The sequence below is a fragment of the Paenibacillus sp. NAIST15-1 genome (assembly GCF_001894745.1).
Lineage (GTDB): Bacteria > Bacillota > Bacilli > Paenibacillales > Paenibacillaceae > Paenibacillus_B > Paenibacillus_B suaedae.
In genome coordinates, this window is record NZ_BBYF01000001.1 from 692,057 (window position 1) to 749,727 (window position 57,671).

The 57,671-nt window shown below is 47.3% G+C and carries 53 protein-coding genes (1 of these 53 cut by a window edge); 20 read left to right on the forward strand and 33 right to left on the reverse strand.

Annotated elements, in window-relative coordinates; all coding sequences use genetic code 11:
• Positions 1-87: 87 nt before the first annotated feature.
• Positions 88-411: a GerAB/ArcD/ProY family transporter gene (locus tag PBN151_RS03075; RefSeq protein WP_175560589.1), complete on the forward strand. Its 324-nt coding sequence runs from the start codon at positions 88-90 to the stop codon at positions 409-411.
• A 253-nt stretch (positions 412-664) separates the two neighbouring features.
• Here the strand turns inward: PBN151_RS03075 and PBN151_RS03080 are convergent, their stop codons facing one another.
• The gene (locus tag PBN151_RS03080; protein WP_072727602.1) at positions 665-991 is read right to left on the reverse strand and encodes an NIPSNAP family protein; all 327 of its coding nucleotides are present in this window, start codon (positions 989-991) and stop codon (positions 665-667) included.
• Between the two features lie 191 nt (positions 992-1,182).
• On the reverse strand, positions 1,183-1,356 hold the full coding sequence (locus tag PBN151_RS30960) for a tautomerase family protein (protein WP_175560590.1): 174 nt from the start codon (positions 1,354-1,356) through the stop codon (positions 1,183-1,185).
• Positions 1,357-1,513: 157 nt separating this feature from the next.
• Here PBN151_RS30960 and PBN151_RS03085 point away from each other — a divergent pair, with 157 nt between their 5' ends.
• From PBN151_RS03085 to PBN151_RS03095, 3 genes are all read left to right on the forward strand, one after another.
• A complete protein-coding gene (locus PBN151_RS03085) occupies positions 1,514-4,084 on the forward strand; it encodes a helix-turn-helix domain-containing protein (RefSeq protein ID WP_072727603.1) in 2,571 nt (856 codons plus the stop codon).
• Positions 4,085-5,415: 1,331 nt separating this feature from the next.
• Positions 5,416-6,465 carry a hypothetical protein gene (locus tag PBN151_RS30600; protein WP_139295259.1) on the forward strand — a complete coding sequence of 350 codons (1,050 nt, stop codon included), beginning with the start codon at positions 5,416-5,418 and terminating at the stop codon, positions 6,463-6,465.
• Complete coding sequence (locus PBN151_RS03095) at positions 6,465-7,004, forward strand: amidohydrolase (protein ID WP_265332070.1); 540 nt, start codon at positions 6,465-6,467, stop codon at positions 7,002-7,004. The genes PBN151_RS30600 and PBN151_RS03095 overlap by 1 nt, the downstream gene beginning before the upstream one ends.
• Positions 7,005-7,218: 214 nt before the next feature.
• On the opposite strand, the gene PBN151_RS03100 is transcribed toward PBN151_RS03095, so the two are convergent.
• On the reverse strand, positions 7,219-8,133 hold the full coding sequence (locus PBN151_RS03100; protein WP_072727605.1) for a DMT family transporter: 915 nt from the start codon (positions 8,131-8,133) through the stop codon (positions 7,219-7,221).
• Positions 8,134-8,385: 252 nt separating this feature from the next.
• Here PBN151_RS03100 and PBN151_RS03105 point away from each other — a divergent pair, with 252 nt between their 5' ends.
• Together PBN151_RS03105 and PBN151_RS03110 are read left to right on the forward strand one after the other, a co-directional pair.
• On the forward strand, positions 8,386-9,612 hold the full coding sequence (locus tag PBN151_RS03105; RefSeq protein ID WP_072727606.1) for an MFS transporter: 1,227 nt from the start codon (positions 8,386-8,388) through the stop codon (positions 9,610-9,612).
• A 32-nt stretch (positions 9,613-9,644) separates the two neighbouring features.
• Positions 9,645-10,304: a PadR family transcriptional regulator gene (locus tag PBN151_RS03110; protein WP_072727607.1), complete on the forward strand. Its 660-nt coding sequence runs from the start codon at positions 9,645-9,647 to the stop codon at positions 10,302-10,304.
• 113 nt (positions 10,305-10,417) lie between these two features.
• Here the strand turns inward: PBN151_RS03110 and PBN151_RS03115 are convergent, their stop codons facing one another.
• The 6 genes from PBN151_RS03115 to PBN151_RS03140 all read right to left on the reverse strand — a co-directional run bounded on the left by PBN151_RS03115 (position 10,418) and on the right by PBN151_RS03140 (position 13,830).
• Positions 10,418-10,864 (reverse strand): hypothetical protein, encoded by a 447-nt coding sequence (locus PBN151_RS03115; protein ID WP_072727608.1) that lies wholly within the window; start codon positions 10,862-10,864, stop codon positions 10,418-10,420.
• A 233-nt stretch (positions 10,865-11,097) separates the two neighbouring features.
• Positions 11,098-11,325, reverse strand: a complete 228-nt coding sequence (locus tag PBN151_RS31735) for an LSm family protein (protein WP_072727609.1) — start codon at positions 11,323-11,325, stop codon at positions 11,098-11,100.
• A 128-nt stretch (positions 11,326-11,453) separates the two neighbouring features.
• Entirely contained in the window at positions 11,454-12,182 is a 729-nt protein-coding gene (locus PBN151_RS03125) for an ABC transporter permease (protein WP_072727610.1), read from the reverse strand.
• Positions 12,183-12,184: 2 nt separating this feature from the next.
• The gene (locus PBN151_RS03130; protein ID WP_072727611.1) at positions 12,185-12,907 is read right to left on the reverse strand and encodes an ABC transporter ATP-binding protein; all 723 of its coding nucleotides are present in this window, start codon (positions 12,905-12,907) and stop codon (positions 12,185-12,187) included.
• Positions 12,908-13,378: a DUF3021 domain-containing protein gene (locus tag PBN151_RS03135; RefSeq protein WP_083544837.1), complete on the reverse strand. Its 471-nt coding sequence runs from the start codon at positions 13,376-13,378 to the stop codon at positions 12,908-12,910.
• Positions 13,379-13,389: 11 nt separating this feature from the next.
• The gene (locus tag PBN151_RS03140) at positions 13,390-13,830 is read right to left on the reverse strand and encodes a LytTR family DNA-binding domain-containing protein (protein ID WP_072727613.1); all 441 of its coding nucleotides are present in this window, start codon (positions 13,828-13,830) and stop codon (positions 13,390-13,392) included.
• Positions 13,831-14,306: 476 nt separating this feature from the next.
• On the opposite strand from PBN151_RS03140, the gene PBN151_RS03145 reads away from it, so the two are divergent.
• Positions 14,307-14,708: a RidA family protein gene (locus tag PBN151_RS03145; protein WP_072727614.1), complete on the forward strand. Its 402-nt coding sequence runs from the start codon at positions 14,307-14,309 to the stop codon at positions 14,706-14,708.
• Between the two features lie 182 nt (positions 14,709-14,890).
• Here PBN151_RS03145 and PBN151_RS32460 read toward each other — a convergent pair whose 3' ends face one another.
• From PBN151_RS32460 to PBN151_RS03185, 8 genes are all read right to left on the reverse strand, one after another.
• Positions 14,891-15,013: a hypothetical protein gene (locus PBN151_RS32460; RefSeq protein ID WP_370510395.1), complete on the reverse strand. Its 123-nt coding sequence runs from the start codon at positions 15,011-15,013 to the stop codon at positions 14,891-14,893.
• Between the two features lie 3 nt (positions 15,014-15,016).
• Entirely contained in the window at positions 15,017-15,316 is a 300-nt protein-coding gene (locus PBN151_RS03150) for a response regulator transcription factor (protein WP_265332068.1), read from the reverse strand.
• Between the two features lie 637 nt (positions 15,317-15,953).
• Positions 15,954-16,250, reverse strand: coding sequence for a hypothetical protein (locus PBN151_RS03160; RefSeq protein ID WP_072727617.1), 297 nt, complete (start codon positions 16,248-16,250; stop codon positions 15,954-15,956).
• A gap of 407 nt (positions 16,251-16,657) precedes the next feature.
• The gene (locus tag PBN151_RS03165) at positions 16,658-17,509 is read right to left on the reverse strand and encodes a hypothetical protein (protein WP_175560591.1); all 852 of its coding nucleotides are present in this window, start codon (positions 17,507-17,509) and stop codon (positions 16,658-16,660) included.
• Positions 17,510-18,007: 498 nt separating this feature from the next.
• Entirely contained in the window at positions 18,008-19,291 is a 1,284-nt protein-coding gene (gene hutI, locus PBN151_RS03170; protein ID WP_072727619.1) for an imidazolonepropionase, read from the reverse strand.
• 162 nt (positions 19,292-19,453) lie between these two features.
• Positions 19,454-21,139: a urocanate hydratase gene (hutU, locus tag PBN151_RS03175; protein WP_072727620.1), complete on the reverse strand. Its 1,686-nt coding sequence runs from the start codon at positions 21,137-21,139 to the stop codon at positions 19,454-19,456.
• A 53-nt stretch (positions 21,140-21,192) separates the two neighbouring features.
• Positions 21,193-22,755: a histidine ammonia-lyase gene (hutH, locus tag PBN151_RS03180; protein WP_072727621.1), complete on the reverse strand. Its 1,563-nt coding sequence runs from the start codon at positions 22,753-22,755 to the stop codon at positions 21,193-21,195.
• A 397-nt stretch (positions 22,756-23,152) separates the two neighbouring features.
• On the reverse strand, positions 23,153-24,415 hold the full coding sequence (locus PBN151_RS03185; RefSeq protein ID WP_072727765.1) for an MFS transporter: 1,263 nt from the start codon (positions 24,413-24,415) through the stop codon (positions 23,153-23,155).
• Between the two features lie 250 nt (positions 24,416-24,665).
• Here PBN151_RS03185 and PBN151_RS03190 point away from each other — a divergent pair, with 250 nt between their 5' ends.
• Positions 24,666-25,247, forward strand: coding sequence for a TetR/AcrR family transcriptional regulator (locus tag PBN151_RS03190; RefSeq protein ID WP_021259688.1), 582 nt, complete (start codon positions 24,666-24,668; stop codon positions 25,245-25,247).
• Positions 25,248-25,396: 149 nt separating this feature from the next.
• On the opposite strand, the gene PBN151_RS03195 is transcribed toward PBN151_RS03190, so the two are convergent.
• The 4 genes from PBN151_RS03195 to nadB all read right to left on the reverse strand — a co-directional run bounded on the left by PBN151_RS03195 (position 25,397) and on the right by nadB (position 29,959).
• Positions 25,397-26,053 carry a DJ-1/PfpI family protein gene (locus PBN151_RS03195; RefSeq protein ID WP_072727622.1) on the reverse strand — a complete coding sequence of 219 codons (657 nt, stop codon included), beginning with the start codon at positions 26,051-26,053 and terminating at the stop codon, positions 25,397-25,399.
• A 273-nt stretch (positions 26,054-26,326) separates the two neighbouring features.
• Positions 26,327-27,424, reverse strand: coding sequence for a quinolinate synthase NadA (nadA, locus tag PBN151_RS03200; protein ID WP_072727623.1), 1,098 nt, complete (start codon positions 27,422-27,424; stop codon positions 26,327-26,329).
• Positions 27,425-27,446: 22 nt separating this feature from the next.
• Positions 27,447-28,280 (reverse strand): carboxylating nicotinate-nucleotide diphosphorylase, encoded by an 834-nt coding sequence (nadC, locus tag PBN151_RS03205; RefSeq protein WP_072727624.1) that lies wholly within the window; start codon positions 28,278-28,280, stop codon positions 27,447-27,449.
• Positions 28,262-29,959, reverse strand: a complete 1,698-nt coding sequence (nadB, locus tag PBN151_RS03210) for an L-aspartate oxidase (protein ID WP_072727625.1) — start codon at positions 29,957-29,959, stop codon at positions 28,262-28,264. The genes nadC and nadB overlap by 19 nt, the downstream gene beginning before the upstream one ends.
• A gap of 235 nt (positions 29,960-30,194) precedes the next feature.
• Here nadB and PBN151_RS03215 point away from each other — a divergent pair, with 235 nt between their 5' ends.
• Both PBN151_RS03215 and PBN151_RS03220 read left to right on the forward strand, forming a co-directional pair.
• Positions 30,195-31,340, forward strand: coding sequence for an IscS subfamily cysteine desulfurase (locus tag PBN151_RS03215; RefSeq protein WP_072727626.1), 1,146 nt, complete (start codon positions 30,195-30,197; stop codon positions 31,338-31,340).
• A complete protein-coding gene (locus PBN151_RS03220; protein WP_072727627.1) occupies positions 31,330-31,872 on the forward strand; it encodes a transcription repressor NadR in 543 nt (180 codons plus the stop codon). Before PBN151_RS03215 ends, PBN151_RS03220 begins: the two co-directional genes overlap by 11 nt.
• Positions 31,873-32,115: 243 nt before the next feature.
• Here PBN151_RS03220 and PBN151_RS03225 read toward each other — a convergent pair whose 3' ends face one another.
• The 5 genes from PBN151_RS03225 to PBN151_RS03245 all read right to left on the reverse strand — a co-directional run bounded on the left by PBN151_RS03225 (position 32,116) and on the right by PBN151_RS03245 (position 38,558).
• Positions 32,116-33,279, reverse strand: coding sequence for an Ig-like domain-containing protein (locus PBN151_RS03225; protein WP_072727628.1), 1,164 nt, complete (start codon positions 33,277-33,279; stop codon positions 32,116-32,118).
• Between the two features lie 313 nt (positions 33,280-33,592).
• Complete coding sequence (locus PBN151_RS03230) at positions 33,593-34,192, reverse strand: nitroreductase family protein (protein ID WP_072727629.1); 600 nt, start codon at positions 34,190-34,192, stop codon at positions 33,593-33,595.
• Between the two features lie 338 nt (positions 34,193-34,530).
• Entirely contained in the window at positions 34,531-34,998 is a 468-nt protein-coding gene (locus PBN151_RS03235; RefSeq protein WP_072727630.1) for a hypothetical protein, read from the reverse strand.
• A gap of 225 nt (positions 34,999-35,223) precedes the next feature.
• Positions 35,224-37,020: a helix-turn-helix transcriptional regulator gene (locus PBN151_RS03240; protein ID WP_175560593.1), complete on the reverse strand. Its 1,797-nt coding sequence runs from the start codon at positions 37,018-37,020 to the stop codon at positions 35,224-35,226.
• A 173-nt stretch (positions 37,021-37,193) separates the two neighbouring features.
• Positions 37,194-38,558, reverse strand: coding sequence for an erythromycin esterase family protein (locus PBN151_RS03245; protein WP_072727632.1), 1,365 nt, complete (start codon positions 38,556-38,558; stop codon positions 37,194-37,196).
• A gap of 263 nt (positions 38,559-38,821) precedes the next feature.
• Between PBN151_RS03245 and PBN151_RS03250 the strand changes: the two genes are divergently transcribed.
• From PBN151_RS03250 to PBN151_RS03285, 8 genes are all read left to right on the forward strand, one after another.
• Complete coding sequence (locus tag PBN151_RS03250; protein ID WP_227774329.1) at positions 38,822-39,715, forward strand: CPBP family intramembrane glutamic endopeptidase; 894 nt, start codon at positions 38,822-38,824, stop codon at positions 39,713-39,715.
• 616 nt (positions 39,716-40,331) lie between these two features.
• Positions 40,332-41,327 carry a beta-ketoacyl-ACP synthase III gene (locus tag PBN151_RS03255; RefSeq protein WP_072727633.1) on the forward strand — a complete coding sequence of 332 codons (996 nt, stop codon included), beginning with the start codon at positions 40,332-40,334 and terminating at the stop codon, positions 41,325-41,327.
• A complete protein-coding gene (locus tag PBN151_RS03260) occupies positions 41,317-42,648 on the forward strand; it encodes an ATP-grasp domain-containing protein (RefSeq protein ID WP_072727634.1) in 1,332 nt (443 codons plus the stop codon). The genes PBN151_RS03255 and PBN151_RS03260 overlap by 11 nt, the downstream gene beginning before the upstream one ends.
• Positions 42,630-43,646 carry an NAD-dependent epimerase/dehydratase family protein gene (locus PBN151_RS03265; RefSeq protein ID WP_072727635.1) on the forward strand — a complete coding sequence of 339 codons (1,017 nt, stop codon included), beginning with the start codon at positions 42,630-42,632 and terminating at the stop codon, positions 43,644-43,646. The genes PBN151_RS03260 and PBN151_RS03265 overlap by 19 nt, the downstream gene beginning before the upstream one ends.
• Complete coding sequence (locus PBN151_RS03270) at positions 43,637-44,527, forward strand: MBL fold metallo-hydrolase (RefSeq protein ID WP_072727636.1); 891 nt, start codon at positions 43,637-43,639, stop codon at positions 44,525-44,527. Before PBN151_RS03265 ends, PBN151_RS03270 begins: the two co-directional genes overlap by 10 nt.
• Entirely contained in the window at positions 44,520-45,839 is a 1,320-nt protein-coding gene (locus tag PBN151_RS03275) for a F390 synthetase-related protein (RefSeq protein ID WP_139295262.1), read from the forward strand. Before PBN151_RS03270 ends, PBN151_RS03275 begins: the two co-directional genes overlap by 8 nt.
• On the forward strand, positions 45,836-46,993 hold the full coding sequence (locus PBN151_RS03280; protein ID WP_072727637.1) for a GNAT family N-acetyltransferase: 1,158 nt from the start codon (positions 45,836-45,838) through the stop codon (positions 46,991-46,993). The genes PBN151_RS03275 and PBN151_RS03280 overlap by 4 nt, the downstream gene beginning before the upstream one ends.
• 28 nt (positions 46,994-47,021) lie before the next feature.
• Entirely contained in the window at positions 47,022-47,900 is an 879-nt protein-coding gene (locus PBN151_RS03285) for an SDR family oxidoreductase (protein ID WP_227774331.1), read from the forward strand.
• 86 nt (positions 47,901-47,986) lie between these two features.
• Here the strand turns inward: PBN151_RS03285 and PBN151_RS03290 are convergent, their stop codons facing one another.
• Entirely contained in the window at positions 47,987-48,847 is an 861-nt protein-coding gene (locus tag PBN151_RS03290; protein WP_175560594.1) for an AraC family transcriptional regulator, read from the reverse strand.
• A gap of 200 nt (positions 48,848-49,047) precedes the next feature.
• The gene (locus PBN151_RS03295; protein WP_072727639.1) at positions 49,048-50,076 is read right to left on the reverse strand and encodes an alpha/beta fold hydrolase; all 1,029 of its coding nucleotides are present in this window, start codon (positions 50,074-50,076) and stop codon (positions 49,048-49,050) included.
• Positions 50,077-50,633: 557 nt separating this feature from the next.
• Between PBN151_RS03295 and PBN151_RS03300 the strand changes: the two genes are divergently transcribed.
• A complete protein-coding gene (locus PBN151_RS03300) occupies positions 50,634-51,713 on the forward strand; it encodes an LLM class flavin-dependent oxidoreductase (RefSeq protein WP_072727640.1) in 1,080 nt (359 codons plus the stop codon).
• A 181-nt stretch (positions 51,714-51,894) separates the two neighbouring features.
• Here the strand turns inward: PBN151_RS03300 and PBN151_RS03305 are convergent, their stop codons facing one another.
• The 5 genes from PBN151_RS03305 to PBN151_RS03325 all read right to left on the reverse strand — a co-directional run bounded on the left by PBN151_RS03305 (position 51,895) and on the right by PBN151_RS03325 (position 56,694).
• Positions 51,895-52,257, reverse strand: coding sequence for a hypothetical protein (locus tag PBN151_RS03305; protein WP_072727641.1), 363 nt, complete (start codon positions 52,255-52,257; stop codon positions 51,895-51,897).
• Positions 52,258-52,342: 85 nt separating this feature from the next.
• On the reverse strand, positions 52,343-53,017 hold the full coding sequence (locus PBN151_RS03310; RefSeq protein WP_072727642.1) for an ABC transporter ATP-binding protein: 675 nt from the start codon (positions 53,015-53,017) through the stop codon (positions 52,343-52,345).
• Positions 53,018-53,026: 9 nt separating this feature from the next.
• Entirely contained in the window at positions 53,027-54,460 is a 1,434-nt protein-coding gene (locus PBN151_RS03315; RefSeq protein WP_072727643.1) for an ABC transporter permease, read from the reverse strand.
• A gap of 148 nt (positions 54,461-54,608) precedes the next feature.
• Complete coding sequence (locus tag PBN151_RS03320) at positions 54,609-55,829, reverse strand: HAMP domain-containing sensor histidine kinase (RefSeq protein ID WP_175560595.1); 1,221 nt, start codon at positions 55,827-55,829, stop codon at positions 54,609-54,611.
• A 193-nt stretch (positions 55,830-56,022) separates the two neighbouring features.
• Positions 56,023-56,694, reverse strand: coding sequence for a response regulator transcription factor (locus PBN151_RS03325; protein WP_072727644.1), 672 nt, complete (start codon positions 56,692-56,694; stop codon positions 56,023-56,025).
• A 674-nt stretch (positions 56,695-57,368) separates the two neighbouring features.
• Between PBN151_RS03325 and PBN151_RS03330 the strand changes: the two genes are divergently transcribed.
• Positions 57,369-57,671: the 5' portion of an MBL fold metallo-hydrolase gene (locus PBN151_RS03330; protein ID WP_072727645.1), read on the forward strand. The gene runs 630 nt beyond the window's last position; 303 of the gene's 933 nt are visible here — the first part of the coding sequence; the start codon lies at positions 57,369-57,371; its stop codon lies off the right edge, out of view.

The following is a 57,671-nucleotide window of genomic DNA, read 5'->3' on the forward strand; positions in this document are numbered from 1 at the left end:
TTGGCAAGATGCTCCGAGAGAATTTGCGTTCGGCTAGAGATAACTTCCTTTTCTTCAGCGGTTAACGGGAAAGGCCCAGATCATCAGTTGACTGGCAAGCTGAACTATTCGTTCCTGAGCGTCATCCAATATATCGGCATCGAAGGCTCGTTCGAGCGGCTGGAAGCGATCGCCGTCGCGCTGTGGGTCAGGGGCAATTTCGTTAAAGTGTCGGTATCGCTCTTCATTCTGTGTCTAAGCGTCAGCCTACTGTTCTGCATTCAGAACTACCGCGAGCTCATCGCCCCGCTCACGCTGCTATCAGCGATCGGCTCGGTCTGGATCTTCCATAACAGCGGCGAACTCCACGCGTATCTCGTCTTGATCTACCCGACCCTCGGGCTGATCATGCAGAGCCTCATTCCGCTGTAGCTTCTCCTGATCGACTGGGTCAGAAGCAAGGCGGGCGGCATGCAGCGGCGATAGCACAAGGCAACGGCTTGTCGCGCTTCATCGCGAAGCCGGCCATAGGGAAGAGCCGGATCGCTGCGAACAGCTTCCGGCTCTTGGCTTGCAGTGTACCCCGCTGCGGTTCGTCATGGATCGGTCACGTTGGACGTACCGTTGGCGTATACGGCGGCAGAATGGTCGTCAAGCAGTGCGCCTTTGTTGGTTGGGGCTTCATTCATGACATGGCCGTGAAGAAGGCCGCGTTCTTCATGAACAGGCTTTCCAGCTTCGCCACGAGCGGTCCGTCAAGCTCCGATACCTGTCTGATCGCCAACCACTCCGGATCGTTGCGGAAGCGGTCGTAGTTCAGGTTGCGCGCGTCCATGTCTTCATGCTCGACGAGATAGTACAGCCGATTCGCGCCTTCGTCCCAGTCTTCCCAGAACTGCGTCACGTTCATGCCGTGCTTCGCGAACAAAGCAACGACATGGTCCCGGAACCGGTCCTGGATCGCCTTCATCTTGCCCGGGTGAATATGATAAACCCGCAATTCATATAACAAAGTTCTCGCCTCCTCATTCAAATTCGCAAGCATAACGGTCGCGGGTTCCATTTGATTGTCCACGCAAGCGATATCGATTATTACCTACTAATAGGTAGACAACCGACCTCGAAACCGCTCTTTGACATCAACCGTGCGTCCTTCATTGAGGAACAACTGGATAAACATCATGTCCTCCGTTCGCTGTATGTTCAGCTACGTGGGATCGTACACCATGCCATAGGAGTCGTGTTCCGTAATGACCTGGAACGGTCGTTCGCCGGTACATTGAGCGTGTCGATCATCGCCTGATACACGATATCCCCTACTTTCTTTTGATACTCCGCCGATTTGACCTTCATCAATGCGATGCGTACGAATGGCATGCCGCATTCCTCCTTATCGTTTTCCCTTAGTCTTTTCCTCACGCTTAACCGGCGTGTTCGGTATGATTGAATCTTAGCACGATGAGGTCTATGCTAAGAATGCAGGCGAGTTCGTTCGAAGAGTTCGTGTAAGTTCGTGTTATCGGGAGGAGAACTAATGGCGGGTAATCAAACGGATCGGGTATGGCCGGAAGAGATGATTCGCAAACTACGGCAGAGACCGGGCCCAACTGGAAGGGCGAAGCTGCGGCAGATTGATCTGTCCAAGCGGATCGGGGTGGAGACAAGGACGATACAGCAGTGGGAAAATGGCGAACGGCTTCCGAGCGCCCATAATCTGCAACTGCTGATTCAACTCTTTGTAGTTGAACAAAAATTTCTTCGCGGTTCCGAGAGCGCGGAGGCTCAGTTACTTTGGGAGACGGTTCGTCGATTCCATGACGACAGGTCAGGAAATAACCGGATGTATCCCCTCTTTGACGAACAATGGTTCGAGGCGATTCTCGCGGATGCTTCTGCAGGTAGCGATTCTAACGTTCACTCCGGAATCCGATCGGAAGGTTCGCCGGTTCACAGGACCGATGAATCGCCGCGAAATGCAACCGCGCCATACGGGACAACGAATCTACCCAGCAGAATGTCCTCGTTTATCGGCCGCCTCGAACAGGTCGGGGAGATTCGGCAACAACTTGCTGACTACCCCCTCGTCACGCTTGCAGGTGCCGGGGGAAGCGGCAAGACGCGCCTGGCGTATAAGGTCGCCTCGGACGCCTGCCTCTCTTATCCCGACGGCGTGTGGCTGTTCGAGCTCGCTTCGGCGATGGATATGCTCTCGGCGCTGAGAATCATTGCATCGGTGTTGGACATCAAGGAACAGAAGGAACGGCCGCTTATCGAATCCTTGCTGGACCATATCCGGAACAAATGCATGCTTCTCGTATTCGACAATTGCGAGCACTTGATCGATTTCTGCTCTTCTCTCATCGAGCGGTTGTTGTCGGCATCCCCTAAGGTCGCCATTTTGGCCACCAGCCAGGAGCCGTTGAACATCGGCATGGAGCGCGTATGGAGGATTCCGCCGCTCACGTTCCCCACGGAGAATGAGCTGCGGAATCATGCAGCAGATGACGCCATTCTGTCCTGCGAGTCCGTTCAGCTGTTTATCGAGCGCGCGACCGCTGTATCTCCCTCCTTCCGCGTGACGGAAGCGGACGTGAAGATCGTCGGACGGATCTGCGAACGCCTGGAGGGCATCCCGCTGTCCATAGAACTGGCTGCCGCCCGGACGAACGTGCTCAGTATCGAGCAAATCGACGAACGGCTGTCCGATTTGTTCGCCGTCCTTACAGCCGGGAGGCGAACGGCTGCCCCCCGTCATCAATCGCTTCGAGCCACCCTGGAGTGGAGCTTCGCCCTGCTCACTGAGCAAGAGCGGCAGCTGCTGCGGAAGCTGAGTGCTTTTAACGGGGGATTCGAGCTGGACGCGGTCGAACAGATATGCGCGGATGAAGAATCGAACCCGTCGCTCGGACGGTTCGATCGTCAGGAAGCCTTAAACTTGGTTGCTAGCCTATTCAATAAATCGTTTCTTTCTGTTGATTTGGCAAGTAGCGGACCTAGACGCAGATATTCGATGCTCGAGACCATTAAACAATTTGGAATTGAACAACGGGAAAAGCACTGCACGGACGAGGATCGCGAACGGATGATCAGTCGCTTCGTCGAGCACTACTGTCGGTTCGTAAATAGAGCGGAACGGGGATTCCGCAGTCGAGACCGGGATGCCGCATTCGTGGCGATTCGGCGGGAATACGCCAACATTCGCTCCGCGCTGAGATTAGCCTGCGATCATCCGCGGGAGGCGGGAGCTGCAATACGAATGGCAGCCTGCCTCTATTATTATTGGCTGCATGAAGGGACCTTGCAGGAAGGATCCGCGCTGCTTCGAACGGCTCTGGCGACGCACGGTCAAGCTTCCGTTCAAGAACACGCGGTCAAAGCGAAGCATGGTCTTAGCGTGTTGCTATGGGTTATGGGAGAAGTCGAGGAAGCCGAAGATTTGGCCAGACAAAGCGCGGATGAAGCTCGCAAGCTCGGACATCCGGCGCTCCTGGCATCTCAGCTTCGCATGCTGACTCAGCTGGCATCGAGTTCGGGCTTAGGGGACGAAGCGATCCGGTTAGCGGAAGAGAGCGTGCTTCATGCCAGGAATTCAGGCGACGATTGGAGCCTCGCGTCATCCTTAGGTTCTCTGGGCAACATTCTGGTGGTGCAACAGCATTGGGAACGAGCCGAACCCTTGCTCGTCGAAAGCGCCTCTCTATTCGAGAAAGCAAAAGACGATTTGGAGTTGTCGGGACCTTTGCGGACATTGGGATATATCGCGTTAAACCGGCGGAAGCCCAAAGAAGCGTTCGCACTCTTCAAGAGAGGCATCGCCATCTGCCAAACGTATCAGAGAACGTGGTTCCTCGCGCGAGGAGTCGAGGGACTTGCAAGCTCGTTGTGCGGGCTGGGAGAATACCGGGCGGCCGCTACGCTTATCGGAGTCTCCGAGAAATTAAGAGCGAAGCTTGGCTCCGCGGCTCAGCCTCAGTTTCAATTGATTTATGAGCAAGCGAAACGAACCTGCAGGCTAGAATGCGGCGATGAGCCGTTTAACGAGGCCATTACGATCGGAAGAGGAATGACGAGAGAGCAGGCCGTTTCTTATGCGTTAGAAGTATAGGGGCACTCCCGAATGGAATGCACAAATGACGCCTTGCCTTACCGATGGCTTCATGCTTCCACCAGCCTCCTTGAACGCTTGAACGGCAAAATTAAAGGACTATTTTTCGAGGGTATCTGATTCTGCAATGACAAGCAGGAGGCCATCCCGCAAGGAATGGCCTCTTCGTTAGGGACGGATTTCGGATGTTTTCTTAAAAATTTCGTTTTTATTACAGCTCCTAGGCGAGCAGAAACTCTATATTTTGTAACCATTCATCAAAAGTTAGCAAGCCGGGGTGTAACTTCCGGACTTCAGCAATATCAATTCTTAGCTCCTCATTATTAATAAAGTCAAACGTTCTTGCTCCGCTTGGACTTATTTAACGTATAGTTTCGACGGGAATTTCCACATAGGGAATACTTTTTCCAATAGCAACCGATATTGCGTGCGATATAGCCCTGGGGGTCAACGAATCCCCGGCGATTTCAACGGTTTTGCCTAAAGTTGTACACAGTGAAATAAGAGTTAATGATAGAATGAATGCATGGGAACGAAGCCCAATTTTCCTTAGAGCGCATGCTGCAAGTGAAGGAGCATGCGCTACTTTTTAATCTTCAGGGATCTTCGGCTCAGGCCATATGAAGTTGTCCAAGGGGTACTGTGACATCACAACATACCCTCGTCTGCGCCCCGCTGGGCTTCCGAAGTCATAGGCGTTCAGGCCTTCGCTTGGGCTACGCTCCCCTCCATTATAATCCTTACCAAATATTAATTAAAGAACATACGCGGGTAGCATGTAGTGCTTTTAAAGGAGCCTTATCTTAATCTAAGCACTAAGAAAACACTTTATTTTCTGGATTAAGTCTCTTTGACGACTCCTCGATGGTACAGTCTATACTTTTTAAAGGCTGACGCTTTTCTTAGCCGAAAATCTCAACAAATCAAAGTTGCCAGTCTAATACTCTATTTTCTCCATCCAGAATCAATCGACCTTATCAGTGGCACGTAAACCGTTTCTTCCTTTTGATAGCAAGAATAAACAGACTATAATTAACTCCTACAATGAAGGAGGTATCCTAGATAATGCATTCCATCTGTGCAATACACCCAATGCTAGAGAGAACATTAAGCAAATTCCTTATTACTCCAACATCGAGAAGAAAAACAAACTGAATTAACCAGTTTAGTCGAATCAAACGATGATTTACATTCGGTAGGAGTAATACCGGAGGTAAAAGGAAGACTCTAAATCCCGAATGGATTTAGACCATAGATTTCACATCGGTCAGGCGGTGACGGATCACATTTCCCCCCGCCTGAAGCGGGGGAACCTATGGAGGTAATAGATAATGGTGGAACAGCTTTCATTTTATCTTTTTGATTACTTTCCTTCTTTACAACAGGCTACAATTTCTAGGCCTGTTACTGTAAATCCCAGCGTGGATCATAGAATCGGTACGCTCAATACAGGTACAGGAAAGAAATATGCATATGACTGTGGGGAAGAATTGCACGGCGCCAGAAAGCATTTAGTTGCAATGGCAAGATTTTCAGCAGAATGGCAGAAAGCTATCGAAGAGGACCCTACCCTAGCATATAAAATGGTGTGCAAAAACGAGCTGTTAGACGATTTTAAAGCCGAGCAGCTCCGTGAGGAGGGATTTACATCTCAAGCAGCCTATGCCATTAAGTTGCTCTGGGACAGGGTATGTCAGCGTCCTGAGGATGACCCTTTGGAGCGGGAATATTTTATTCAAGCCGTTGGAGAATTACGAATACGGCTTTCAACAGCCACGAATGAACAACTGGTTCGAGAAGCTATTAACCAGCTTCGAGAGGACTTCTATAAGGCGCGTTATTCGACATATCGTCTCAAATTAGAGGCTGAACCTGAACTGATGAATTTTCGTTTCTGGTTAGCCCTGGGCAACCGCTTTAAATCCTTATTTGTAAATTCATCTCGTCGAAGTACGACAATTGGTTACCGCAGTCTATTATCAAAAGCTTTTTCTTCGGAAGAGGGAAGAGACTGGAATTGGACGCTTTCAAAGAAAATAGAGAGCGACAAAGCTAGAGTAGAAAATGCTGAGCGCTGGAAACGTAGGGTTCCGGAAAATGTGATTAGACACTCTCAGGAACCATCTGGCGTAAGCCGTCCTGATCATTTAATTGAATTGTATGGTTTTCGTGGAATCCAATTTGGTAACTGGGTTGAGGATGAAGCTGGCAGGTATCATGTACTCTGCTGCGGAAATGCACTATCTGACTTGGCTGCATTGCGATCGCATCTACATACTCGGAAGCACTCGCACATTCCATATGGAAGACAGAGCATCCAATGGATGGTATTTTGCCTGACCTCTATGCATTATGTGCCGAGTACAAGGCCCCTATATTGATGCATATTGATCCTCCTCAAGGCATCCCGATGCTGAAACTGGAGGAAGCGGCCAAGAAATACCCAGATACTATATTTATCTTTGGGCATGCAAATGCCTACAATTCTCCCGAAAATATACGCTCACTGCTAAGCGAACACCCGAATGTCTACGTGGATTTTTTCGCAGGCTTTACGGCATTTAATCCATCCAGTGCCTATAAGCTGGAGGATTTCGTCCCTATCATCAAGGAGTTTCCGGATCGCTTTTTGCTAAGCACGGATTCAGGTTACGGCCTCACGAGCGAAGAAAACGCAATTCAAGCCATGTACATGCTGCTTGACGCATTAGACGATCCAGAATTAATCAACAAAATTGCATTCGGCAATATCGAACGGCTCATCAGTGAACAGCCGGCTACACATTCTCAGCTTGCCGCAATTCGGCAACTGGAAAACAAGACAGGCAAGAAATACGACATTACGAATCTATCCAAAGAAGATGCCAGCAAGCTATTGCTCCAAGCAGGTCAACCGTTACCAGGCACTGCAGATGAGTAGTCGATTTTGAGCATTCCTTTGCTCCCGTACCCCCGTGACGTCAGGTAAGGGAGCATCCATTATTCTCAGATAAATCAAACTTTAGCCATGAATCATAGTCTGATATAGTACCACAATAAAAAACTGCATCCCCTTCGATGGATACCATCTAAAAAGGGGAGATGCAGTTTTTTTACAATAGTATTTAGAAATGAGTATTCATACTCTTTTCTATCTATGCCCCGAAATCCGTACGATTTGTCTGCTGCTCGGTTGCCTGCCGTTGCTGTAGTAAGAACATAGCAAGTCCAATCAAAATGAGTGCAATGCCAATTCCTTGCTGAACCGTGATAATCTCATCCAAAATGAAATAAGCAAGGATGCACGTCCCGACCGTCTCTCCAAGAATACTCATAGAAATGACTGACGTACTGAGCCATTTCAACAGCCAATTGAATAACGTCTGACCTAAAATCGTGGCGATGAAGGCGAGTCCGATAAAGGACCACCAGGTGTTAGCAGAATAATCGAAGAAGGATGTTTGCTGACTGAAGGAAAAGAGACTTAACAAGAGCGCACTGCTTGCATAGCCAATGATGGAATATGGAACGAGCGACAACTGTTTGCGAACATGCTGGCCAACAAAGAAGTAAGCCGTAATGACTCCTGCCGCAATAAAGGCAAGAATATCGCCGAACAGCGCCTGCCCGCTAATCTGGAAGTCCTGCCACCCGATGACGAAGCTTCCTGCAATCGCTACGATACAACCGAGTATGGCCCCTATACGGAAGCGTTCTTTAAACAAAAAGTAGCCTCCCGCCATGGAAAAGAGCGGCTGCAAGGTCACGATCACCGTTGAGCTTGCGACTGACGTGTAATTCAATGACTCAAACCAGAGCACATAGTGCGTGGCTAGAAATAAGCCTGACAGCAGTCCATACCCCCATTGCTTCTTCGACAATGAACATATTTCTCGCATTCTCTCTTTGTCCGCGAGAAGAAACGGCAGCAGCATAACCGCTGCAAAAAACATCCGATAAAACGCCGTAATGCCAGCCGGCGCATCTGCTAACTTCACGAAGATAGCTGAAGTCGATAATGCCAACACCCCGAGAAATAAAGTCGCATAAGACATAAGCGGTGATTTCAATACTGCTCCCCCTAAACAATGTGTTAATCAACTATACAGCGTTCGTTACCATGTACACATGTAAGTATAATTAGAAAGGCACACAAAAAATAGTAGGGAATGCAAGCCTATTGAAGGCCGCTCATTCGGTAAAATGTTACGCTCCAAAGATTTTTATATTTTATAAATAAATATTTATATATAATACTTTACTCATAAAGTGATATCATTTACAATGACTACACCAACATTAACCAAAAAGGTGGTCATTATATGCTGCTGCGTCACAAAGCCTTCAGGCAATTATTTGCCGGAAGAGTCCTGAGCGTTTTTGCGGACTCCATACTCTTTTTCTCGCTACTCAAATGGATTGAAATCAAGTCGAGCGGAACAGAATCCTTTACGTTTTTCTATGTGGCATACTATCTCCCTATTGTGCTGCTAGCCCTGCCTGCCGGAGCCTGGATATCCGGAAAAACGCTGCAGCATGTGATGGTATGGTCAAATGTCGTCCGCATGAGCGGTATGATCCTGTTCTTTTTACTCTCAAATATGATCCCGATGCCGTGGGTATATGCGCTCCTAATTTCAGAAAGCATTGTCGGTTTATTTTTCATGCCAGCCAGTCAGTCTCTCCTCCCTCAAATCGTTAGCGAAAAAGAACGTCCATCAGCGAATAGCTGGCTTCAGATGGGCTATACGGTCGTCAAAATAACAGGTCAGATCTTTACCGCCTTTATGCTCAAAAACGGGTCCTCGCCTGCTTCGTTGCTGTTGTTTTCAGCCTTTCTTCTCCTATGTTCGCTGATGTGCATTATGCGCATGAAGCCAAAGGTGAAACAGGAAATGCCGGAACGCCGTGGCCAATGGACTTTGATGAAAGAAGGTGTCCTTTATATTGCTCGTCACCGCCAGCTCGGCACGTTGTTTGTTTTTTTGACGATTGCCATGTTCATTGCTTCCTCAGTGGATTTGATTCTGCTCTCCTTTTTAAGGGATGTGCTTGGTTCAGGCGTTGAAAATCTAAGTTTTATCGGAACAGCTTCCCTTTCCGGCATGATCGTGGGTGCGGCTCTCGTTCCAAAATGGTATAAAAAGATAGAGAGAAAATGGCTGATAGTCCCTCCATTTTTCACCCTTTGTATCAGCATCGGCAGCTTATATGCAATCCAAAATTGGCTGGTGATATTGCCCCTCTTTTTCGTGCAGGGAATTGCACTAGGATGCTTTAACATTACATTTGTGACCTACGTTCAGGATATTGTGGAGAAGGATAACTACACTCGCGTTTTCAGCATGTACCATATGATTTCAACCAGTGCGGCTCTGCCAGGTATATTGCTGACCGGAGTGTTGCTTTCGACATGGGGAGTAACAACGACGGTTCTCGTGATCAGCGGAATGTTGCTTATACTCGGAATTGCCGGAATTTTGGCTATACCATCTCTTGGTAAAGGAAACTCCGCAGAGCAAACGAATAATGAAACAGTGGCGGTTTAATATATGAAAATGACAGAAAGGAAGTAGAAACGATGTCGTTGAAGTTTGGAATTTTGGGCTTTCTTAGTAAATGGGAAGCGACTGGTTATGATCTCAAAAAGGAATTTGATGATTTTATGAGCATCTTTTGGCATTCACATTTATCACAAATCTATCCGGAACTTGGACGTTTAGAACAGGAGGATTACATTACAAGCCGCATGCAGCCGCAGACGGGCAAACCCGACAAAAAGATCTACGCCATCACGGAAAAAGGCAAGCAGGAGCTGATCTCCTGGCTGCTTTCGCCTCCGGAAACGCCGAAGCTTAAGGACTCCTTTCTGATGCAGGTCTTCTTTATGGACAACATTCCCGCAGAGGAGGTTATTTTCCAGCTAAAGGCCTATCAAAAGGAGCGGGAACAGCGGTTAGCCAAGATGAAACGCATTCTTCATGAGCGCTGGGAAAGCATCCGAGAGCGTAATGTCATGAATTCACGGATTTTAATGAGCTCAGCGGTCATAAGAAGAGGTTTGGAACAAGAAATCCATTATATAAGCTGGTGTAAAGACACGATCGAACTAGTGGAGTCCTGTTCCGCACTTTGGTCGCAGGATATCGACAAATCAGATTTGCCTGATGAAGTGTATATTCGATTTTCGGACGTCGAACCTTTATTCAAGAAGTATTATGGCAATTTAATGAAAGATTAACACATATATAATCATTTTCCGTTATCTGATTAATCAATGGGCGTGACCTAAAAGAAAAATCCCGATGAATAAATCATTCATCGGGAAAACGAGTCGACATTTTGATGTTGCGATCAGTTTCTTTTATAAACTTCTAAAATATAATCATAAAATCTGCTGGAATTGTTCTCTACTCGAATAAAATATTCCTGATCCTTTATCAACTTCTCAGAAAATTTCAATTCGTTGCGCGAGTCCACTGCTCCGCTCGTGATTTTCTTTCTATTGGCATCATACAGGGTCACTTCGGCTCCCTCAACAGGAAGCTCAATGTTAGCAGCGCCAAAGTCAAATGTATAGAATGTAGTCTCAGGAGCCTTAAACTTAAAATAGTCGTAATCGTCATCGCGGGATGCTTTACCATTGATCATGGTATGTGTTTTTAGAGGAAACTCATTAGCACGCTTAAACGTATCGTTATTTTCAATCTCATTAAAAAAATCAATTGCTGCAAACGCTGGCGTGGATAGGCCAGCTACCATAGTAAGCCCCAAAATACCTGCTATGATCTGTTTTTTCATCAATTAATGACCTCCTAAAATAGTTTGAAGCGCAAGGAGTCTGAGGTGTCGTTCTATCTATCATTTTACGATTCAAATATGCTGCCCACTAGGGTAGCGTCATGACATGATTCAATGAATAAATTTACTTTTTTATGAAATGAGTAGACTCAAACAAAACAAAGAATATGTAAGCCCGAAGCTCGTCATGAGACAAAATCGACCGGCAAATGCCGAGCTCCGGATCCATCAAGTTATATCAATGCAATAGCGAGTAATGTGAATAAGCTTAGGGTTATGATATCGTTATTAACGAAAGGAAAAAAGCCTGACGTTCTTACAGCTCCATAATTCGCTTCGGGACGCAAATAGACATTTTGATAATCTACCTTAACAACTGTCCCTCGGTACTCTTTCCGATCCATCGTCAGGATACGAACTTTTTTGTTCATACAGTACAAGCAATTATGATAGGCTTCCATTGTTGTTCCCCTCCTCCCTATTCACCATATGACACAAATCCAATTGGGACACGGCGAATACACTTCCTAGCGAGGGGATATTGTCTGCCTAGCAGCATCTCCTTACCATTTTCAATCTATGAACAAAGTTATTGTCCCTTCATTTTCTTCTTAAAGCTCATCACCGCGATAGCAAAAATGAAGACCGCATAGCCTGCTACCCAAATAAAAGGGACAACTAGCTTGCTGTATTCGCCAGCCAACGCATATCGTGCAGCATCTACTGCATGAGCGAACGGCAATACATAGGCGATTGACTGGAATGCACCCCCGATCATATCCAGTGCAAACCATGTTCCGCTAAGCCATGCGGATAGATTAACGAAAATCGCAAATATCCCTCCAACTTGCTTGTCTGTGAAATATGTCCCCAGCAGCAGTCCAAACCCAATATACAGAAGCGCCATCATCAAGAGCAGAATAATAGCTACCAGCACATTCAAATGTATGGAAAGTCCTAAGAAAAAGGCTGTAATCAAGCACACAGCAATTTGCAGAGCCGCAATTGGCAATAAGGGAAGCGCATATCCGATGATATAATCGGATGCCGACATGGGCGAAGCGAAGATCCGCATCAGAAATGAGCTGCTTCTATCCTTCCCGACCAGCATTCCTGAGAATAACGTAATGAATGAAAAGCTAAAAACGATCACACCTGGCGTTATATTCTCGATTTGAAATAGAGCAACGGGCATGTTCTTCTGCATGAGTGAAAAAAGACAGATCATGATAACCGGAAGCCCCATTCCAAATAGAAGGGTCAATGGATCTCGTAAAACTTCCTTACGATTGCGTGAAGCAAATGCGAAGTATTTCATAATCAGGCCTCCTCTTCTGTTAATGCGAGGAATATTTCTTCTAGCGAAGATTTCCCGGTTTTTCTTTTTAACTCCTCGACTGTTCCGAGCGCATGCAAGGTACCGCCGTGCATAATACCAACTCGATCCGCAAGCGCCTCTACCTCTTCTAAATAGTGCGTCGTTACGATAATCGTGATCTTGCCTTTCAACTCCAGTAAAATCCCCCATAAATCACGTCTAGCTCGAATATCGAGCCCTAACGTCGGCTCATCCAAGAAGATGATTTTCGGATTGGAAATGAGTGCCATCGCAATGCTTAGTCGGCGCTGAAGCCCGCCTGATAGTGTCTTGGCTTTGCTTCTCGCCCGCTCTGTAAGCCCGAACCTATCCATCAAATCCATCGATTTATGCTTGGCCTCTCGCTGGTTATATCCATAAATGCTCGCAATGAATTCTAGATTCTCCTTCACCGTAAGATTCGGGGCGACTGCCGTTTCCTGCGGCGAAAGGTTTATGTTCTGCTTTACTGCCGTCGGATTGGTGACAATACTATCGCCTGCCATCCATGCATCGCCGCTCGTAGGGGGAAGCAGGCAGCTTAGCATTTTAATCGTGGTCGTCTTTCCGGCACCATTTTGACCAAGCAATGCAAAGAATTCTCCCTGTTCAATCGTCAGCGATAGATTGTCGACAGCCTTGCGCCCTGTATAAGTTTGGGATAGCTTCTTGACTACAATGCTCATCTATTCCTCGCCTCCCTCTTCGAATCGCTTCAACTGAATCGCAGCATTAATCTGTTTGATGTCATTCTTCGATATGACGTATTGCGTTACCCAAGTAATGATATAGGTGCCTAGAAAGCTGAGCAGGAACATAAGCACATTACGGGACGTCTGCGGCATCCACAGCAGAATAACGACCGGAATCCATACAGCTGCCGTGATGCAAAAATGAATGAAATACTGCTTCAATAGTCCCCACTTCGCCACATCGAACACGAGTGAGCTAGTTGCGAAGGTAATCCCTATTAATCCGGTCAGCAGATTCTGCACGATAACGGCTATCGTCCCATTATGGAAATAAGATCGAAATTGTTCGACAACCGGCATATATTCCCCCTGACCTACAGAGAACGAAATAATGATCTGGACGATTTGTCCAATGATTACGCCGATAATGAAGCCACCGGCAACTCGATTAAGTAGATTTTTCACGATGATTCACCTCATATACCGAACAGTTTCTTGATTTTTGCAACATAACGCCTAGAAGCATAAGTTTTCACATTTCCAGCGAGCGACACGCCAATCGTTCCCGTCATGCTTATATCCATGTTCCGAATCATCTTGATGTTCACGATCTCCGAATTCGAAATGCGGACGAAGCATTCGCTATCGAGCTTTTCTTCCAATTCATACAGCCTAGAACGAACAGTGTAGATACCGGCGATCGTTTGAAGGAACACCTTCTGTTTCTCTGCGTAAATTCGGACAATATGCTTGCAATCGACGATTTCTACACCGCGATCTGAAAATACAGGCAAGGCATCTATATAAGTCTCTGACAGCCGCTTCATGATTTCTGATATTTCATCCGTCATTTTGTCGGTTAGGATGATGATCTTCGGCTCTGTACAAGATGGATCGATCGATACTTCGAATTTCACGTCATCTCATCCCCTTCTCTCGGTTCTAACTATAGGAAGATTCCCCACTGCTGTAAATGAATTCGCGATAGACGGTCGTTTTCGGATGATAACTGGTTGCAATTTAACTGCACTCTTTGTACGGCAGCACTTTCGCCAAACAAAAAACACACGGAGAAAGAGCCTCCGTGTGCCGATTCTATATCTATTCTCTTGTATGGTCGGAAATGAGGGCGCAATTTGAAAGTCTGTCATTTCACCAAGTGAACATTCCCTAGTATTTCAGCATAACTAATGCTATAATTTAGGTGTTTTATGTCAAATAATTCGCTTTTAAATGGGAAGGAGTGAATACCTGATGAAAAAGAGATCTTTGAGAAGCCTATCCTCCGGTATCGGGTATTCTACTGCTGTTTTCTTCTAGAATTCAATGTGACGGGATAAGTCTGTCCATTTTGAAGGAAATAACCGAAACCATTTAAAAGGAGATATTACTTATGACACAAATCAATCCTATCGTTTCCAGATATAATCCTGAATCGATTGCAAAGCCGGTTGGAGAATACAGTCATGTAACCAAAATTGGCAGAGATGCGGAGCTGTATGTTTTTTCTGGTCAAATTGGAATCGATCAAAACAATCACATTCCCACTGACTTCAACGAACAGGTAACGAACACGATGAGCAACATTGTTGCCCTCCTTGCTTCTCAGAAGCTAACTCCTGATCATGTCGTGAAAGTAAATATTTGGGCGACGGAAGAAATCAACTGGGCTCATTTCGATGCGGAGTGGAATAACGTATTCGGTGCTACACCTCCTTCCATGACGATTGCCTATGTTGCTGGATTAGGTCTTCCTGAATTGAAAATTGAACTGGATGTATGGGCTGCAGGCTGATAAACGGCTCACATCATGTTGATATGTAACTCCCCCTCAGTGAGGGGGAGTTCTTTATGGTAAGGCTGGATAGCTCTCGTACAGATGGACTTCCTTATCATTAACCGCGCTGAGGAATAATAGAGAGTGCGATCTTCTAAAGAATTGCGTTCTGTATCCACCATTCTACTGGGTTCGATTTATTAGCAAACCGGATCGTAGCCCTTTACGAGGGCACCAATGCGCGTCTTAACTCCAAGCATATCAATAATTGATGCAATGTGATATTCAACGGTTCTCTTGCTCATCGCAAGAATAACAGCGATTTCTTAATTGCTCTTTTCTTGAGCAATTAGTTTAAGCATAAGCATGGACTCCAATATCGTACGCTTTTTGGTAGAACTCCTATAAGAGTAGCCGGACAACATAATAATTTTCATAGCTAGCCCGAATTTCTCTTTACATAGCTTCGCCACTTCGAAGCCATCCATATGCGGCATTGAAAAATCTATCACGAATACATTTGGCTTTACATGGTTCAGCTCTTGAATACCCTCGCGTGGATCCGTGAAAGTTCCGACTACATGAAGATCATTCTCCTCGTTTATTCGGTTCTTTAATCCTTCCATGACTAAATGGTGGGTTGAGGAATGAATATTCATTGGACCACCCAAATAATAGACCTGATGATAAATGGATGCCAAACGGAAGTGACGTGATAGCTTTCAAGCGCAATCCCATATAAGCGCTTGAATGCATGGCCAAACCCATCATGGCTAACGCCTTGATGTTTTTCTACTGCACGCCGTCCTTGATGACGCCGAATGTATGATTGATTCCGAAATGATATGGCAAGTAAGGCCAAGATGCCCGAAAATGGCACACCAGAGCACTTGATGGCAAGCTCCTGCTCGCGCGAACCGCATGAACAAAATGTGCGGATTGACCTATCCTGGGTCACGATGCGCCACCGATGCCGTTTGCAAGAATGCCTTCTGCTTCTCTGCATAGATTCTGACAATATGTTTTCATTCGTTGATTTCAACGCCACGATTGGTAAATGCGGAATAACTGGTTCCAGCTCATAGTTCACTTCAGTGTCCGGGTTGTACTGACTGTTACTGCTTACAAAAAACACACGGAGAATAGGCTCCGTGTGCCTCATATCAAAAAATTCGATTTTATCGTTTGAGAATTGTACATTTAACAGCACGAATTAAGACTAAAGTTCAGTAATTGGAATGAATCTCTTCATGTATTTTCTTGTTATTTTGCAAGTAATATTTGTTTATCCACTAAATCTTGTATAAAACTTTCAAACTCTTCAATTGAATATTTACTATTATATAATTCTTCAAAGGTTGCATTTCCATCAATTGTCGTGCTAATGATTTTAAAAGCTTCTTCGTGTACGAAGAAAGATTCATTAGTTACAACATTTTTCAAAACTCTTCCATTTTTATAGATTGAATTCGAAAAGATATCATTATAACAGTAAGTGCACTTTTCTACTGTAATCACCTTCTTAAACGGTAAATTGTAAAGCTGCAACTGATAAATCATTTACCTTCATCTACTTATAATTTTAGGTGTGTGTACTAGAATGGTCAGAAAGAAAAATATGATAAATATCTTGTTTTTTCAATCACTATTCAATTACATTTTCGAAACAACATTATCTTTTCCAAGAGGGATTACCTTCAATTCCATGTTCTCACCTCCTTTTGCCTAGTACACACACCTAATACTATATAAGTGAGATCATGGCATTATGAAATGAATATTGAATTCTTCGAGCACCTCTAGTTATCCGTGTGTTCCTAGGGTGGCCAGAAAAGGAAATATTGAGAGTGTTTTGTCTCAATCACTCTTCATTTAACTTCTTTTATCAGGGAGGACGCTAGCTCCCAAAGGAATTACTTTCAATTCCATGTTCTTACCTCCTTTTTGCCTAGTACACACACCTAAAACTATAAATATGAGATCATGGCATCGTGAAACGAATATTCGAGTTCTTCGAGCACCTCTATACTATCCTTAAAATGTAAAGGTTCATCAGTAGAATGTGCCTTATATAAATCCAGACATAATCTTTCCCATTTTCTGTTTGCCTTTTCCAATAGTTCTATAAGGAGTGGATTATTTATGTACTCACTTTTAATCAAATAATTTTTTGAAGAGATTGGTCCATCCACGGACTTAATGGATCTCATTAATTCGTAAAATGATAACGAGCGATAAAATGCATCTGAATTATTCATTTGCTCGAGCAGTGCTTTTAATTTTCCGAATTCTTTTGTGCAATTCGATACATTTTTTTCTGCATTCTTATTTAGAATGATAGGAATGTTGCCTCTGATCTTTTGTACATCTGGTCTCTCATCATAAAGCAAATTAATTAATTCAACATCCGTATTATTATTACTTGTTAAAGCAACGACGAGATCATTAAGCGTAATGTGCTCTTGCGTATATCTTTGATCGCTAGCGATGAATGATTTCGTATGTTCATCATATTTTTCGATTATGATAATGTGGCTTCCGTTATTTTTCTTATAATTAACGGCATCAAAAGATAAATAGTAGCTATTAACTATTCCAAGTTGATTCTTCTTTAAAGACACTTTATCAATAATGAAATTTGTAGCTTTATCGGTATCATTAAAATTTAAAATATCCAATTTAATGTTTGTAAATGAAGAAAAATGCTCTGTATCTATTATGTTTCCTTTTATTGAAACGTTTTCATAAAACTCATTTTCATTCCTCTGTACACTAAAATCATAACCACCAAAATAAAGGAAAATTTCAGGTTCGCTCATATTAGTGTCAAAAATATTATTTATATGTTGCATTATTGCATAATAAAAACAGTGTTTAATGATTCTCACCTTCCCAGTAGAATTGGTGAATACCGTTCTTCTCCTCATGCATATGCTTCTGAAATCCTAACACTTTCAAAAGCCTAGCAAAGCCAACTTTCGACCATGTTTTTATTACTAGTTCTCAATTATCATATGGAAAACGATATAGGGGTTATTTGAAATTAACTATTCCTATTCTCGAGAGGAAGAAAATGAATATTCTTGAAGTAGGAGAACAAGTAGAATAGATTTCTTGTCATTCATCAGAGGCTAATTAAAAAGTTTACATAAGTTTACATAAGATTGTATAATTTAGGTTATCACAATCCATTCCAAATCTCAACTTTTTTCTTCACATTTAATTCTACGCTTGAAATAATCAAACAATAAATGAGGCTGCCTAAGGCAGCCTCAGATTAGGTCGTATGATAACTGTCGATTCTTTACAAGAAAATCTTACGCTTGTGCCGTTATGGCACGGTTCCATACAACCTGCATGCCGTTCTTGATGACGCCGAATGTATGATTGATGCCGAAATGATACGGCAAGTAGGCTAGATTAGGAGCATCGAAGATGGTCAAGTCTGCCCGCTTGCCGACTTCGATAGAGCCGATGTCTGCTGCACGTCCGATCGCAGCAGCTGCATTCAACGTGCATGCTGTCAGAATCTCTTCAGGCTGCATTTTCAAATTCAAGGATGCCAGCATGATGATGAGCTGGATCGATTCCGTCGGGCATGATCCCGGATTGTAGTCGGTCGAGAGAGCGACAGGCAGCCGGAACTTGTCGATCATATCGCGGGCGCGGGCATGCTGGGATAGACCAAGGTTGAAGGTCGTTCCCGGAAGCAGAACCGGAACAACCTTCCCTGCGGCCAGACTAGCTAATCCTTGATCGGTTGTCATTACCAGATGCTCAGCTGAGATCGCTCCCACCTCTTGCGCCAGTTCAGAGCCGCCTAGTGCAACAATTTCATCTGCATGGATTTTCGGAATAAGTCCATGGTGTCTGCCCTCCATCAAGATAACACGGGATTGCTCCACGTCAAATACGCCTTCTTCGCAAAAGATGTCGCAAAATTCCGCTAATCCTTCTGCTGCAATGGCCGGGAGCATTTCCTCAATGATTACGGCCACGAATTCCTCTGTCCGCCCCTTATACTCTTCCGGTACAGCGTGTGCTCCCATAAAGGTAGAGGCAATGTCCACCGGATGCGTATCATGAAGTCGACGCGAGACGCGCAACTGCTTCAGTTCTGTCTCCAAGTTCAGGCCATAGCCGCTCTTCGCCTCGATCGTGGTCACCCCCTGAAGCAGCATTTCATTCAGGCTTCGATAAGCCTTGTTGTACAGTTCTTGCTCGCTCCATTGCCGAGTCGATTTGACCGTGCTTAGAATTCCGCCGCCCTTCGCCAGAATATCAAGGTAGGGCACTCCTGAGCGCTTCATCGCTAGCTCGTGCTCACGGGAGCCGCCATGAACGAGATGCGTATGCGGATCGACTAACCCAGGCGTCACGATGCGGCCTCCGACATCAATCGTCTCGCGAATAGCTGCTCCTGCCAAGGCAGCCATCACTTCATCCTTATGTCCGACCAATACGATCTTTCCCTTATCAATGGCGACTGCTGCATTCGCAATTTCCTGAATTCGCCCCATCTCTTCCCCATATCTGGGTCCATTACCTTCGGGGGTGTATAAACATCCGATACCTGTTAGAAGCAAATCAATCTGTTCCAATGAAAGCAACCTCCCTCGCTGTGTATTAAGGTTAGGAAATATTCCGTTGGTACTTCGCCGTTAGTACCTTTAGTGAGCAAGTAGTTAGTAGTTTATTTATTCGCAGTTAGTAGTTAGAAAATTTCAGTCGTCAACTCGCAGTCAGCAACTTTTAATCCACTACTATCGGCAATTTCCCGTGCTGTCATGACTGCTGCGCATTGGAATACAGATTCCATGCTGCTCCGCGGTTGCAACCGCTTCGTCATATCCTGCGTCTACGTGGCGGATGACCCCCATCCCTGGATCGGTCGTCAAGACGCAGCGCAGCCGTTCCGCAGCTTCATCCGTGCCGTCGGCAACGACGACCATACCGGCGTGCAAGGAATATCCCATGCCAACGCCGCCGCCATGATGGACGGATACCCAAGAGGCCCCTGCCGATGTATTAATAAGTGCATTCAAGATTGCCCAGTCTCCTACAGCGTCAGAGCCGTCCTTCATCCCCTCCGTCTCGCGGTTCGGGGAAGCAACGGAGCCGCAGTCGAGATGATCGCGGCCAATAACGATCGGAGCGCTAAGCTCGCCTGACTTCACCATCTCATTAATCGCCAAGCCGAACTTGGCGCGATCTCCATATCCGAGCCAGCAAATACGGGCCGGCAGGCCTTGGAAGGACACCCTCTCTTGGGCCATCGCAATCCAGCGGCGCAAATGATCATTATCCGGGAACAGCTTCAATACGAGTTCATCTGTCTTGCGAATATCTTCTGGATCGCCCGATAAGGCGGCCCAGCGGAACGGCCCTTTGCCCTCGCAGAAGAGCGGACGAATATAAGCCGGAACAAAGCCTGGAAATGCGAACGCGTCTTGCACACCTTGATCGAATGCCACTTGGCGAATGTTGTTGCCGTAATCGAACACAACAGACCCGAGCTTCTGCAAGTCCAGCATCGCCTGCACGTGAACCGCCATACTGGCCTTCGCCAGCTCGATATAATGCTTCGGATCACGGACGCGAAGAGCAGCAGCATCCTCCAAGCTGTAACCAGCTGGGATGTAACCGTTGAGCGGATCATGAGCAGAAGTCTGGTCGGTTACGAAGTCGGGCTTGATGCCGCGGCGTACAAATTCAGGGAATAGCTCGGCCGCATTGCCAAGCAATCCGATCGATAACGGCCTCTGCTCATTGATTGCTTGAATTGCGAGTTCCAATGCTTCATCCAGGGTCTCGGCCAATACATCACAGTAACGCGTTTCAATGCGGCGTTCAATCCGAGAACGATCTGCCTCGACTGCAATCACGACGCCATCATTCATCGTCACAGCAAGAGGCTGGGCACCACCCATGCCGCCAAGACCAGCCGTTAATGTAAGCGTGCCGCGAAGCGTTCCTCCCGCATGCTGGCGGGCAGCTTCCGCGAACGTTTCATATGTGCCTTGGAGAATGCCTTGCGTCCCAATATAAATCCAGCTTCCCGCAGTCATCTGACCATACATCATCAGCCCTTTGCGTTCGAGCTCGCGGAAGTGATCCCAGTTCGCCCAATTCGGTACGAGCACAGAGTTCGACAAGAGTACGCGGGGTGCCCGCTCATGTGTGCGGAATACACCGACCGGCTTGCCGGATTGAATAAGCAGCGTCTCATCGCTCTCCAGCCGCTGCAGTTCACGGACAATGGCCTCGTAGGAAGGCCAGTTGCGTGCCGCCTTGCCAATCCCGCCATAGACCACCAAGTCTTCCGGTCGTTCCGCCACTTCTGGATCCAAATTGTTCATCAGCATGCGCATGGCTGCTTCCTGAACCCACCCCTTGCATGTTATTTCGTTACCGCGCGGTGCACGAATGCTTCTCTTTACCTGATTCATCTTGTTACGCCTCCTTTTCATATGAAACATGATGTACTCTTCTTGAAGTCGACTTAATATAATCGGCCTGCTACTTCCTCTACGGCATGAAGGAACTCCCCTCTGCTAAGCGCAGATGCTACTTCTTCAATCTCCTTGCTTAGAGAGCGATCCGTCGTTACTGGCGGTACAAGCTTGCGCACTAAGTCGAAGAGTGCACGCGTCGAAGGAGCCAGCTTCTCTGCGCCTCGGAACTCGGCGGCTTCTGCCGCGCAGATCAGCTCAATGGCCAGCACCTTGGACACATTGTCTACCACTTGTGCCGCATGGCGGGCAGCCGTCGTCCCCATCGATACATGATCCTCCTGATTGGCGGAGGAAGGGATCGAGTCGACGCTCGCCGGATGAGCCAACACTTTGTTCTCCGAGACGAGCGATGCGCTCACGTACTGCGGGATCATCATGCCAGACGCCATACCCGGCTGATGGCTAAGGAAAGCAGGCAGCCCACCAGACAATGCTGGATTGACAAGCCGCTCCGTGCGCCGCTCCGCGATGTTGGCCAGCTCGCTCATCCCAATTTTCAAGAAATCCATCGCAAACGCCATCGGCTGTCCATGAAAATTCCCGCCCGAGATGACTGTGCCCTGTTCCAAAAACAAGAGCGGATTATCGGTCGCTGCATTCATCTCCACATTCAACTTATCCTCTACATAAGCAAGTACCTGTCGTGATGCGCCATGAACCTGAGGCAAGCAGCGCAGGGAATAGGCATCCTGCACACGAATATCGCCTTGCTTCGTCGTCAACCGGCTGCCGCTCAGCAGTGTTCTCAGATTGGCAGCGACGCCAATCTGCTCTGGATACGGCCGGACGCGCTGAAGCTCATCCGCGAACGCATCCGTAATCCCATGCAAGCACTCCACCGTCAGAGCTGCGATCGCATCCGCCGTCTTGGCAAGCCGTAGTGCATGCACATAAGTCAGTGCACCGATTGCTGTCATAATCTGTGTGCCATTGATTAGCGACAGCCCTTCCTTGGCCTGCAGCTGTACGGGCTTCAGACCTGCCGATGCCAATGCATCATGACCGGACAAGCGCGTTCCATGATAGACAGCTTCCCCTTCACCCATTAGAACCAGCGCCAAGTGCGACAATGGGGCCAAATCTCCGCTCGCGCCAAGCGATCCCTGCTCAGGGATCACCGGATGAACGCCCCGATTCAGACAGTCAATAAGCAATTGAAGCGTTTCCAGACGAATGCCGGAGAAGCCCTTTGCGAGGGCGTTCGCCCGCAGCAACATGATCGTGCGCACCGCTGCCTCTGGCAAGGAAGAACCAACGGCACAGGCATGGCTCCGAATTAAGTTGGCTTGCAATTCTGCCGAATCCTCTGGTGAAATCATGACATCGCTGAACTTGCCGAATCCGGTGGTCACCCCATATACCACTTTATTCGCATCCACGAATTCCTCGACCATCTCACGGCATCGCGTGACGCGCTGCACAGCGTCTGATGCGAGAACAACTGGGGCGTAATCATAGGCAATCGTAGCCAGTTGACCTAGTGTCAATTGTCCTCCGTCCAGCGTGATTGGCCCCGTATGCTCTTCTTGATGCAAATGTTTAACTGCCACAACCATCCCTCTCCTTTCTTGCTTTACCAAAAGAAAGAGGCTGTGCGGAAGTTGTTAGCTTCCACACAGCCTCTTGTTCAAAAGGGCCGACCTATGAAATTGCTCATCCCAGTAACAATGATGAACGCGCATCACTATGCATCGCCCTTTCATTTGAATTAGATAGGCAAATATATCCATTTCATCTACTATTACATGTGTATTCATTTCTGTCAAGTATGGTGCATTCACAGACGTAGGGATTAAGCGCCCTTGCCATCACATCCAACATCTGTGATGCAGCCGCTGCCAACACAATTGCAAGTGAAGATGCCGCATAGTCCTCGCGATTGAGTGAGGTGATAAGCAACCCGATTCATAATGCTGAGTCTGTAGATTATAGGACTGCAGCTTACCTTCATGCAGCAGCCCCAACGCGTCTGGTCATTGCCCAAAAAAGGAGAGCTGCTGCACTGACTGAGGCTCCAAGCAAGCATACGCCGCCCCAGCCATAATGTGCATAGACATGGGTTGAAGCAATTGAGCCGCTTGCGCTGCCGATCGAATAAAACACCATGTATCCGGCAGTTAGTCGACTGCGCGCCTCCGCGCGCAAAGGAAGGGTCATCGTCTGATTCGTGACGTGTACGGCTTGCACCGCCAAGTCCAGCAGAACTATGCCAATCATTAATGCGAATAAGGACTGCTCCGTATAGCGGATGAACAACCATGAGAGCAGCAGTAGAACCAGAGAAAAGCCAGTCGTTCTCTGTCCATAGCCTCGATCAGCCAGCTTCCCCGCCCGAGCTGCCGCTAACGCTCCGGCAACACCTGCCAGTCCAAACGCCCCGATAGCACTGTATGAAAGCGATAGCGGCGGGGCACTAAGCGGCAGTACGAGTGAAGTCCACAAAATGCTGAAATCAGCAAAAATCAGCAGCGCCAGGACAGAGCGGATACGCAGCATCCGTTCTTGTACAAACAACGTAATCACGGATCCGAGCAGCTGAGCATAGGACAGTGACCTGACCTCACGCTCATAATGGGGCAGCACTCTAGCAAACATACAAACGATAAGCAGCAGCATCACGGCGGAGACCAGATATACGGCACGCCAACCTGCAAGATCCGTTACAATACCGGCAATGGACCTTGCAAGCAGAATGCCGATGACAATTCCGCTTGTGACCATGCCAACGACGCGTCCTCGTTCAGCGGGGGCAGCCATCGTTGCCGCTAGCGCCACAAGCGTCTGCGTCACTACGGCAAGCAGCCCCACCAATGCCATGCCAACAAATAGAACGGTGCTGGTAGGAGCCGTTCCCACGATAACGAGAGCAATCATGGACAATAGCATCTGTCCAATAATTAACCGACGTTGGTTCAACATATCTCCAAGTGGTACCAGCAGAAGCAAACCCACCCCATAAAAGATCTGAGTGATCGTAATCACGATGCCAATGAGCGAATGCTCAATACCAAACTCAATCGACAGCTGATCGAGCAGTGGCTGAGCGAAGTAGATATTGGCGACAGACATGCCGCAAGCTGCTGCAAACAACAGAATCACATAACGAGACATCGTCGTTCGCTGATCAGAATCAGACGTAAGCTGTGAATCCTGTGCGGAATTTCCCTTGGTATGGGCATGAATCTCTGCCTTTTCTAGAACCTCCTTCATGTTGGACACACTTTACCTCCATTCGCTTAACTTAGTGATTATTATACTGTACCGATCGATATGTTATAATTCCCAGTAAATATAGCTCACGCCAACTCTTATTGTCAACAAGTATATTTGACCTCATTAGCGTTTGTTGAAATGTCCATCCTCTCTCAATTAGGATAGTCCGACCTATATTTGACAAAAAGAACAGCAAATCATAAAATAATAGCATACTGGTCAGTACGTAAAAAGAGAGGTATGTATTGTGGCAAGAACTCGTGAATTTGACGAAGGTAAAGTATTAGATGCGGCTATGCAGCTATTTTGGGAGAAGGGATATGAGGCTACCTCGTTAAGCGATTTAACCTCCAGAATGGGTATTCAGCGCCCTAGCATATACGCTGCCTTTGGAGACAAAAAAGAATTGTTCGAAACTGCGCTACGCAAATACATGATGTCCCGGGCTTCTGAGACACGTGACAAGCTTCAAAGCCACTCTTCTGTCAAAGAAGCATTTGCTGCGTTTTTTGCAGATGTGGTTGCTGAGGAATACGCAGGTGATTGCAGTCGGGGTTGTTTTTGCATTAATACCATGGTCGAACTTGCGCCTCATGATGAGAAATTCGAAATTCTAACAAGAGAACATCAAATGTACTTGTCTGTCATTTTTCAAGAAACGATAGAACGCGGGATTCAATCAGGCGAGCTCGATGCCCATATAGAAGCGAAGGCTTTGTCACAAGCGCTCATCATCTCGCTAATTGGACTGACTGTTATGTTGAAGTCTCGTCCACAGCAATCATTTATTGATAATGCGATCAGAGCGACGCTTGCGTTGCTGAAGTAATGTAATGTAGGTCGTCTAGGAAATGAAAAAGCAGCAGTCTAGCACCCGAATAAAGTACTAGACTGCTGCTTTCTATTTTCAACTGCTGATATATCTCTCTGTTCTAATCCTCGCCTGTCTGTATCCAGACCTGATAGACGTATTGCAATTTATAAATTCGGCTCCTGCTGTGAGAACTGTTGAAGCATTCCTCTTATCTGTTCTACCAATGGGGCCGGCGCTTTATGGGGCGAACCTGCATCAAACGGAGGCTGAGGATCATATTCCAAGATCAACTGCACTCCTTTGCTTATCTCTTCACCCATTTCCCAGGCTACCAATTGGAGTGCCATATCGATACCGGAAGAGATGCCGGCCGCTGTGACGATTTTGCCATGGCGAACCACTCTCTCATTTGTTGGAATGGCTCCAAGCGAACGAAGCAGTTCGAAGGATCCCCAATGACTTGTCGCCTTGGCACCATTCAACAAGCCAGAAGCACTCAAAATCAAGGAACCGTTGCACACCGATGTCGTCCAAGTCGTGGTCTCATGCAATTGGCGTATCCAATTCAACGTCGCTTCATCATTCATCGGAGCTTTATAGTTTGGCGGGCTGCAGCCAGGCACGACAAGAATATCAGCTGAAGTAATCTCCGAGAAGCAGTAATCGGCATGCATATAGCCCATTTTTGAATCTAATTTAATCAACCCTTTTTCTTTGGCGACAAACTTCACTTTGCATTTCATTGTAGCCGCAAATACTTCATAGGGCCCAATTGCGTCTAAGGCTGTGATTCCATCGTATAGCATGATTGCGATTTCCATCCAAGACCTCTCCCTCGCGCAGATGTTTGATGCGTATCAACACAGAGTATACCATACCCCCCTATAGTATATAGGTGTCAATACTGTGAAACCACTGCCGGGTATAATGGTCTTTCAAGTAGCCGGATGGAATTTCTCGCCCTACACGAAGCACACCTAAATCAGCTCAACATCTTCACAACTGGAAAATAACGTGTACATTCACTACGCACCACCTGCGGCTCGATCAGCAATGTTATCCCCAATAATGCGCTCGCCCCTGACAGCTCTTACCTAAATCTGCAGCATTCGATCCAGCGCCTTAACAGCATCGGCCTTGATCGATTTTGGCACCGTAATGATGCCTACCGGCTTGCCTTGGTCAATCTGCTCCAATGACCAGAGCAAATGAGGCAGGTCGATCCGATTCATCGTTAAGCACGGGCACATATTCGGATTGAGCGATTCAATCTGCTTATCCGGGTGAGTATGGATGATGCGGTTCACGAGATTCATTTCCGTTCCGATGGCCCACTTCGTTCCGGGTTCCGCAGCATTGATCGTATCAATGATATACTTCGTGGATCCTGCATAATCCGATAACGCAACGACTTCACGCGAGCATTCAGGGTGAACGATAATGTGAATCTCTGGATCTCGCTCCCGAACACTGCGAATATTGTCTACCGTGAACTTCTCATGTACTGAACAATGCCCCTTCCATAAGATAACCTGAATGGCTTGCACATCCTCACGATCTGTCACCAGCTCGCCCAGCTCCGGATCCCACAACGCCATGTCGTGCAGCGAAATGCCCAGATCATAAGCCGTATTCCGCCCTAGATGCTGATCCGGCAGGAAGAGGATTCGCTCCTTCTGCTTGAACGCCCATGCCAATACTTCCTTCGCGTTAGATGAAGTTACTGTCGCGCCTCCATGTCGGCCAACGAAGGCTTTAATCTCAGCCGATGAATTGACATAGGTTAACGGAATAATGGTGTCTCCATACACTGCCTGCAGACGTTCCCACGCCACCTCGGTCTGCTGCATATTGGCCATATCCGCCATCGAACAGCCAGCACGCATATCTGGGAGCACAACGACTTGACTCGGAGATGACAGCATGTCAGCTGTCTCCGCCATGAAGTGAACACCGCAAAAGACAATAAACTCCGCATCTGTAATTCGCTGAGCAAGCTGCAGCGAATCCCCAGTAATGTCGGCAAACTGAATGACCTCATCTTTCTGATAATGGTGGCCGGGAATCAACAATCTCGAGCCGAACCGCTGCTTGATATCACGCACCCGCTGCTCCATCTCTTCCACACTCAGCCGCTTATAGTGCTCAGGCATCATGCCATGTTCGCCTCTCATCGCTTCCAATATGGACATCGTCTCTCTCCCCCTCTTTTCCTTAACGAAGTTCTACATCCATGCTAATGTCTAGACTGTGTACCGAATGAGTCAAAAATCCGAGCGATATATAATCTACACCTGTTCCCCGATACTGGTGAAGCGTGTTGAACGTAATGCCGCCTGATGCCTCAGTTATGATGCTTTCTGGTGTTAATGATGCGAAGTGCTTCACTTCTTCCGGTGAGCGGTTATCGAACATAATGACATCTGCCTGCGCTGCAATGGCCTCCAACAGCTGTGCCTCCGATTCAATCTCTACCTCAATCCGAATCATGTGGCCGGCATAAGATCTCGCTCGTCTAACCGCCTCTGTGATCGAGCCGCAAGCCGCAATATGATTGTCCTTGATCATAATGCCGTCATATAGACCGAAGCGATGATTATAGCCGCCGCCTACACGCACCGCATACTTGTCGAGCATGCGCAGACCCGGCATCGTCTTGCGCGTATCACAAATTCGGGTATGCTCGTTATCGAGCAGCCGAATCGCTTGTCGCGTCTGAGTCGCAATCGCAGACATGCGCTGCAGCAAGTTCAGGACAACGCGCTCTCCAGTCAGCATTGCTCCCGCAGATCCTTGTAAGACTGCTATTGGTTCTCCCTTAGATAGAGAGTCCCCATCTCGCTTCTGCAAGGAAATCTGAATCCCCTCTGACATTAGCCGAAAGCCCTCTGTAATGACATCCGTCCCTGCAAGCAATCCGTCCGCTTTACTTTTAATAACCGCTTCGCACTGTTCGCCGTCAAATAGAAATGACGATGTCTGATCCCCGCTTCCGATATCCTCCGCATAGAAGGATTCCAGCAGCCGTCTTAACTGAAAACGTTCCATGATGGCACAATCCTTTCGTTACGCACAATTTGAGTTCCTGTCAGGGAATGGACAATTTGTCTACTTCCCCAATTATGATAATCACGATTCGGACAATCGCTCCGGTAATGAGCCCCGCGGCTCTCCTCCCGCAGCAAAGCAGACTCGGTAACAAGTTGTGCCAGCTGCCACAAGTTCGCAAGCTCCAACTGGTCCCTTGTGATTTTTTGCACTTTTAAGGCCTGTGTCGGCATCTCCATTAACCACTGCTTCATGCCCTGCAATTGTTCCCGATTCCGTTCAATTGCTGCTGCCGCCGTCATTCTACGCTGAAGCTCAGCAAGCGACGTCTGCGGAACCTGTATCGAAATGGAGTGCTGCACATTACCATCAACTATTTCAGCCTCGACTTCTTTAGCCATGCCTACTTCGCCAGTAATTGCTGCTTCACCCGTGAATGCTCCAGTCGCTCTGGTTCCTCTGACAACGTTTGCCTCTACCTCGTCGGCCCGTGATCCCAGTTTCCCGAGTTCACTCGCACGAATTCGCATTGCCGCCCTGCGCCCTGTAACTAGTGCTTCCAGCAATGAATTGCTTGCTAGACGATTAGCTCCATGGAGTCCGTTGCAGCCGGCTTCCCCAATCGCAAATAATCCGTGAATACTGCTCTCTGCCCATTCATTAACTTGAATGCCCCCCATGAGGAAGTGCATGCCCGGGGCTACTGGAATCCGTCCCTTCTCCAGATCTACACCAGCTTCTTCACAAAGTCGCGTAATACTCGGGAAGCGACTTCGAAACTCTAGACATGCTTGAATATCTATATACACCGCATGCCCTTGCCGCATCTCTTCATGAATCACTCGAGCTACGACATCACGTGGAGCCAAATCCTTAAGTTCATGTCTGCCTTCCATAATCCGGCGGCCATGCTCGTCAATTAACACACCGCCTTCCCCGCGCACCGCTTCCGACACTAGTCCATAGCTGCGGTCGTCCTTCACAAGCAATGTCGGATGAAACTGCATGAATTCAAGATCCGTTAGATGCGCTCCTGCACGATAGGCCAGCATTAGCCCATCGCCGGTTGCAATCTGATGATTGCTGTGATGGCGATACAGGCTGCCACATCCTCCTGTGGCTAACACGACATGATCAGCATGAAGCGTCTCGATCTGCCCTTCCTTGCTTCGGAGAACAACACCATTGCAGTGCCCTTTCTCCACAAGAAGATCAATTACAGTAACATATTCACGGATTTGAACATGACTCGGGATCTGCTGCAGCAAATACTCCACCAGCATCCTGCCAGAGGCGTCACCGCCAGCATGAAAGATCCGATTCGCACGATGAGCACCTTCACGTCCAAGCATTAGCCTGCCATCGCGATCACGGTCAAAAGGAAACTGAGCCTCTACAAGCTCAAGCATAATCTCCTTGCCCTCCCGAATGACCGTCTGCACCATGTTCAGGTCGTTATGCCCCGCTCCGGCTTCAAGTGTATCTGCGATATGACTAAGCATCGTATCATCTGGCAAGTAGGAGGTAGCAATCCCCCCTTGTGCCAGAATCGAGTTGCTGTCTGACACCGTTCCCTTGGTTAATACAGTTGCGTGTATATGTGGAGGCAGCGAGGATAGTAACGACAGTGCCGCGACTCCAGAACCCACAACAATAACGGAGTGTTCTCCCTTTTCCATATCTCTTCACTTCTTTATTTCGAAAATAAGTGCATGAACTTTACAAACAAATAATCATATAATATACATGTGTCTTTACACCTGTATTGACAGTAAATCTGATACAACATTACAATAAGCTCAGTCACTTTGCAAGCAAGGATTTTGATAAAGGCAACTCATTCCTGGATAGACATGGGAAAAGTGACTGCATGATGAGTAACAAATAACAAGAATATAAAGGGGACTTTCACCGTTGATATATTTGGATTACGCCGCTGCTGCACCTATGGATGAACGTGCGCTGCACCTACTAACCGAATTAAGCCGCGAAGCATACGGCAATAGTCACAGCCTTCATGACACAGGCGGCCGTGCAGCAAATGTGCTGGAATACTGCCGAGAGAAGCTGGCAAGTATGATAGGCGGAGTTAAGGAAGGCATATATTTTACGAGCGGAGGATCGGAGTCGAATCTATTGACGATTCAATCCATTCTCAAAGGGTTGCCAGAGGGGAGAAAGCATCTTGTCACAACAGTAATGGAGCACGCCTCCATCCGTAATGCCCTTTCCTATCTGGAACGGCTAGGGTACCGGGTGACGCTCATTGAGCCGAATGCGGGAGGCATCATTACGAAGGAAATTCTTGAACAAGCACTTGAACCGGACACAGGCTTAGTATCCATTCAGCATGCCAATTCCGAGACAGGAATTGTGCAGCCGTTGGCTGATCTGTCGCCTCTACTCAGAGCACGAGGCATTTTCCTGCATAGTGATATGGTTCAGACATTTGGCAAGCTCCCGATTGATATCCGCCAGTTGGGGGTCGATGCCTGCTCGCTGTCCAGCCACAAAGTGTATGGCCCCAAAGGGGTGGGAGCTTCCTACCTTCATCCACGAGTCCCTTGGCAGCCTGTCCTGCCAGGAACCAACCATGAACGAGGCTTTCGCGCGGGCACAGTCAATGTTCCCGGTATTGGCGCCTTCGTGACTGCTGCCGAGCATTGCGTGGAGCATCAAGCTAAGCTGTTCTCACACTTCCGGCAGCTTTATACTTATTTGTTCACCCAAGCTGGGCGGCTTGGAATTCCACTCACCCCTGCTGTTAACGAACAATACGCCGAAGTTGCTCCACATATTGCCGGGTGCCTCTTTGACGGGATGGAGGGCCAATATGTTATGCTAGAATGTAATCGCAACGGAATCTGCATTTCGACCGGAACGGCCTGTGCAGCAGGCCATCAGGAGCCTTCCCCCTCTCTTGCGGCTATTGGACTTCGCAAGGAGGAAGCGCTTCGGTTTATCCGCATTTCCTTCGGCAGATCCACAACAACTGAGCATCTGGACCGCCTGTTAACATTGCTGGCGTCCTTGAAAGGAGCAAATCCAATTGGCGACTAACATCAAGCTGACAGGCGAAGAGCGCCGAACGAAGCTGCTGGATTGGCTGAAGTCCTCCTCTCCACTCACAGGAACCGAGTTGGCCCAACGAGCCAATGTATCACGCCAAGTAATCGTGCAAGATATGACCTTGCTAAAGGCGCGCAATGAACCCATTCTCGCGACTAGCCAAGGATACGTATACATGGATCAAAGCACAAAAGAAAACGCCTCGTTGTTCGAGCGAGTAATTGCTGTTCAGCACGCACCCGAGCAAAGTGAGGAAGAACTGCTGCTTATCGTCGATTATGGCGTAGGCGTCAAGGATGTTATCGTGGAACACCCCATATACGGGCAAATCTCGGCACAAATCCGCGTTAATACCCGCAAAGAGGTATATGATTTCATGAACAATATCCGCAGCAGCGGAGCAGCCTTCATCTCAGAGCTTACGAATGGAATTCATCTCCATACCTTGACCTCCCCAAGCAAAGAGCGATTGGATGAAGTATGCGAAGCGCTCAAAAAGGTCGGGTTCCTTATTACGGACTAAGCACAGGCACATTCTTACGGATAGAGGTCTAATTGACGTCTACATAGTTGCTGTGAGACAAAGAGATTCTCGATAATGGTAAATGAAAAGCGGCAGTATCAGGAATGTCGAATCCTGAGCTGCCGCTTTCCGATATATACATCTTCATGACGCTAACATCACGAGCAACACGAACATCATGCTTTACTTCTACAGGTCATCAACCTGTGCAGGCCTTGTATAGAACTAGAACTCAAGATCATCCTACTCTACTGTGATGCGCAGAGATACTTGTTTGCCGCCATATGAAAAGGTAAGGACTGCCTTCCCTTTACTTACTGCAGTAATCATCCCTTGATTGGCAGTCGCCTTGCCGTTCGACTTCGACTTGGCAAGTGACGTGACATCAGACGTGTTACCGCTGCTGTATACTGCCTGTACTCGATAGCTCGTCGACTGATGAGGCGCAAGCTTCGCCGTCGATGCCACAACGGTCAGCTTTTTCAACTTTGGTGTGACTTGAACCGGGATTTCAAACGTACGATCACCGTACACGCCCACAATTCTCGTCGTTCCCTCCGTAAGTCCTTTTACGCCGGAAACGGTTACTTTGGCAATTTGATCATTGCCGGACTTCCATGCTATCTTGCCAGCAAGAGACACCTTTTTGCCGCTCGATAAAGTGCCGATTACTTTAATGGGCTTTGCAGCTCCCGCTTCCACCACGAGAGATGTAGGCTGAACATCAATACTCACCAAGTTTTCCTGTAGTACAACGGGAAGAGTTACACCTTTCCCTCCATAATACAGTTTTACGCTGACGCTTCCCTTTGGCTGCCCCACCGCCGTAACGACACCGCTGCCAACATCGATGCCCTGACCTGACGCTTTCGCCGTCACCTGTGAAGTTACATCTCTTGTGCTCCCGCCCGCATAGACCGCTTGAACGGAAAAAGCCGCAGACTTCCCGGGAGACAGTACCACCTTCGTAGGAGTTACAATTAGTTTTTTAATCGTAGCAGTAACGTGTACGGAAATATCGAACCTTTGTTGACCATATACGCCTGTAACGATCGTACTTCCTTCCGCCACTCCTTTAATCGTTGCCCCGCTCATTTTCACAACTTGCTCATTGCCTGACTGCCACTGCACCTTCGATCCAAGCGATACTTTTTTGCCATTAGATTCATATCCGTATACTTTAATCGACTTTGAGGAACCCGCACCTAATGTGACAGAATTAGATGGACTCACGTCATATTTCACAAACTCCTTAACGGAACCTGGCTGATTGCCGTATGTCACTGACACCGCATCGCTCTGGGCATGTAAACTTGTTGGGCATGATAAGGCTAGGATAAGCATCGAACAAACGATGAGCCACCCAATGCCAATGCGGCCTTTTCTAACTTCCAATACTGACTTCATAATTTCTCCTCTCTCAACAATTAGGTTCTCTTTGTATAGCTAACGATTAGACTATGGTGGAATCAAAAAAGTTCACCTGTCCAATTATTTACTATATTATTTATTAACGGCTTATCGTGAGAAAAAGTGAACATCTCGCACGCGGTATAAGGTTTCCTTCTCAATCCTCCAGCTAGGTTATGTAAGAAACTACTGCAAAGAAAATCAATCTTGATGAAGATTACTCATTGGCACAAAAAAAAGAATCCATTTTGAATAATGACAAATCAAAATGGATTCTTTGTATTGAATGTTCCGTTTACATAGTACTTAATTATTTATGAAACTTTACACGCTCTTCTAACGGTTTGAATTGCTTTTCACCTGGTGCAGCTGTTGGATTACCAAATGGCATTTGCGCAATAAGTTTCCAATTAGCAGGGATATTCCATTCTTTTTTCACTTCATCATCAATCAGTGGATTGTAATGCTGCAAAGATGCTCCCAATCCTTCTGCTTCCAATCCTGTCCATACCACTAATTGGTGCATACCTGATGCTTGGTTTGACCAAATTGGGAAGTTGTCAGCATATGCAGTAAATTGTTCTTGAAGTGATTTCACTACAGCCTCATCTTCAAAGAATAATACAGTACCATAACCTGCTTTGAAGGAATCCATTTTTTGTTGTGTTCCTGAAAAGTCTCCATTACCAACTACTTTTCTCAATGTTTCCGTTGTAATGTCCCATAATTTATTATGGGCCTCACCAGACAATACTACCAAACGTGAAGATTGTGAATTGAACGCTGACGGAGTGTGTTTCACAGCAAATTCGACGATTTCTTTGATTCTTTCATCTGATACTTTGACCTCTTTATTGATTCCGTAATAAGTACGTCTTTCTTTAAGTGCAGTGTAGAAATCTTTAGTCATCGTTTTCTTCCTCCTAAATTCGATTATCCTTTAAATCGATATATGTTGTGGAAACATGTGTAAATAAATTAATTGCATCATTTTCAATACTTTTTCATCCATCCTCAATTAATGTATCCTGCGTGTTTCGCATTTATACAAATATGAACAACAGCTATTTGGGATGGCACTACTTTATCTTGGACTAAAGTATCTCTAATTCGAGATAATTATATAAAATAAAATGAATATAGTCAACAAGAAAGAAAAATGACTTTTGAATTTTAGGGTCTAACGTCTTGCAAAAGCGGGATACAAAAAGACATCTCTAGAACGAGATGCCTTTTTGATAAAAGAATCTATTCGCCTACCCAGTCGAGTTTCACTTTGCCGTTGGTGATTTTACCACCTGGAGCACCGTTATACCACAATTGAACTCGGTAAGTACCCGCTTTAAGTTTAGTGTACGTGTGTGCCTTAATATTGTCGGTGAAAATGTCCTCTTTAACCATATCCCATGAGCTTCCATTCTTTTTTTGAAGCTGCATGTAGAGTAAAGTGTCTTTTGGATATGTTGCGTAAGCTGTCACAGCTACATACTTACCCTCATCAACAATCATATTTTTTTTGACGAGGAGATTAGTAGATATTGAATCAAATGTTCCTTCGTAATGCATGTTTGTTGATGCTGAAATCGTTGGATTGTTACTAGGTGTTGAAGCATATGATGCGTTTACTTGAGACGATACTTGTTCTGCATTTGCAGCAGGCACAATAGATATAACCGAGAGAGCCGCCAATAAAGCCAAGAAAGGAATTTTCTTCATAACAATCGCTCCATTTATAATTTTTGGCGATGCTGTCTGGACAAAGATGGAACTATTTTATAGAAATAATAGAATATACTGTATTCTTTGGCAAGTGAAATTAATAATAAATATAAATAATTCATTATACTATAAATGGATTTGAGGCATAAAAACAGCCCGTGAATTTCACGGACTTATTTGGAGAAGTTGATTATTGCCACTAATCTATCAAAGCTCTCTCTTCTAACTAATCAACCCTTCTTCCTTCGCCTTGTCAACTGCATCTTGCCTGTTATTTACGCCTAGCTTGGAATAGAGGATAGATATATAATTGCGGATCGTTCCTTCCGAAAGATTCATGCTAGCGGCGATAGCTTTGTAACGTGATCCACGGTGCAGTAGATCCAACAACTCGAACTCGCGTTTAATTAATCCATATGAATTATCCCAAATGATATTCCCACGTTCCTTGAGCTGCACCCGCTGCTGCTTCATCTCTTCGAATACTTGCTCCGCGATCTCCTGGGTGATGGACATGCCTCCAGCATGAATGAGGCGAATCGTGTCGATTAACTCCTTGGGCTGTATGGATTTCAACAAATATCCCACTGCCCCGTACTGAAGTGCGGTCACCGCTTGTTCTACATCACTGAAGGTACTCATTACGATCACTTGTAGATCAGGCCACTTTTCCTTAATCACTTGTAAAGCTTCGATTCCATCCATTTCAGGCATACGGACATCCATCAAGATAACATCTGGATGAACCTGCTCGCACAACTCAACGGCTAATTTTCCATTTCCGGCCGTTCCTACTACCTGCAGATCCTGTTGATTATCAAGTATCATGCTAAGACTATCGACAATCAACTGCTGATCGTCGACGATAACAAGCCGTATCTTGCTATGCACAATATCATTTCTAGGCACTGTACAGAGCACGACCGTCCCTTCATCACGATGAGAGTGGACGGATAAGTGGCCTGACAACTCTAGCAAGCGCTCCTTCATCGTCGAAAGCCCAAAGCCTGGCTGCAACTGCTCATTACCTACCCCATTATCTTGAATTTGCAAACGCAATTGATTCGCTTCGAAATGCAAATGAACCTCGATGGCCGTTGCTTGTCCGTGACGAGCCGCATTCGTCAATGCCTCCTGTAGACAACGGTACAATGTTAATTTGATCGGATTAGGCACGGCATACTCTTCACCTAATGTTCGATACTTAACTTCAATCCTTGTTGTATCCTTGAATTTGCTAACCAGCTTTTGTAGAGAAATCGTAAAAGATGCAGGTAGGGTAGATGACGACATTTGATGCAAGTGAGTTCGAACTTCTTCTAGTCCACTGCGGGCAGAGCGCAGAAGAGCATCAATGCGTTCAGTTTGATCGCCTGTTGCCGCCTGACGCAGCGACTCCATTCCCATAATGAGTGAAGTCAACGTATGGCCGATCGTATCGTGCAGCTCCTTAGATAGTCGATTTCGCTCCTCGACTAACGTCATCTGTTCAACCTGAGTCACATGTTGTTCCAAAATCCGATTTTGCTCCTTGATCACTTGCCCCTGTCTATGCGTAAGTACCGCTAATTGAAAGGCATATCCCAAGGCAAATACAATCCCATAATGCAAAATGACGTCTACAATAATATCAATCCAACTTATTTTACTTACCCAGCCGAGAATAAACGGGATGACACCAGAAGATAGAATCGCTGTCCATCGGTAAGTAGGATTACTGCTTAGAAAGCCAATGACAAATACAATCGGGGCATATTGCCATACATTCGATATCCCATACAGATTTAGGAAAATAACAAAACTCCCCGACAACACAATTTCAGCAATCAAATACCACTGCAAATGATACTGTTGAAGCCAAAGCGGGATGAATAATGGAACAAAGGAGAGCCCCATAGCTGCCCAAAGTGGTATCGGCAATCCTCGCTCATGCAATATGCATAGACTAATCACGAGCGTGATCCACCATGAGATCCGTATACATAACATGACCCAATCTGACCACAACCATCGCTTCATCCATTCTTTCATAGGAATACCTCAATCCTTCATCAGATATCTACAAGTTACACCACATACAACCTAATTGAGAACCATTAATTTCTGAAATAAATGATTGAACCTTCGTGCGGAATGAGGTCTAGTATAAGAAGAAAGAGCAACCGTATCCCGATTGCTCCAGAAATGATTTCCTACTTTTGTACTTGTATGATATGGGATGGGCTTGTGTTACGAATATGGACAAGAATGTCAAACCGCTCCCGCAGGGGCACATTGAAAAATAGCGGCAGGCCCGGTACAAATCGCGCCCCTATGCTGAGGAACGGCTGCTCTTCCTTCACCCATCGACCTGCCTCTCCCTTCAGTTGGCGTGCATCCAGTAGGAACTTCTCGTATGATACTTTCCCGAATATAGCGTTCGTACTATTCTTTTGCTGCGGTATCACATCCGTTGTAATCTTCCCGCCGCTGGCATCCGGATCGATCTCGCCGAACAGCGTCAAGCGCCCTTCCGTCGTTGAGGTTCCAATGGTGACGTACTGATTACCTACAAGTTCTTTCAGGAACTCACCGGCTGGTTTCGGATACCATTCCTTATCAATAGCACGCTTAGTTAAGTGATTATTATGGCCCCACACCATTGTCTTCCCACCGAATGTTTCATTTGCCCATATAGCCTGTTCCGCCAGATATTGCTCGTGAAGAGTGACCAAGGACGTATAATCCTCCGGAATCAACATGGTTGTAAAATTCTTTATTGCTTTTGCCGTCCCTTTCACCCATTCAAGCTCGTATGAATCCGATTGTTTTTTGTTGTCTACAGTCACTTTCTCAAGCAATTGGACAACTCTCTCTGCATTTGCCTGTAACCGCGCCTTCTTCTCAGGAGTCAGCTTCATATAATCCACCACATTGGCAGTTGCCGACGACAGATCCTTATAGCTTTTCTCAACTTCAGACAATATATGGGGATGATGTTTCTTCACATAGTTAATGACTTTATTGTAGGCGTTCTTGTCAAGCGACTTCAGATCGAGTCCGATAAATTGAATCTTATTCTTGTTCTTTGAATTGGCATTAAAGTCCTTCATCCACTCCACCATAGCGATAATCTCGTCGGTTGGATATAACATCTTCAAAAATTGCTTAGGATCTCCTTTCCCTGTATGGATATATTCATTCAGTTGTAAGCCATTCCCCCAATCTTCCTCCAGCCCGAAGTTCGTAAATCCCATCTCCGTAACCAAATATTTCACGAGGCGAAATTTCATCGTAAAAAGTTCAGAACTCCCATGAGTTGACTCCCCTAATCCTACATAGTGGGCTTTCCCGATCATCTTCTTAAGCGGCTTTAAATCTGCAAACGATTGAGTCGGATCAATTGTCTTCAATGGAAAAACCTGTGATTCAAAGGACTTCACAATACTATTTTGCGACGTCTGCACGGAACGAGTCACTTCTGTTGACTGAGCACCAGCATTCGAAGCTCCCCCAGCAACCAACAGCGCTGTGCTAACTACTGCAGCCATGCCACTAACCATCATTTTCTTCTTCATGTTATTCCACCTCAATTGAGTAATTTGATGAGCGCAATGAACCGCAAGCAAGGCTATGCGTCAATCGCTCAACCCGATTGTCATTCATTCCATATCACTTTTCCTAGTTACTCTCTGTCACCATTTTTGATGACACATACCTCATGTCATTTCGTTACAAGCCTCACTATGAATAATGACGCCCCATTGGCCATACTGAGTTTGCGAAAGATTGAGGGCATCAATATAAAAAATTTCTATGAGTCGAAAGGAAGGATGTAATTTTGAAATCGCGTGGAAACAAAAACACTTCGGATTTTGGGGAGGTGAAAGTACAACATGCCAGAAAAGGACTCAATCTATTTCTGGGCCTCTTATTCGTAATGTCACTGATCATGAATACGGCTGTCATCATGTCGGGAAATATTATGCTTATTGTTGTATACATGTTCGTACCGGCAATCGCTTCGATTCTAACCCGTCTCCTCTTGCGGGAAGGTTTTGCAGATGTATCCTTTCAGTTGGGCAGTGTAAAAGTATGGAGAGGGATCGGACTGGGCCTGCTCATTCCTATGCTCATCTGCGGAATCACCTATTCCACCGCCTGGATGAGTGGTATAGCCTCGTTCCAGCTTCCTGTGGGAGGTACCTTCGAAACGTACTATCATGCTCTTGGTCTGCAGTACTTGCCTACGCCGCTGAGCTTCGTGCTTATGGTCGTAGTGGCTGGCATTGCAGGAAGTATCATCAACCTCATTCCCGTTATGGGGGAAGAAGTCGGCTGGCGGGGATATATGTTGACACGTTTAGTTGAGGCCAAGGCTCCGCGTCCTATTTTGCTTAGCGGATTGATCTGGGCAACTTGGCATATTCCGATTGTCATATCTGGTATGTATGTGGCTGGATCATCTGTCCTTCTCTCTGTCCTAGGCATCTACCTGTGTATCATTCCGTTCAGTTATATTACCGCCCAATTGCGATTAGCCACTGGCAGCGTCTGGCCTTCTGTCATTATCCATACCTCATGGAATTCTGTAATCCAAGGCCCTTTCACTCGTGCAACAACAGGGGAGTTTTCTGAGGTCTGGATCGGTGAGTCGGGTCTCCTTACGGCATTTATCATTATCATTGCAGCAATTATAGTGTCACGAACAGTAAAAGTCCGAGAGTTGACGTGACTAGAAATGAAGCTTTCTACTCATTCTCATTGACGAAAAAGAGAGTAACGAATTGGATTGATCATAAATCCTCCTTAGCACTAAGGGGGATTTTATGTTGTGTCCAGCCGACATTTAGTATTTTTGTGAAAAAAAGAACAAGTTAGCTATTGACTTGTGAATTTCTGACCTCTGTATGAAATGAAACAAGGAGGCTATTGATTCTCTATCAATAGTTTCTCCTATATGCATCACTCCTCTTATTAAACAAACACTTCGGTTAGTATCCTTTTGAGAATAGCGATAGTTTTGCGACTCTCCCCCTCTTTGCCAGCTCTTCTTGAGCCCAACCTTTTTTCGCTCAACAAACTACATTTTTATTACGTAACAACAGCAACACATCTGGATAGGAACGTAATGGCATTTTTAATCGTAAGGATTTTTTACAATTTTTTTTGCAAGACAGATTATCACGCCAATGTAAAAGTACTCCGATATATAATAGAAGAATCAACCGAACAAGTAAATTGATGGAACCACCAAGAGAATGTGCATTACAATAGAGGGAGCTTTTGGGTAATAAGCAAGAGCTTCAGGTCATGATCGAAATCAACAAGAGGAACGAGGCCATGGGAGTATGGAGAGAAAAGTGAAAATTATCGGTACGGGGGTATATTTACCGAAGCAGCGCGTTACTTCGGATGAAATGGATCGGAAGCTTGGCGTACCCGCCGGGTGGTCCTTGAAAAAGTCGGAGGTTCGCGTACGATATTTTGTTGAAAACGAAACAGCCGCCGAGATGGGGGCGTTCGCTGCGCAAGCCGCGCTGCAGGATGCGGGACTTACCTTCGCTGACATCGACTGCATCGTATGCGCGAGCGGTACAATGCAGCAGCCGATTCCATGCACAGCGGCTTTGATACAGCAAGCAATGGGGAAAGGAAACTCCGGGGTGCCGTCTTTTGACATTAATTCGACCTGCCTTAGCTTCCTAGCCGCGCTCGACGTCATGTCGTATCTGATTGCCGCTGGACGCTATCAGCGTATCCTCATCGTCTCGACAGAGGTAGCCTCAGTCGGCCTGAACTGGGAGCATAAAGAAAGCGCGGTTCTATTCGGCGATGGCGCCGCTGCCGTTATCGTAGGCCAAGCGACAGCATACGAGCAATCTCGTATCGCAGCCTCATTAATAGAAACCTATAGTACCGGAGCCTCATACTCCGAGATACGTGGTGGAGGTACGGGGCTGCACGCAAAATATTACGATGATGCTCGAATGAGCGACTATATGTTCCATATGGATGGTCAGCCGATTTATAAAATGGCGTCCAAGCTGCTGCCTGACTTCCTTGAACGGCTGCTCGGATCGGGAAATACGACAATGTCGCAATTCCCGCTTATCATACCGCACCAAGGCAGCGCTATGGCGATGCGCCTGATTAGCCGCAAGCTGGGCATTGCTCCAGAGCAGCTCATGAACATTACATCGGATCACGGCAATACGATTGCCGCTTCGATTCCGATGGGATTGCATGAGGCCATTCACCAAGGGCGGGTGCAGCGGGGAGACCGTATTCTGCTGCTTGGAACTTCTGCCGGGCTGTCATTGGGAGGGCTGGTGCTTGAATATTAGCAGTTCTAGCAGTCCGTCCAAGGATATACCGCCGGATGGGAGGCGAACTGTCCTAATTACCGGCAGCCGCTCCCCCGTCTCCTTGGAACTGGCGCGGCTATTGGGTGGTGCTGGGCACCGGATCATCATGGCTGATAGCTTGCTCGTCACAATAGGCTCGGCCTCCCGCTTTGTCACCCGCCATTACTGTTATCCGCCTCCCCGCCATGAACAAGAGCGGTTCCTAGCTATGATAGAGCGTATCGTGATAGACGAGCAGGTGGATTGCGTAATTCCGACCTGCGAGGAAGTGTTCTATCTAGCACAGAGACAGCGGGCATGGCCCAATGGATGCGAGCTATTTGCTCCTCCGTGGGAGATGCTTAAGCAGCTTCATCATAAGGGACAATTCATCGAAATGATCCGGCAAGCTGGCTTACACGCACCTTCGACACAGCTGCTGACATCACAAGCGGAAGCATGCGGCTACATACAGGCGCTTGGGGAAGATGCTGCCGTGCTGAAGCCGGCCTACTCGCGCTTCGCGAGCCGTGTATTATTCGTACGGGCTGGCTATGCCCTGCCGGACGACATCCTAATCACCCCGGACTATCCTTGGGTTGGACAGCAATATATTCACGGGACATTGTATTGCACGTACAGCATTGTCCGCGATGGCTCTGTACGTGCTCATGCCTGCTACCCCTCCAAATTCACGGCGGGTGCAGGGGCAAGCATCGCCTTCAAGCATGAGCCGCAGGCCGATCTGCTGGCATGGGTGCAACGATTTGTCGCCCCGCTTCGATATACGGGACAGATTGCGTTTGACTTTATCGTCACGCCGGAACGGAACATCTACCCTATCGAGTGCAATCCCCGCGCTACAAGCGGCGTCCACTGCTTTACCGCATCCGATCAGTTGGACAAAGCGTTCTTCGAGATGAATGGTGGGATAAATGGCGACACAGAGGTCGGCATGGACGGCTGCACAAATCACACTGCTAATCAAAATACATGTCTTAATGCAAATTTTGATGCAAATCTTGGCGAGCATCATGCGAGAGCCTACCCCATCGAGCCAACATCCACCCGCCCTGCCATGTTGACGCTCGCCATGCTGGCGTACGGCTGGAGGAGTCCTCGGCGGGGCTATTGGTTGAGGGAGCTATGGAAGGGGCAAGATGTCATCTTCCGCTGGCAGGATCCGAAGCCGTTTGTCGCGCAGGCCGTTATGCTATACCGCTTCTGGCGAGAGAGCATACAGCGCTCCATCTCACTGATAGAGGCCACTACATCAGATATAGAATGGAATGGTGAATCATCATGCGCCGACGAGCATTAGTGACGGGGGGAACCGGATTTCTAGGGCAGCGGCTAGCATTAAGATTGGTCGAAGAGGGCTATACCGTCAGCGCCATTGGCCGCAATACGCATGTAGGCCATGAGCTGGAACGAATGGGTGTCCGATTTATTCCGCTTGAGTTAGGCGATGCCGAGCGGATTAAGGAGATATGCCACGGTCAAGATACCGTCTTCCACTGCGCGGCACTGTCTGCTCCATGGGGCGCATATGCCGACTTCTACGCCAGCAACGTCATAGGTACGCGCCATGTCGTGGAAGGATGCGTAAGCGGCGGGGCCCGTCTTGTGCATGTATCAACGCCGAGCATTTACTGGAGTTGGCGTGACCGATTGAATATTAAGGAGACGGATCCACTGCCTTCTAAACAGGCTACGGCCTATTCTGCCACGAAGCTGCTAGCCGAGCGGGAGGTGGATCAGGCCGTAGAAGAGGCTGGGCTGCACGCCATTACGCTGCGGCCGCGCGCGATCTACGGTCCAGGTGACCGCGCCATCCTCCCACGGCTCATAGAGGCGAACCGAGGCGGCTATATGCCGCTCATTCGCGGCGGCCGGTCGATGCTCGACGTTACGTATGTCGACAACGTGGTCGATGCGCTGCTGCTAGCCGCCGAAGCTTACCCGGCTGCGCTTGGCGGCAAGTACAATATTACGAACGGCGAGCCCAGCCTGCTGAATGATTTGCTGGCTAAGCTTTTCGCCCTGCTCGAAATGCCGTTCCGCCCCATCCCGCTCGCTTACCCGATCGCTTCGGCGGCGGCCGGGATGCTGGAGCTTAACGCCCGCTGGTTTGCCAGAGGCAAGGAGCCGAAGCTTACCCGGTATACGGTTGGACTAATCGGACGGAGTCAGACGCTCGACATTACGGCTGCCCGCGAGATGTTGGGTTATAAGCCTAGGATCTGTATCGAGGAAGGCATGAAGCGATTTGCTGAAGCATGGGTACAAGAAGGAGGCTCGTCAGCTGCATGGACGTGAACAAAGGAGCCATAAAAGAAGTTTCCGTGAACTTGATGACCGCAGGGTACTGCACGCACCGGGAATGGCTTACGATTCAAGGCGGGAGCGGCGCTTCCGTGCGCTTTCCGGCCATGTTCGCCTATATCGAGCACCCGCGGCTCGGATCAATCCTGTTCGACACCGGCTATTCCACACGCTTCTTTCAGGCTACATCAGCCTTTCCCGCGAGGCTGTATCGGTGGACGACGCCGGTCTATATCGGCGAAGATGAGAGTGCAGCCAATCAACTGCGCAATCTTGGCGTAATGCCGGAGGACGTGCGGACGATTATTTTGTCGCACTTTCACGCAGATCATATCGGCGGTGTGTGCGATTTCGCGAATGCCGAGTTTTATTATTTGCGCGAGGCTTATCGTCCCCTGCAGGACATGTCTCCTTTCCAAGCTACGAAAGCCGGCTTTCTGCCTGGGCTATTGCCGGATCGATTCGGTGATCGATCCCGTCTTATTGAGGAGACATGCAGCCAAATAAACTTGGACGAGGGATATGCGCCCTTCACAGAGGGATACGATCTGTTCGGGGACGGTAGCATCATCGGCATCAACCTATCGGGGCATGCGCTGGGTCAGCTTGGCCTGCTTCTGCGCTCTGCAGGGCATGAATACTTCCTCTGCGCCGACGCTGCTTGGTCAACGGCAGCCTATGCATCGCATCGGCGTCCGAAGTCCATCGTCAAGTTGATCAAAGCGGATTGGCAGCAATATAAGGACAACCTTCACCGATTACATATCCTGCATCGTAGGCGACCGGATCTTCGCATCATCCCAACGCACTGCCGGGAAGCCGAACAGTGGTACGTAACAAGCCCTAAGGTTCAAGGAGGTGCTCAGCGTGGATAAAGGAACGATGATCGCTGCCCGGGAATATATCCGTACGAAGTACGGACGAAGCTGGAGCAGCAGGGAAGCACTGGAGCGGTGGCAGCATCGTCAAGTGATGAAGCATCTGGGGCGAATCAGGCAGTGCTCCCCCTTCTTCCGCGAGCGCATGGGCGAGCTCCCCGACGATCAGTGGCGCGGCATGCCAGTCATGGACAAGTTGCTGATGATGGAGCATTTCGATGCCCTTAATACCGCTGGCGTACGAAAGGAGGAAGCGTTCGCCATGGCACTGGCAGCTGAGGAGAGCCGCGACTTCACTCCTGAATGGAATGGCATTACCGTTGGTATGTCCTCGGGGACGTCAGGCAATCGCGGCCTCTTCCTCGTCAGCCCACAGGAGAGTATGGCATGGGCCGGAGCGATGCTCGCTAAGGCTCTGCCTGGTTCCGTATTGGCTCGGGAGCGCATCGCGCTCTTCCTGCGCGCCAACAGCAACTTGTACGGGAGCGTGAGCAAGCGGCGGCTGCAGTTCGCCTACTTCGACCTGCTCGACCCGTTGGAGGAGCAGGTTATGCGACTGAACACTTACGCCCCTACCCTGCTCGTCGCGCCGCCGTCTATGCTCCGCATGCTTGCAGAGCAGCTGGAGCAGGGCCTGCTCGCGATACGTCCACGCAAGCTTTTTGCCGTAGCTGAAGTCCTTGATCCGCTCGATGAAGCGATAATTAGCGCGGCGTTCCAGCAACCCGTGCACCAAATCTATCAATGCACGGAAGGCTTTCTCGGCATTACGTGTGGACATGGGACGCTTCACTTGAACGAAGACCTCGTCTTCGTAGAGAAAGAGTGGCTAGACAAGCGCGAAAGAAAATTCACACCGATTATTACTGACTTCCGGCGTATGACTCAGCCGATCGTTCGTTATCGGCTGGACGATGTCTTGACAGAGAGAAACGAGCCTTGTCCGTGCGGATCTCCCTTCACTGCACTGGAGCGCATCGAAGGGCGTCACGATGATATGTTTTATATGCCTTCACTAAGAGACGGCACTCTTACGACTGTATTTCCCGATTTTATTCGCCGTGCAATTCTGTCCGCCTCATCGAAGATTGAACACTATGCGGCGGTGCAGCATTCGCCAACGCACATCACGGTGGCGCTGCAAGTGCCTACGCAATATCGGACAGCATGTGAACGGGACATTATGCTCGAACTACATAAGCTGTGTGCAATCGTTCAGTGTGCAGCGCCTGACATTCAATTTACCGAGTGGAAGCCGCAGCCTGCCGGGCACAAGCTGCGCCGGATCGAGAGGAAGTTTACAGTATGAGTATCGCAGTTCTATATGATGCAGCGAATATCGATCGGCTGCCTTGGCCGAACGATGAGGAGGGGCATGCGGCTAAGGCATGGATAGAGCCATGGATACGACATGGGCCGGAACGCGACGTGGATAATATTCAGACCCGGATGTTGGCGATCCTCATCGACGACCAATTTGTGCTGCCGATTACCGTTAATGAACGAGAGTACGACAACGCATATGTATGCTCGCCGTATACGCACTATGTTACTTATGCGAAGCAAGAGCTCGGCATGCTGAAGCAGCCGCTGCTGGAACGGCCGCTTGCGTGGCTGTTAAGTGGAATCGGATTAGGAATGAAGTTTGCGCAGTGCAATCGCGTCGTGCATGTGAACAATTGGCTGCTGTCTACGAATCTGTATCCACGTATGACGGCAGAGCACGTATTAGCCATCATCCCCCTGCTGCAAGCTCGGTTCCCCGATCACTCGATCGTGTTCCGTTCGTTGAATCGCCACTACTACCCGGAGCTGTGTCGCAGTTTGGAGGAAACCGGATGTGCGCTTGTGCCTAGCCGCCAAATCTATTGCTTGGATACCCGCGATTCCAGATCTCAGAATGCCAAGGAGAGATGGTTAATTAAGCGCGATGAGGGGCTGCTGACGAAGCACGGATACGAGATCGTTCGGCATGAAGAGCTTGTACCGGCCGATATTCCCCGCATGGTTCAACTGTACAACTTGCTCTATATCGATAAATATTCACCGTGCAATCCGCAGTTTAATGAGCGCTTCTTCGCACATGCACTGGCGACGAAGACACTGCGCTTCCTCGCTCTGCGCACATCGAAGGGGCGAATAGACGGCATCATGGGTTACTTCTGCCGCAACGGTATACTGACGACGCCAATCTTCGGTTACGATACCGCCCTTCCGCTGGAAACAGGCCTGTACCGCATGCTCTCCGCTGTCCTGTTCCGTGAGGCGCAGCGACTTGGCATGCAATGGAACGAGAGCTCGGGCGCAGCGCAGTTCAAACGCAACCGGGGAGCTACTGGGCATTGGGAATATTCAGCCATCATGGATCGGCATCTGCCTGTGTACCGCCGTAGCTGCTGGTCGTTCATCTCCTTGGCCGCCAATCGAATCGGCGTTCCACTAATGGAACGACATAAATTATGAGGTTACAGACGAGAAAGGAGGATTCCTTTTGGCAAGACCACAGACGAAGTTGCAGCATTCTGCAGCTTCCCCTTCGCGGCCAATCGCTGTCGTGACCGGTACGTCCAGCGGCTTCGGGCTCTACACGAGTGTCGCGCTGGCGAGCGCAGGATATGATGTCGTGGCGACGATGCGTAATACGGCCAAGCATGGGAAGCTGCTTGCTGAAGCACAAACATGCGGCGTCTCCGCATACATCCATGTGCTGCCTCTTGATGTCACGAATCAGGAGAGTATTGAAGCAGCATTCGTGTATATTCTCCAGCATTACGGCAGGGTCGATTTGCTCGTGAACAATGCGGGCTACGCTGCAGGTGGATACGTCGAGGAGGTGGACATGGACGCTTGGCGCGCCCAACTGGAGACCAATTTTTTCGGCACGGTCGCCGTTACGCGCGCAGTGTTACCTATCATGCGGGAACAAGGCAGTGGAACCATTGTGAATGTGAGCAGCATTAGCGGCCGATATGCTTTTCCAGGCTACGCCCCATATGCCGCCTCCAAGTTCGCCGTCGAAGGCTTTACAGAGGCGCTGCGGCTTGAGATGCTGCCATTTGGCGTATATGCCGTACTGGTTGAACCAGGCTCCTACAAAACGGATATATGGGAAAAGGGATTCTCCTCTATCCAATTACGCGAGAATTCGCCGTACAGCAAGCTGCTTCAAGCGGTTCTGCAATTCTCGAAGCGCAGCTCTGAAACGGCTCCTCCTCCGCAGGAGGTGGCGCGTCACATCGTCAAGATTGCGCGCACGCCAAGACCGAATCTACGCTATTTCATGGGTCGAGGGGCGATGCCCCTGCGCCTTATCCGTCTATTGCCATGGAAGTGCTATGAGAAGCTCGTACTGTGGGCTTTACGACGATAGACAAAGAGGCTGTGCCCAGTGTACATGTTGGGCCAGCCTCCTTTTTAACAGGTAATTGATGAACCGTCAATTCTTACTCTTTGTATTTATTTCTTTATAACCGGAATCCATACCTCGCTGCGATAGTCCTCTGCCCACGGATCCCCTGGAGGATACAGCTCGAAATCAGGACCTTCGGCTTGCTCGTAGTCTGTAGCTGGGAACCATTCCTGATAGATGCGGTTCCATACTTCTTGAATGGAACCAGGCATTGGACCCGTTGAGGTGAATATAGCCCACGTCGCAGCTGGAATTTGAATCAATTCATACTCGCCTTCTGATTCTGTCCGATCCGTCTCTACTGCAATCGCGTAGTTAAAGACCTCCCCACCCGGCTGCGCGCCATAGCAAATGCCTAGGGTATCTTGATTTTTGCCCAGCGCAGCAATTTTAGCGACGCTTCCATCCGCGTGACTATCTTGCCAAAACTTCGGAATCTCGATCGAATTTTCTCCCTCTTTCGTGGTCGTCTGGATCGACTTTCCTACTACGGTAAACGCCTCTCTCTGTACAATTCTATAATCCATTTCTTTGTCTCCCTTCAATGATAGGTGGAAGGAAATGCGAGGAAAGGCCTTCAGCTGGACACCCGAATTTCGAGCCTCGGAGGGCGAGATGCCGTGCAGCTTGCGGAACGCCTTAGAGAACGATTCTGGCGAATCGTAGCAATACTTCATCGCGACATCGATCACTTTAGAGCCACTCATTGCTAACTCTTGAGCCGCCAAGGTTAAGCGCCGTTTCCGTATATACTCAGCCACTGTCATACCAGTCACCATATAGAACATCCGCTGAAAGTGGTAGGGAGAAGAATACGCTGCCTTCGCAAGCTCCGCCATATCCAAAGGCTCCAGCATCTTCGCTTCGATTAAATCAAGCGCCGACATCATTCGATTCAGCCATTCCATTCGCAATTGCTCCTCTCTGAGTACATCTTATCAAGGCTACCTCTTGCCATCCTGTCATTCTGTGCGATCGTGTGACAGACCTATCATCTGTTCGTATCATTTCCCCTACTTATCCTCATCTATAATCAACCCGTACAATGCCTAAATCATCGAATTAGCATCAGCTATGAACTAAGGTTCGACTTTAGCCCTACAATCCATCATTTTGCGAACGAGTCCACCATCCATTGCGAGAACTTTTCTTTTTCTTCAAATTGCGGATAATGAGCGGATTGATCGTATGTGATAAATTCCTTTTTAGCTGCATTGATTTGATCAAAATATGTTTTGGCTGCTTTCGCAGATGTCATGTAATCGTACTGCCCCATAATGAAATAGACCGGTACATCCAGCTTGGTAACAAATGTAGGCAATGGCTTCTTCAATGCCTGCCCTATCAATACTTCTTGTGCATTCGAGACACTGCGATAAAAACGGATGCGATCCAGCAAGTTATACTCCGGTCCGAACAAGCCTCTATCCATGTCTGCATTCACATCAATCAATCTTGCCGTACCGCCATATTTGCGCACATAATTGCGTGGAGTTAATTGTTCTCCGCTTTGCACTTTTTCCGTTAATCCTTGCAAGAACTCCACATCGGTTGTGTCGCCACTCATTTTTGCTTGATCAAGCGTGAACTGCAATGCATCCTTTTCACTTTCTGTAACATTAGACATCTGTCCGATGCCAATATAGGCTTTATATTTCTCAGGTGCTTGCTGTGCAGCTTGTATGCCAATATAAGTACCGAAGGAATGGCCCGCTAATATGACCTTCTCTTGATGGAAACGAGCCGATATGTAATCTGTCAAAGCCAGTACATCTTTCACTAATAGATCCGTAGACAGATTGGAATAATCCTCTCCAAAATGATACGACTTTCCTCCGGCTCTCTGGTCATAACGAACAACTGTGAAATGCTTCTCCAATATGTCTTGGTATTTGGTTACATAGGGGATTTCCGATACAGCCGGTCCACCGTGCAAGAAAATGACAACCGGATTATTCTTATCCTGTCCCCGTATCATCAATTCATGGCCCGTTCCATTAATTTCGACTTCCTCAAGCACGCTTATACTGTTTGCGCCCTCTATACTAGGAGTCCATGTGGGAAAAACCAATGCTATCCCAACCAATAAAAGAATGGCTACTCCGATGTAAATGAATGCTTTTCTAACTTTTTTCACAGTTTCAGCTCCCTAGTCCTGATAGACACCCTCGTCTTATCATCCGATGATCCATACGAATGATGCTCTTCCATCATTGTAGTCGAGGAAAAATTTGAGAGAGTCGTACAAACGTCGGGAATTATACTGGACTAGGGTCGGGGAAAAGGGATAGCACAGTGCCCGCTTCCCCATTCCGTATATATTCCACTTCAATAGTGCCCATAGGTTAGTCCAGTATTTCGTTGAAAAGGAGTCCTTCTCCTTTTATTTTTATGATTTTTAGACGCTTCGTGTTTTTAATAAATGTTCCCCCTTTCATTCTAACAATAAGCGCTTCCCATAATCTAGATTCAGTCTTAGAAAATCCTATAGCCATGTTCACCATTCATGAGTCGCTATCTGTAATCGAATCATAGATGGATGGGAATGCGGATGGGCGGGCAAGATTGAAATGAGCGACTGGCCGAGGATAACAAGCACCACAAACGGGACAGCTTTTTGTTGTTCTTTTAAACTAACTATAGTTATGTTACTATACATTATAAAGCAATATCTAAATAAAGGAGGCGAACACGATGACCGATAAACCGGTTGTTGATCTGGAAATTGGAATTAGTACGTTTTTGGAGGCATCGACGGATCCGGTGACAGGTGAGCGCATTAGCCATACCGAGCGAATTCGTCGGTCGGTAGAAGAGATTGTTCTTGCCGATCAGGTCGGACTTGACGTCTACGGCATCGGCGAGCACCACCGGTATGAGTATGCTTCTTCGGCCCCAGCGGTCATCCTGGCGGCAGCGGCGGCACAAACGAAACATATTCGGCTGACCAGCGCCGTGACCGTCCTGTCCTCCGATGATCCGGTACGCGTCTATCAACAGTTTGCGACGCTGGATGCCATCTCGAACGGACGCGCCGAGATTATGGCCGGCCGCGGCTCGTTCATTGAATCCTTCCCGCTGTTCGGCTACAACTTGAATGATTACGATCAATTGTATGAAGAGAATCTGGAGCTTCTGCTCGCTATCCGGGAGTCAGAGAAGGTAAGCTGGCGAGGCAGCCGTCATCGTGCGGCTATTGACAATCTTGGCGTGTACCCACGGGCCGTTCAGGAACCGCTTCCCGTCTGGATTGCCACCGGCGGTAACGCAGAATCTTCCGTCCGAGCCGGCAGACTCGGCTTGCCGGTTGCTTATGCGATCATTGGCGGCATGCCGGAGCGCTTTGCGCCGCTTGTCGAGCTCTATAAGAGATCCGCGGCTAAGGCTGGACACGATGTGAACAAGCTGCAAATTGCAACCCACTCACATGGCATTGTAGCTGATACCGCCGAGAAGGCGGCAGATCTTCTGTTCCCAGGGACACAAGCGATGATGAACAAGCTCGGACGTGAGCGTGGCTGGGGAGCTCAGTACACACGCGCAACCTTCGATGAGGACAGCAAGTTGCGAGGCTGCCTCTATGTCGGCGATCCAGAGCACGTCGCTGAGAAAATCGTATTGCTCCACCGCAACTTGGGCGTGACGCGCTTCTTCCTGCACTGTGACATTGGTTCAATTCCGCACCATGATATCATGCGCTCGATTGAACTGCTCGGCACCAAGGTCGCCCCGCTCGTACGGAAGGAGCTTGCACGTGCCGAGGGCAAAGCGTAAGAATTAATGGCATAAGGAATGATTCCCGCAGAAGGTAGCGCGTCAAATCGTCAAGATTTCACGAGACCAAGCCCGAAGCTTCGGTATTTCACGGGTCGGGGGGCGACGCCACTTCACCTTCACCCAGGATTTCTCAACAATCTAAAGGCGTGCCCAGCAGGGCACGCCTTTAGACGAATTCTCATTTTTCATTGTTCTGAAACCACGTTTCAAAATCAACCTCATCGCTTTCATTCGTGCGTATTCCTCTAGCGGAAGCGGCTTGATCACTACGGTTAGGATTTCCTGCATGAGAAGATGAGTTCAAATGCAAGTTCCACCCTAATGTAATTAGGATAACGGCAAAAATCATATATTGTGCACAGCTTGTCATAAAGAAGTTTACAATTTCGTATCTATTTTCGCTGGCCACCATCTGATCCATCGCTATCATTTCGGAAATATAACCATAACTCTGGGACGCTGACCAGGCCGTATATAGCATCAGCAACCCAGCGAGAGCATATAGAACCATGCTCAAAATGGGAATCTTCTTTTTTCTCATGTTTTTCTTCTCTTTTCGCTATATTTTATAAAAAGTGCAGATAACTGAATGCCTGCTGTCAATGTTCAATTCTCACGGTCATGACTTATTGAGTTTCTCCAACTACAAACAGTCTTCCCGCATGTATCCCCAAAACCTCATCCGCAATCGATGTAACCTTCTTAGAGTGGGTAACGATAATGACACATTTACCTTCATCATGGGCAAGCGAAGTGAAAATCTTTAAAATCTCAGCTTCCGTATCTTTGTCCAAATTTCCGGTTGGCTCATCGGCTATGATAATATCTGGATGATGCGACAGTGCACGTGCGATTCCAATGCGCTGCTGTTCGCCACCCGACAACTTCAGTACCGGACGATCGGCTGTTTCACGGTCAATTCCAACTTTATCAAGAATTCCATAGGCAAACGCTTTCTTATCCTTTTCAGGGCTCTTGCTGATGTTCATCGAAAGCACAATATTTTGAACCGCCGTAGCGTTTGTCAGCAGGTTATATGCCTGAAAGATCACTCCGATGCTCTTAGCCCTGTATTCGTCGCGGTCAATTGTTTTCAGATCATCGTCTCGATATAAAATCGCGCCTTCCTTACAAGTATCAAGACCCGCCATCAGCGACAACAGCGTGGATTTGCCAGAACCCGACTTGCCAATAATCGTATATACCTTGCCTGGTTCGAACGCTGTGCTTACCTCTTTCAGAACGTGATTTTTGGCGCCATCATATTTGTAGGAGACGTTTTGTAATGTCAATACACTCATATTTATCACTTAATTCCTTTCCATAAGAATTTTGATCGGTTCGTATTTAGTAATTCGACTGATAGATATGAGACTGGCTGCGGATACAAGCAATAACGCGATTCCTATAATTTGAAGAGCCGAGTCCACATTTAAGGAAAGATCGATGCTGCTGAGCGGCTCCACGTCTGCACTTGGAAAGGAACTCTTCGGACCCATCATCATCATATTGCCCCCGCTTGGCTGCTGATTGGCTGCCTCTTCTGCCAATTCAATCTGGTTGGCAAGTAGGGCGTTGGTGACAGGCTGCGCCGTCAGACTGCCCATGCCAAGTCCGACCGCCAAACATGTACAGGTAATCATCATGATTTCAGACCACAATCCAAAAGCGACCTTCCTTTTTTTCATCCCCATCGCCCGCAGGACGCCGATTTCATACTTGCGCTCTCGGATAGACATCGAGGAAAGAAGGGTGATAATGATGCCTCCGAGAATTAACACGACCGCCATGAACGTCACGGCAATGCCTCTCAGTCCTTCCACGGGACCGATGATTTTATTATAGGAAGCCTCATCGGTAGTAACGTTAAAGGTTTTCTCCAACCCTTTATCATATACTTCCTCAGCGAACGCATCCAACATGTCGGGCTGCTTCAAATAATAGGTCGCTTCAACCTTGATACCGGACATATCTGGCTGAATTTCCTGAACGACTGTTTCATAAGTCGTAAGTATTTCATTGCGACGGTTGGCAAAAGCATTTTTCATTGAGCCTTCCGAGTATTCATCCGTCGCATCATTGTAGGTTCCCACCACGGTCAATTCATAGGATATATCCGTGCGTTTCCCCTCCATCATATTGTTCAATTCACTAAATAACGATAGCTTATCCCCAATTTGAATCCCGTTCTTCTCCGCCAAATCCGTACTAATGATAGCCTCGTTACGTTCTTCCGGCATCCTTCCTTCCGCAAGCTCCCGCGTTCCATCCTCAAATTGAGTAAATGTATTCCCCAAAAGATTCAGCATGAACTGCATGGCTTCATCCTGGGGCATATCTGGACCGCCCCTCTTCATCACACCGCCTCCAGGGCCAAGCTCCGCGTCAATCGCGGTGACTTGGTCGCTATTTACTCCTGTTTTGGCCGTATATACGCTATTTTGCAAATATTCCGATTTACCGAAGTCGATATATTGGTCAGCAGGAACCGAAGGAATGCTTACCCTAATTCGCCCATCTGTACTGTTTGCCATAGCCTCCTCTCGTATTTTCTGCATGTCAGGTTCAAGACGCACTTCCGATCCAAAACGGCCTTTATAGTCGTCTATAATGCCATTTGCGGTGTTGCGGATCATGATCGCAATGACGGTAGTCACGACAACACCCAGAACGATTGCGCCGATCAGAATGTTTCTGCCCCTATTTTGCCTAACATTATGAAGCGCATTTTTTAAAATATACATGTTCTCTCCTCCTGAAAATCCTTTTGCGACGAGCCCCGATTTCTCATCTGAACCAGCATACTGTCCCAATCTAACTTGAATCTAACTTTTGATTTCAACCTAAAAAAACCGGCAGGTTCATCTGCCGGTTTATCGGTTAAACATCATTCTATTCGTGAGGTAGATCCATATGAAATAACACGCCATTATCCACATTTTCAAGCGCAAAGGAGATTCCCATTAAATCGAGCGCTTTTTTCACAATGGTTAGGCCCAGGCCGCTGCGCCCCTGACTCCGGCTTCTGGCTTTATCCTCACGGTAAAAGGGCTCAAAGAGCTTAGCTAGCATTTCCTCCTGAATCCTCACGCCGTTGTTGAAGACACAAAGACGAACGCATTTTTTCATGTCCTGCGTATAGATATGGATTCGTCCACCTTCCGGCGTATTTTGGATCGCGTTCATGACAATGTTGGACAACGCTTTGCGGAACAGCTTCGGATCCAATGTGCAGCATAGGTTCTCCGAAATGTTCACATCGATGCTCTGCTCTCTTACATCTGCTAACGTGCGGTAGGAAGAAAGAATCCCGGTTACTAACTTATTTAGATGGATGCTCTCACGTTCCTGTCCCGCCATATCATTGCTCAGTGTCACAATATCTAAAATTTCCGAGACCAGTTTATTTTGTTCATTCATCATTTTCAAGCATTCTCGTACATATTTTGGATGTTCCGCCGGCGGTATAACATTTTCCAACATCCCCTCCAGCAATGCACTGGTGGCGGCGATGGGCGTCTTTAACTCATGCGAAGCGGCAGAGAAAAAATATCGCTGATTCTCTTCCATCTCTTTTTCCCGTTCAATTTCAATTTCCAATTGCTGAATCGTTGCTAGTAATGTTCTATACATTTTATAGACATCTCCAGCAAGCTGACCAATCTCGTCTTTGCGGGAACCAGGAGCAGTAACTGGCTCCAAATCAGACATTTTCTTGGTGTCCTGCGCGATTTTTTCGATTGGCTTTGCGATTTGTCTGGCAAATAGAGCTGCGGCAAGGAGACTTACCATGAGTATCATCAAAAAAGCAAAAATCATTTTTTCGATAAACTCGTGATATACAGAAGTTCCAGATATCGTACCGGTAACATATAAGGCTACGCCCCCGGAAGCCTTCATTAGGAATTGAAACCGACCGCTGGCATCGGCGGTTATAAAATGAAATTTACGCTCCGTGAATGGATTCCCTTTCACGATTGCATTGCCTGATGGCAGTAATCCGATATCATTTCTCGTCAGGGTAAAATTTTCGGTCTGATATAGAATTTGTCCATCGGAAGCCTCCAAGCGAAATTCAAAGGAGGTGTTTTTTTCGTGGAAATCTTTAGCCATAATCATAATCTCATCATCAGATTTTCCATGCAGATGATTGAGAAGGGGCTGAAATACATTTGATATTTGCTGTCGCTGTGTTGACTCAACGACAGATTTGATTTGGTCGGAGAAAAATATGAACATAAAAAAGATAATAAAGAGCAATATCAACGCAGTATAGAAAAACACTTTTCCATAAATCCCGAAAAATCTACGCTTGATGATCCTCGACCTCCAAACAATAGCCAATCCCCTTGACGGTTTTAATGAGATTTTTAGGCAATTTATCCCTTAGCTTTTTGATGCTTGCATGAATAATGCCCTCATTTCCATCAAAATCATATCCCCAAATCTTAATTAATAACGTTCCATGTGGCACAATTTTATGGCTGTTTTGTGTAAGCAGCATTAAAATCTCGAATTCCTTGGGCGATAACTGAATTTTTTCACCGCTATATTCCACGCCGTAGGTTTCGGGGAATAATGTCAGCTTACCCGCTGTAATTTCTTTTTTAATAGCCCCGCTGCGTCGTAGAAGCGCTTCAACACGTTTGACAAGAATCGGCATAGAGAACGGCTTGGTTACGTAATCGTCCACTTCATTGGTAAAAGCGGTCAGTTGATTCTGATCATCGCTCAATGCAGTCATCATCAATACCGGGGTGTCGCTTATTTTACGAAACTCTTTCAGAAGCTCCTGCCCGTCCATGCCGGGCAGCATAATGTCCAGTATGATGAGGTGATACTGTGTGTTATAAAATTGCTCTAGCGCGTCATCGCCATCCGAACACGTATCGATTCGATACCCCGCATTTTGCAAAAATTTTTGAACCATCGTTCTGATATGCTCATCATCCTCGACCACCAAAATTCTAATCTCCATAATCTCACCCGACACCACTTTAGCATGATCATCTAACATTTATCTAACCAGGATACAATATCATTATCTTGAGTCATTTTTCATAATTGCAACCACTAAGTGTTTTTAACCTCTTCTGCTACGATCCATATAATAAAATCGCTACAACCGCAAATCGTTCATTTCGATTTCAAATCAGTATCATAAAAAATTCAAAGCTCTCTCCCAACCACGTACTGCCAATAAATATTTGGAATTTTATAGTATTTTAGAATCCAGCCTTGACACTCTTTATTAGTTGTAACTATAATAGTTACATCTCGAGAACACACTAATGCAAATAAGCAGTAGAATTTCCATTGCGGTTCAAAATGATTTATAAAAAGTGAGCCCATTTTTTTTGGAACAGTTGTAACTATAACAGTTACAACTTTAGATCTCGAAATACGTTAGAAAGGAGAATGTTGATTACGATCTGCTGGATATGCTGATTGCCAAATACGCAAACAATCAAGATAAAGCTGAATGCTTATGAACTGTGACGGGCATACTTTACCTACTTTTAGGAAACCACGAATTGGTGGTTGGATCGTGGTAAATCACTCAAATGATATAAGAGTGAGCAGCTTGAGCTGCGTATCGTTACACGTTTCTGTTTAAAATTGTTATCAACATAAGGAAGAGGGAGATTTTTGATGTTTAGAAAGAAATCATCGATCGGAGTTATTTTATTGCTTGCTTTTACCCTATTGCTGAGTGCATGCGCCGGTAAAGCGAACACGACAAACAACGAGAACAAAGAAGAACCTAAGAAGCAGGCAGCTGAACTGAAGATCACGCCATTCAACCCTGGAGAAAACGGCCTCTTCTCTGTCAGTTCGAGCCTAATCGAAGGGCCGAAAGAGGTCGTGCTTGTCGATGCACAGTTCGAAAAGAGCAACGCCGAAAAGCTGGTCAAAATGATCCAAGACACTGGAAAGAAGCTGACTACGGTCTAT

Excerpts from the sequence above, each read along its gene's own strand:
- PBN151_RS03165 (WP_175560591.1), bottom strand. The coding sequence starts at position 17,509 with ATGAGCGAACCTGAAATTTTCCTTTATTTTGGTGGTTATGATTTTAGT.
- PBN151_RS03235 (WP_072727630.1), bottom strand. The coding sequence starts at position 34,998 with ATGAAGAAAATTCCTTTCTTGGCTTTATTGGCGGCTCTCTCGGTTATA.
- PBN151_RS03150 (WP_265332068.1), bottom strand. The coding sequence starts at position 15,316 with ATGGAAGGATTAAAGAACCGAATAAACGAGGAGAATGATCTTCATGTA.
- PBN151_RS30960 (WP_175560590.1), bottom strand. The coding sequence starts at position 1,356 with ATGCCATTCGTACGCATCGCATTGATGAAGGTCAAATCGGCGGAGTAT.
- PBN151_RS03280 (WP_072727637.1), top strand. The coding sequence starts at position 45,836 with ATGAGTATCGCAGTTCTATATGATGCAGCGAATATCGATCGGCTGCCT.
- PBN151_RS03145 (WP_072727614.1), top strand. The coding sequence starts at position 14,307 with ATGACACAAATCAATCCTATCGTTTCCAGATATAATCCTGAATCGATT.
- PBN151_RS03130 (WP_072727611.1), bottom strand. The coding sequence starts at position 12,907 with ATGAGCATTGTAGTCAAGAAGCTATCCCAAACTTATACAGGGCGCAAG.
- PBN151_RS03185 (WP_072727765.1), bottom strand. The coding sequence starts at position 24,415 with ATGAAGGAGGTTCTAGAAAAGGCAGAGATTCATGCCCATACCAAGGGA.
- PBN151_RS03095 (WP_265332070.1), top strand. The coding sequence starts at position 6,465 with ATGCATATTGATCCTCCTCAAGGCATCCCGATGCTGAAACTGGAGGAA.
- PBN151_RS03225 (WP_072727628.1), bottom strand. The coding sequence starts at position 33,279 with ATGAAGTCAGTATTGGAAGTTAGAAAAGGCCGCATTGGCATTGGGTGG.
- PBN151_RS03125 (WP_072727610.1), bottom strand. The coding sequence starts at position 12,182 with ATGAAATACTTCGCATTTGCTTCACGCAATCGTAAGGAAGTTTTACGA.
- PBN151_RS03325 (WP_072727644.1), bottom strand. The coding sequence starts at position 56,694 with ATGGAGATTAGAATTTTGGTGGTCGAGGATGATGAGCATATCAGAACG.
- PBN151_RS03195 (WP_072727622.1), bottom strand. The coding sequence starts at position 26,053 with ATGGAAATCGCAATCATGCTATACGATGGAATCACAGCCTTAGACGCA.
- nadA (WP_072727623.1), bottom strand. The coding sequence starts at position 27,424 with ATGTCCATATTGGAAGCGATGAGAGGCGAACATGGCATGATGCCTGAG.
- PBN151_RS03245 (WP_072727632.1), bottom strand. The coding sequence starts at position 38,558 with ATGAAGAAGAAAATGATGGTTAGTGGCATGGCTGCAGTAGTTAGCACA.
- PBN151_RS03105 (WP_072727606.1), top strand. The coding sequence starts at position 8,386 with ATGCTGCTGCGTCACAAAGCCTTCAGGCAATTATTTGCCGGAAGAGTC.
- nadC (WP_072727624.1), bottom strand. The coding sequence starts at position 28,280 with ATGGAACGTTTTCAGTTAAGACGGCTGCTGGAATCCTTCTATGCGGAG.
- PBN151_RS03085 (WP_072727603.1), top strand. The coding sequence starts at position 1,514 with ATGGCGGGTAATCAAACGGATCGGGTATGGCCGGAAGAGATGATTCGC.
- hutU (WP_072727620.1), bottom strand. The coding sequence starts at position 21,139 with ATGAATCAGGTAAAGAGAAGCATTCGTGCACCGCGCGGTAACGAAATA.
- PBN151_RS03240 (WP_175560593.1), bottom strand. The coding sequence starts at position 37,020 with ATGAAGCGATGGTTGTGGTCAGATTGGGTCATGTTATGTATACGGATC.
- PBN151_RS03255 (WP_072727633.1), top strand. The coding sequence starts at position 40,332 with ATGGAGAGAAAAGTGAAAATTATCGGTACGGGGGTATATTTACCGAAG.
- PBN151_RS31735 (WP_072727609.1), bottom strand. The coding sequence starts at position 11,325 with ATGGAAGCCTATCATAATTGCTTGTACTGTATGAACAAAAAAGTTCGT.
- PBN151_RS03310 (WP_072727642.1), bottom strand. The coding sequence starts at position 53,017 with ATGAGTGTATTGACATTACAAAACGTCTCCTACAAATATGATGGCGCC.
- PBN151_RS03230 (WP_072727629.1), bottom strand. The coding sequence starts at position 34,192 with ATGACTAAAGATTTCTACACTGCACTTAAAGAAAGACGTACTTATTAC.
- PBN151_RS03160 (WP_072727617.1), bottom strand. The coding sequence starts at position 16,250 with ATGATTTATCAGTTGCAGCTTTACAATTTACCGTTTAAGAAGGTGATT.
- PBN151_RS30600 (WP_139295259.1), top strand. The coding sequence starts at position 5,416 with ATGGTGGAACAGCTTTCATTTTATCTTTTTGATTACTTTCCTTCTTTA.
- nadB (WP_072727625.1), bottom strand. The coding sequence starts at position 29,959 with ATGGAAAAGGGAGAACACTCCGTTATTGTTGTGGGTTCTGGAGTCGCG.
- PBN151_RS03265 (WP_072727635.1), top strand. The coding sequence starts at position 42,630 with ATGCGCCGACGAGCATTAGTGACGGGGGGAACCGGATTTCTAGGGCAG.
- PBN151_RS03305 (WP_072727641.1), bottom strand. The coding sequence starts at position 52,257 with ATGAGAAAAAAGAAGATTCCCATTTTGAGCATGGTTCTATATGCTCTC.
- PBN151_RS03290 (WP_175560594.1), bottom strand. The coding sequence starts at position 48,847 with ATGGAATGGCTGAATCGAATGATGTCGGCGCTTGATTTAATCGAAGCG.
- PBN151_RS03110 (WP_072727607.1), top strand. The coding sequence starts at position 9,645 with ATGTCGTTGAAGTTTGGAATTTTGGGCTTTCTTAGTAAATGGGAAGCG.
- PBN151_RS03315 (WP_072727643.1), bottom strand. The coding sequence starts at position 54,460 with ATGTATATTTTAAAAAATGCGCTTCATAATGTTAGGCAAAATAGGGGC.
- PBN151_RS03115 (WP_072727608.1), bottom strand. The coding sequence starts at position 10,864 with ATGAAAAAACAGATCATAGCAGGTATTTTGGGGCTTACTATGGTAGCT.
- PBN151_RS03320 (WP_175560595.1), bottom strand. The coding sequence starts at position 55,829 with ATGGCTAAAGATTTCCACGAAAAAAACACCTCCTTTGAATTTCGCTTG.
- PBN151_RS03270 (WP_072727636.1), top strand. The coding sequence starts at position 43,637 with ATGGACGTGAACAAAGGAGCCATAAAAGAAGTTTCCGTGAACTTGATG.
- PBN151_RS03300 (WP_072727640.1), top strand. The coding sequence starts at position 50,634 with ATGACCGATAAACCGGTTGTTGATCTGGAAATTGGAATTAGTACGTTT.